Annotated in this window: 37 protein-coding genes and 2 pseudogenes (1 of these 39 running past the window's edge); 20 read left to right on the top strand and 19 right to left on the bottom strand. The window is 54.9% G+C overall.

Features of this window, described 5'->3' with window-relative positions; genetic code table 11:
- The first annotated feature begins 250 nt into the window (after positions 1-250).
- Positions 251-400 (top strand): hypothetical protein, encoded by a 150-nt coding sequence (locus tag GM154_RS15170; RefSeq protein WP_219652666.1) that lies wholly within the window; start codon positions 251-253, stop codon positions 398-400.
- Between the two features lie 309 nt (positions 401-709).
- Here GM154_RS15170 and GM154_RS15175 read toward each other — a convergent pair.
- Positions 710-1249, bottom strand: a pseudogene (locus GM154_RS15175) (tripartite tricarboxylate transporter substrate-binding protein); the annotation flags it as partial.
- Positions 1250-2072: 823 nt separating this feature from the next.
- Between GM154_RS15175 and GM154_RS15185 the strand changes: the two are divergent.
- Positions 2073-2261 carry a hypothetical protein gene (locus tag GM154_RS15185; protein WP_010798406.1) on the top strand — a complete coding sequence of 63 codons (189 nt, stop codon included), beginning with the start codon at positions 2073-2075 and terminating at the stop codon, positions 2259-2261.
- A gap of 142 nt (positions 2262-2403) precedes the next feature.
- Positions 2404-2748, top strand: a complete 345-nt coding sequence (locus GM154_RS15190) for a hypothetical protein (RefSeq protein WP_219652667.1) — start codon at positions 2404-2406, stop codon at positions 2746-2748.
- Between the two features lie 61 nt (positions 2749-2809).
- Here the strand turns inward: GM154_RS15190 and GM154_RS15195 are convergent, their stop codons facing one another.
- The 4 genes from GM154_RS15195 to GM154_RS15210 form a co-directional block, all read right to left on the bottom strand.
- The gene (locus GM154_RS15195) at positions 2810-3034 is read right to left on the bottom strand and encodes a hypothetical protein (RefSeq protein WP_074826650.1); all 225 of its coding nucleotides are present in this window, start codon (positions 3032-3034) and stop codon (positions 2810-2812) included.
- Positions 3035-3624: 590 nt separating this feature from the next.
- Positions 3625-4104: a single-stranded DNA-binding protein gene (ssb, locus tag GM154_RS15200; RefSeq protein ID WP_010798402.1), complete on the bottom strand. Its 480-nt coding sequence runs from the start codon at positions 4102-4104 to the stop codon at positions 3625-3627.
- Between the two features lie 1212 nt (positions 4105-5316).
- Positions 5317-6528, bottom strand: a complete 1212-nt coding sequence (locus GM154_RS15205; RefSeq protein ID WP_219652668.1) for an MFS transporter — start codon at positions 6526-6528, stop codon at positions 5317-5319.
- A 21-nt stretch (positions 6529-6549) separates the two neighbouring features.
- Entirely contained in the window at positions 6550-7740 is a 1191-nt protein-coding gene (locus GM154_RS15210; RefSeq protein ID WP_010798399.1) for an MFS transporter, read from the bottom strand.
- A gap of 606 nt (positions 7741-8346) precedes the next feature.
- Between GM154_RS15210 and GM154_RS15215 the strand changes: the two genes are divergently transcribed.
- From GM154_RS15215 to GM154_RS15235, 5 genes are read left to right on the top strand one after another with little or no spacing between them, the layout of a single operon-like run.
- Positions 8347-8781, top strand: a complete 435-nt coding sequence (locus GM154_RS15215; RefSeq protein ID WP_122042487.1) for a type IV pilin protein — start codon at positions 8347-8349, stop codon at positions 8779-8781.
- On the top strand, positions 8775-9269 hold the full coding sequence (locus GM154_RS15220; protein WP_010798396.1) for a Tfp pilus assembly protein FimT/FimU: 495 nt from the start codon (positions 8775-8777) through the stop codon (positions 9267-9269). Before GM154_RS15215 ends, GM154_RS15220 begins: the two co-directional genes overlap by 7 nt.
- 58 nt (positions 9270-9327) lie before the next feature.
- The gene (locus tag GM154_RS15225) at positions 9328-9666 is read left to right on the top strand and encodes a hypothetical protein (RefSeq protein WP_139272271.1); all 339 of its coding nucleotides are present in this window, start codon (positions 9328-9330) and stop codon (positions 9664-9666) included.
- Entirely contained in the window at positions 9663-10385 is a 723-nt protein-coding gene (locus GM154_RS15230) for a PilW family protein (protein WP_010798394.1), read from the top strand. The genes GM154_RS15225 and GM154_RS15230 overlap by 4 nt, the downstream gene beginning before the upstream one ends.
- On the top strand, positions 10361-12580 hold the full coding sequence (locus GM154_RS15235; protein ID WP_219652669.1) for a FapA family protein: 2220 nt from the start codon (positions 10361-10363) through the stop codon (positions 12578-12580). The genes GM154_RS15230 and GM154_RS15235 overlap by 25 nt, the downstream gene beginning before the upstream one ends.
- Before the next feature lie 12 nt (positions 12581-12592).
- Here GM154_RS15235 and GM154_RS15240 read toward each other — a convergent pair whose 3' ends face one another.
- The 3 genes from GM154_RS15240 to xthA form a co-directional block, all read right to left on the bottom strand.
- Positions 12593-13597 (bottom strand): TerC family protein, encoded by a 1005-nt coding sequence (locus GM154_RS15240; protein ID WP_219652670.1) that lies wholly within the window; start codon positions 13595-13597, stop codon positions 12593-12595.
- A 123-nt stretch (positions 13598-13720) separates the two neighbouring features.
- Positions 13721-15097, bottom strand: coding sequence for a phosphate ABC transporter substrate-binding/OmpA family protein (locus GM154_RS15245; protein ID WP_219652671.1), 1377 nt, complete (start codon positions 15095-15097; stop codon positions 13721-13723).
- A 130-nt stretch (positions 15098-15227) separates the two neighbouring features.
- The gene (gene xthA / locus GM154_RS15250) at positions 15228-16040 is read right to left on the bottom strand and encodes an exodeoxyribonuclease III (protein WP_219652771.1); all 813 of its coding nucleotides are present in this window, start codon (positions 16038-16040) and stop codon (positions 15228-15230) included.
- 137 nt (positions 16041-16177) lie between these two features.
- Here xthA and GM154_RS15255 point away from each other — a divergent pair, with 137 nt between their 5' ends.
- The 7 genes from GM154_RS15255 to GM154_RS15285 all read left to right on the top strand — a co-directional run bounded on the left by GM154_RS15255 (position 16178) and on the right by GM154_RS15285 (position 31549).
- Positions 16178-17911 (top strand): autotransporter assembly complex family protein, encoded by a 1734-nt coding sequence (locus GM154_RS15255; RefSeq protein WP_219652672.1) that lies wholly within the window; start codon positions 16178-16180, stop codon positions 17909-17911.
- Positions 17911-21594, top strand: coding sequence for a translocation/assembly module TamB domain-containing protein (locus GM154_RS15260; RefSeq protein ID WP_219652673.1), 3684 nt, complete (start codon positions 17911-17913; stop codon positions 21592-21594). The genes GM154_RS15255 and GM154_RS15260 overlap by 1 nt, the downstream gene beginning before the upstream one ends.
- 164 nt (positions 21595-21758) lie before the next feature.
- The gene (gene tpx / locus GM154_RS15265) at positions 21759-22259 is read left to right on the top strand and encodes a thiol peroxidase (protein ID WP_010798387.1); all 501 of its coding nucleotides are present in this window, start codon (positions 21759-21761) and stop codon (positions 22257-22259) included.
- Positions 22260-22507: 248 nt separating this feature from the next.
- The gene (locus GM154_RS15270) at positions 22508-23788 is read left to right on the top strand and encodes an MdtA/MuxA family multidrug efflux RND transporter periplasmic adaptor subunit (RefSeq protein ID WP_219652674.1); all 1281 of its coding nucleotides are present in this window, start codon (positions 22508-22510) and stop codon (positions 23786-23788) included.
- Entirely contained in the window at positions 23785-26928 is a 3144-nt protein-coding gene (locus tag GM154_RS15275; protein ID WP_219652675.1) for an MdtB/MuxB family multidrug efflux RND transporter permease subunit, read from the top strand. Before GM154_RS15270 ends, GM154_RS15275 begins: the two co-directional genes overlap by 4 nt.
- On the top strand, positions 26925-30053 hold the full coding sequence (locus GM154_RS15280) for a multidrug efflux RND transporter permease subunit (RefSeq protein ID WP_150347340.1): 3129 nt from the start codon (positions 26925-26927) through the stop codon (positions 30051-30053). Before GM154_RS15275 ends, GM154_RS15280 begins: the two co-directional genes overlap by 4 nt.
- Positions 30050-31549, top strand: a complete 1500-nt coding sequence (locus GM154_RS15285) for an efflux transporter outer membrane subunit (protein WP_219652676.1) — start codon at positions 30050-30052, stop codon at positions 31547-31549. The genes GM154_RS15280 and GM154_RS15285 overlap by 4 nt, the downstream gene beginning before the upstream one ends.
- A 74-nt stretch (positions 31550-31623) precedes the next feature.
- Here GM154_RS15285 and GM154_RS15290 read toward each other — a convergent pair whose 3' ends face one another.
- The 4 genes from GM154_RS15290 to GM154_RS15305 all read right to left on the bottom strand — a co-directional run bounded on the left by GM154_RS15290 (position 31624) and on the right by GM154_RS15305 (position 38593).
- Positions 31624-33015, bottom strand: a complete 1392-nt coding sequence (locus GM154_RS15290; protein WP_219652677.1) for an efflux transporter outer membrane subunit — start codon at positions 33013-33015, stop codon at positions 31624-31626.
- Complete coding sequence (locus GM154_RS15295; RefSeq protein ID WP_219652678.1) at positions 33012-36182, bottom strand: efflux RND transporter permease subunit; 3171 nt, start codon at positions 36180-36182, stop codon at positions 33012-33014. The genes GM154_RS15290 and GM154_RS15295 overlap by 4 nt, the downstream gene beginning before the upstream one ends.
- A gap of 94 nt (positions 36183-36276) precedes the next feature.
- On the bottom strand, positions 36277-37509 hold the full coding sequence (gene mexE, locus GM154_RS15300; RefSeq protein WP_219652679.1) for a multidrug efflux RND transporter periplasmic adaptor subunit MexE: 1233 nt from the start codon (positions 37507-37509) through the stop codon (positions 36277-36279).
- A gap of 169 nt (positions 37510-37678) precedes the next feature.
- Positions 37679-38593: a LysR family transcriptional regulator gene (locus tag GM154_RS15305; protein WP_074826592.1), complete on the bottom strand. Its 915-nt coding sequence runs from the start codon at positions 38591-38593 to the stop codon at positions 37679-37681.
- Positions 38594-38772: 179 nt separating this feature from the next.
- On the opposite strand from GM154_RS15305, the gene GM154_RS15310 reads away from it, so the two are divergent.
- The 5 genes from GM154_RS15310 (at position 38773) to GM154_RS15330 (ending at position 48583) form a co-directional block, all read left to right on the top strand.
- Positions 38773-39789: a zinc-dependent alcohol dehydrogenase family protein gene (locus GM154_RS15310; protein WP_219652680.1), complete on the top strand. Its 1017-nt coding sequence runs from the start codon at positions 38773-38775 to the stop codon at positions 39787-39789.
- Positions 39790-40074: 285 nt separating this feature from the next.
- Positions 40075-42078 (top strand): alpha-1,4-glucan--maltose-1-phosphate maltosyltransferase, encoded by a 2004-nt coding sequence (locus GM154_RS15315; RefSeq protein WP_219652681.1) that lies wholly within the window; start codon positions 40075-40077, stop codon positions 42076-42078.
- 18 nt (positions 42079-42096) lie between these two features.
- On the top strand, positions 42097-45429 hold the full coding sequence (gene treS / locus GM154_RS15320) for a maltose alpha-D-glucosyltransferase (protein WP_219652682.1): 3333 nt from the start codon (positions 42097-42099) through the stop codon (positions 45427-45429).
- A complete protein-coding gene (gene glgB / locus GM154_RS15325; protein ID WP_219652683.1) occupies positions 45426-47657 on the top strand; it encodes a 1,4-alpha-glucan branching protein GlgB in 2232 nt (743 codons plus the stop codon). Before treS ends, glgB begins: the two co-directional genes overlap by 4 nt.
- Before the next feature lie 200 nt (positions 47658-47857).
- Positions 47858-48583 (top strand): polysaccharide lyase family 7 protein, encoded by a 726-nt coding sequence (locus tag GM154_RS15330; protein ID WP_219652684.1) that lies wholly within the window; start codon positions 47858-47860, stop codon positions 48581-48583.
- A gap of 15 nt (positions 48584-48598) precedes the next feature.
- Here the strand turns inward: GM154_RS15330 and GM154_RS15335 are convergent, their stop codons facing one another.
- The 7 genes and pseudogenes from GM154_RS15335 to treY form a co-directional block, all read right to left on the bottom strand.
- Positions 48599-49606 carry a YbhN family protein gene (locus tag GM154_RS15335; RefSeq protein WP_150347349.1) on the bottom strand — a complete coding sequence of 336 codons (1008 nt, stop codon included), beginning with the start codon at positions 49604-49606 and terminating at the stop codon, positions 48599-48601.
- Positions 49607-49638: 32 nt separating this feature from the next.
- A complete protein-coding gene (gene clsB, locus GM154_RS15340) occupies positions 49639-50883 on the bottom strand; it encodes a cardiolipin synthase ClsB (RefSeq protein ID WP_219652685.1) in 1245 nt (414 codons plus the stop codon).
- Complete coding sequence (locus GM154_RS15345; protein WP_019365610.1) at positions 50880-51641, bottom strand: endonuclease/exonuclease/phosphatase family protein; 762 nt, start codon at positions 51639-51641, stop codon at positions 50880-50882. The genes clsB and GM154_RS15345 overlap by 4 nt, the downstream gene beginning before the upstream one ends.
- Positions 51638-53836, bottom strand: a complete 2199-nt coding sequence (gene glgX / locus GM154_RS15350) for a glycogen debranching protein GlgX (RefSeq protein ID WP_010798370.1) — start codon at positions 53834-53836, stop codon at positions 51638-51640. Before glgX ends, GM154_RS15345 begins: the two co-directional genes overlap by 4 nt.
- A gap of 372 nt (positions 53837-54208) precedes the next feature.
- Positions 54209-54337, bottom strand: a pseudogene (locus GM154_RS15355) (general stress protein); the annotation flags it as partial.
- Between the two features lie 646 nt (positions 54338-54983).
- On the bottom strand, positions 54984-55331 hold the full coding sequence (locus GM154_RS15360) for a DUF2934 domain-containing protein (protein ID WP_019365612.1): 348 nt from the start codon (positions 55329-55331) through the stop codon (positions 54984-54986).
- On the bottom strand, positions 55331-57671 hold the 3' portion of the coding sequence (treY, locus tag GM154_RS15365) for a malto-oligosyltrehalose synthase (protein ID WP_219652686.1). Its footprint extends 464 nt past the window's final position; only the last 2341 of its 2805 coding nucleotides appear in the window; its start codon lies beyond the right edge, outside the window; the stop codon is at positions 55331-55333. The genes GM154_RS15360 and treY overlap by 1 nt, the downstream gene beginning before the upstream one ends.

Raw genomic sequence — 57671 nt, forward strand, 5'->3', positions numbered from 1 at the left:
TAGCGACCTGTCATGTCTGCCTCCGCTTGCCACAACGGCATTAGGCTAACAAACGCGACTTTTCAGACAAACCCTAGGAAAGAAACGCCGTAGAGCCTCTCGTCTTGCACTTATTGGCCATGTTGAGGGTCCCACTTAGTCCAGACAAGAGGATCCAAAATGAAACGAGCAGCATGGGTGACGAGTATTTTATTCGGGGCATTGTTGGCGACTGGCTGTGTACCGTGGGGCAAAGATCAAGGGGGCGGAGATGTTAGTCCGCAGGAGCAAGGTGGTGCGGCAGGTGGACCTGGAGGTGCGGGCAGCGGTATGGGCGGCACTGGCGGGGCGGGCGGATCTTCATCCGGCTCGGGCGGAGGATCAGGCAGTCGCTGAGTTTATTCCTTCACAAGAGAAATAATGTTTGGAAGCAGCGCCTTATACACTGGTACGAAGCACGCAGTGATATGGCCTGCTTCGAAGAGAGTATTCATAAGTGCTAACTCAGCTTGTTGAAACCCGACCGATGAGTCGGGTTTCGCTTTCGTATCAAGCTGGTCTTCACGTTGTCTAAGCTTATGTGCCTGCTGATTGTGCAGATAGGCCCTTAAACAGGCTGCCGAAGCGTTGCTGGTTAAGTTCAGAATCTATCCGTTGTGGCGCTTAGGCGCTATTGCTTAGCTTGCTTATACCTAATTCTGTTATGAGCTTACCGGAATAACCATTTTCATCAGTGATGCGTTGTTTGAGTTTGCTCGGGTGAAAGAGAAGCCTGAGTAAGCAGATAACGCTTTTGCAATTCCTGATAGTCCTGGGTCTGCTGCATACGGGCTACTTTATTAAATAGGTCGGAAATCGTTGGGTCTGGTGTATTAGCTGACACGAACCATCCAATCCAGCCATTTATATCCATCGGCATATCTTGCTCAGTAAAGGTTTTGACGGCCGGCCAGTTAGGAATGCGATCTTTGCTGGTTACAGTAAGAGCGTGTACCTTTCCTTCTGCTCTACGGCTGTTAACCTGTCCGCATACAAATATCGTGGCGGCCAATCCTCCGTCGAGTAGGTCGCCGATAATAGCTGTGGTGTGACTGTATGTTTGCATGCGCAGAGCAATTTCTTCTTCGCAGCCCAACATCAAGCCTGCCAGATGACTTTGAGACCCATACAGAGCTATACCTACATCTCGGAAGTGTGGTTTTTTGCTAACCCAGTCGACATAGGCACCCACGCTCTGGATAGACTGCGGAACTGCTGGCCCTACAGCAAGAGCATAAGTGTAGTCCCTAACAAGGCGAGGGGCGTAAAGTCGTTGATCGGGTCATATTCGATCGAGTCATAAACATTGGGAAGTAGGCTCATTGAGGCTGAAACGGCTTGGAGAATAGTTGTGCCGTCTGGTGTTGCCTGCTTGGCTAGTGCGACTAGCCAAACGTGTGTTCTGCTCACTGATGACCTGCAAGCAGTACTCAAATGGAGCTTGTTTAGAGAAAACAGGCTATAAGCGCTCAGCCATTTCGGTACTGAATGCTTCTTTTGGCTGACCAGTTTTACATTGCTGGACTTCTGGGCTTCCAAGGAAGTTAATGAAGCACCTAGAAGGGCGACCCAGATCCATACAAAAAATGTCTTCGACTGATGATGACGTGGCTCTTATACTGACCGATGAATACTCAGAGGCAAGCGCTAGGACTGCTGGTATTTCAGGGTAGTTCGAGCTATTGAATACGCTAATTGGTAGCGCGTTAAAATACTCTTAAATTACTTTCAGACGTAATTATGCATTTAGTCTGTATTATAAATAAGAATTATTTGTATTTATGAAGCGCCGATGCGTAACTTTGATGGTGGGATATACAAAGCCTTTCCTGCACATCGACAACTCTGCCGCAATAGTCGGTTAAGCAGTACTTTATTTGGTGTAAAATAGAGAGTATCGAAAGAAACGCGCGCTATCCTGATCGATAACCAGCGATCTTGAAATCGGTACTGAGTGTCGGGTTGTGTTTTCGATCACTCAAATCTTGAGTATCCTTACACGTTTAACGTTGTAGTTCGCTCTGTACGGAATAGTCTGGAGCGGCTGAGTGTATATGGGAAAATGGATCAACCTGAAGCGCAATCTCCAGATAGAGGGGTGGGCGTTTCTATTGGCGTTTGGCTGTATTTTCTTTGGATTCAGGCACAGTTACTGGCTGTGGATGCTGGTCCCGTTGTGTCTAGGGTTGGGTGTTGATTGGCATCGACTGATGCCTGACAAAGATCCTGAAGAACTACCGTAAAATTTAGCCAATCTGACGCGGCCGCACCAATACTGTTGATGCAGCTTTCATTCGAACATCTTTCTTGACGTTAATTGATCGAGACGGCTCCAGAGGTTCTGGATTCGTATTTAATCAATGGAGCGGTTTAGCCGGGGTAGGCATGAAGCGTTTAGTAGTAGTTATCAGCCTTGCTTTAACAGGTTGCGCTGGGGTTGGCGATATTGAAAAGGTACAGCCTTCTCTAGCGGGAAGATCAAATAAAGATCCAGATGCCTTTATGGGGTGCCTGATGACAGACCTGTCTGTCAATCAGTCAAAAGTTATTATTGAGAGGAAGGGAAGTAGTATCAAGGCCCTGGTTCCTCAAGGGTTGGCCTCGCCAGCTCCGGCACTGGTTATTGCTGACAAGACTTCGCATGGGACTAAAGTCGTTCTGCGAGACGGCAAGGCGAATAATCCCTTTCCTTTTGCTGGAATCAGAAGCACCGTATCAGGCTGCTTGTAAATAGCGATCATTAAGCCTTTTAAAAACAAAGCTCCACATGCAGTGGAGCTTTGTTTTACGGTCAGCGATAACGACGATGAGAAACATCGAAATCTGTTTTCGCCGTCAGGCTCATGTCAACACTGCGCTGGTCGTTGACATTGGCCGCTAATGACATGTCAGCCGATGGCCTACACTGCTCAAGGCAGGAGTCTCCATCATACGCCCACCATACTGTCATACTGAAAGCGGCAAGAAATAGCCAGCTCAGCAAATTACCGGTCTCTACTTTTGACGACTCGTTCATAACGTTTCGCTCCATGAATACGCTAAGGATGATGGCATTTTGGTGCTGCTCTCTTTTTACTCTTAACGTTTGAAGTTGGCTAGTGCTTGTTTAACAATTAACAGCGTCTTTTAAAAAATATGTGGAACAGCTTGAGTTAGTTGTGTAGCTAGCTTCTCATAAGTGCTTTGCCTAATAGATTGCACGAAAGAGGAAGGGGCTCTAGGTGGGACTAATGTTAACTCTTAACTATCACTAACTGGATACAAAATCAGCCAAGCCTAATACAGAAATAACCCCTGCATAAAAAAGCAGTGCGTAAGCAAAACTTGTCCAGATGAGTCGACGGCGAAGTTGTATGCGGGTCATAAAGCATTCCTTGCTGAGTAGAGATAGAGCGGAAGCGTGAGTCAGCTGGGCGACAAAACGAAGTGATGAAGCTGATCTGCCAGCTATGACCATAAAAATTTAAAAGCGCTGCACAGTGGGCGAAAAAAATTAGCTCAAAAGGTGAATGACACATCATTCACCGCCTGAGAAGCGATGTGCGTATGCCCTGAAGAACTGAGAGCCAGCCATCACATGGCAGAAGAAAAGGCGCCTAAGCGCCTTTAGAAGGGAATATCATCATCGAAGCTGTCGTAGTCTGGAGCCGGCTGGGTTGAGGGCTGCGGCTGTGTAGGCCTACGGGCTTGCCCAGAGGGTTGTTTGCCGGATTGTTGGTTACTCGATGGTTCGTTATCCCCTCGGCCGCCAAGCAGTTGCATGGTACCGCTTATGTCGACGATAACTTCAGTCGTGTAGCGGTCTTGCCCGTCTTGGCCCTGCCACTTTCGTGTGCGTAACGTACCCTCTACGTAAACCTGTGACCCTTTGCGAAGGTATTCGGCGGCTATCTCGGCCAGCCGGCCAAAAAAAACGACCCGATGCCACTCGGTTCGTTCTTGCAACTGACCACTCTGCTTGTCCTTCCAACTTTCACTGGTTGCAAGGGTGATATTGGTGATGGGGTTACCATTGGGCGTATAGCGGATTTCGGGATCGGCACCTACATTACCAATGAGAATAACCTTGTTGATACCTCTAGCCATTCGAAACCTCACAGTCAGCACTAGGGCTGCGGTTTTTTGTATACATTACTGATGTCCATACTTACAAGCCGACTATTTTAGTTTGCCCATCAGTTCCTGAAAACTGAATTTGGGAGTTGCTCGGTAAGCTGACATCTAAACGGTCAGAAGCGTGCTTTATAATTAACTTACGCGCTAGTTCCAAATTTTCGAAGTTCTAGGTCGTGCTTTACAGTTATGGGGGCGAGAGGGTTAAAAACAATATCAATTGTTTGGGTTGTATGGACCGCTTGTCACTTTTTCAAGTGTTTGGATCGTAGAGTAAGAAATATAAGCTGGCGTTTTGCAGGTCATTAATGAAATTACGGAGCCCTGATATGAATTTATATAGAAAATTCCATTTCTAAAAAACATGAGGCATTAAGCGGGTGCCTGATGTAGGGGCTTTTTCAAAACAAGCAGCCTAGGCGTAAGCTTTATTGATGACTTAGGTGCGGAAGGGGTAGTAATCGCTTGGATAGGGGAGCCATGCTCTGTTGGCTCCTTATGGCACCAGCGGCAAAGCTTTTAGATTAGTGGCCATTTGATATCGTCTGGTGATTGTATAATGGGCTCTTCTGGATCGACGTAGCGTTGAATGCTCTGAGTCTGATATTCATTTCAGCTTTGGGATAGGAGGCCGTTAAATTGACATTGAGTCAACGTTTCGGCTTACCCGATAAGATTGTCCCGGTTGTTTGTATGGCCAGGCGTCTTCAAAGGAGTCATTAATTGTCTTTTATTCGTGTTGGGCTCTATGGGTTTTAGACTTTTTGCCATGCCTGTATTGGTGCTGTTGGTAGGTCAGGCTATTTCGATCGTTCTTTTCGTTTGGGCGGGTAAAGTTGAAGCGCTAGTGCTTTTGGATCTAGCGATTACTGCCAAGCTGATCAGCTTGATGATGTGGTTGGTAAGTTTGTCGATAGGTCTGTCGTGGCTATTAACACGCCTCCAAAAACTGCTGCGCTGGAAAAAAGGAAGGCTGCATGGAGGGTGTATCCATTGTGAGGGCTTGTTAAGCCATCACGATGATGAGCATGGGTTCTACAGTAAGTGCTTGATGTGTAATGCGAGGCATTATTGATAATATCTTGCTAACTTGGCCCGAAGCTTTTACGCCATAGGTTGTTAGTGTGTGCTGAACGAAAGTATCCAGCTGACATGCGTATCAGCTGGTTAATTTCATCTGTAAGCCTAGCTTGGCCGATCCTGCCTGGCGTTAGGTGTTTCCATAGCACGCTGCGCCTGTTTGAAAAGATAAAGACACAGCAGAAGGCCGGCTAGAGACATTATTGCAGCAAAGAGATAGATGGAGTTGAAGCCAAACGCATTGGCAATGCTGCCGGCTACGGGGCCGGTAATTCCGAGCGACATGTCTAGGCACAGTGAGTAGGCACCTAGCGCAGCGCTTCTGTTAGTGGCGGGGACCTTTACAATGGCCTCTACACCCAGGGCGGGATAAACAAGCGAGAGGCCAAAGCCTGCTAACGCGGCTCCTGCCATGGCCATGCCGGGTGAAACGGCTAGCCACAGAAGCAGCAGACCTAGTGTTTCCACGATAAAGCAGGCAATGGCGACGGGGTAGCCGCCGAAGCGGTTGACTGTTCCTGCAAATAAAAGACGGGCGCAAATGAACGCAGCACCAAATGCGGTCAGGCTATAGGCAGCGTTAGGCCAGCCATGGCTGCCGTAGTACAGCGTAATGAACGTCGCGATGGTGCCAAAGCCAATCGAGCTTAACAGTAGACCTAGTCCATAAGGACTGATGCGCCAGAAGACACGAAGAAAGGGGAGGCGCTCGCCAGGAATGATAGGAGCAGGCTCTTTATTCCAGGCCAGGACCAAGCCGATGGCGGCCAGTAAAACAATGCTTACACCCAGGCTCCAGAGTCCCAGGCTGCTTACCATGGCAACGCCTAGCGGAGCACCAATGGCCAAGGCGCCGTAGGCTGCGATCCCGTTCCAGGAAATCACCTTGCTGACGTGCTGCATCCCAACACTGCCCATGCCCCAGCTCAGCGAGCCTGTACCAATCAGTGCCTGGGCGCATCCTAGAAAGACTCGCCCTATGATAAGCAGCACCAGGCTTGCAACCTGAAAGTCCTGTAGCAGAGTTGAGATGAAAGTCAGGATGCCACAGATGCCGCAGCCAAACAGCCCTGCGATTACGCCTTTCTTGGGGCCGATGCTATCAGCAATCTTGCCTGCAATCGGGCGCGTAAACAGGGTGGCGATGTATTGGATGCTAATGGTCAGGCCTGCCATGACCGACCCAAAGCCCAGGGTGTCATGGACATATCCGGGCAGGATGGCAAGCGGTAGACCAATGGCCAGAAACGTCAAAAAGCTGAAAACGACGATTGAGGCGATACGCAAGGTAATGGCAACGGATTCTGAAGCGTTCATCAGTAGGTAAGGCCTCCCGGCTCAGACGTTAGGATTCCGTTTTAGCAGCGTGATACTCAATGCCAAGCCCATTAACGACGCCAGGGCTGCGCTTAGGAACATGATGGAATAGCCAAAGTTCGCTGCAATGGCCCCAATCAATGGACCCGTGATACCTAATGAGAGATCAATGAAAACTGAGTAGGCGCCCAGCGCCGAGCCTCGGTTCGCGGCTGGCACCAGCCGGACGGCCTCGACACCCAGTGCAGGAAATACCAGGGAAAAGCCAAATCCGGTCAGGGCTGCGCCTGCAAGCGCAAGGAAGGGTGTCGAGGCCTGCCAGAGCATCAGTAATCCGAACGTCTCAACGGTCAGGCAGACAATCGCTACCCGAAATCCGCCTAGTCGATTGATGGCATTGGCAAACAAGAGGCGTGCACAGATGAAGAAAAAGCCGAATACGCTTAGGCAAAAGGCTGCGTTGTCCCAATGACGGCTGCTGTAGAAGAGTGTGATGAAGGTTGCGATGGTTCCAAACCCGATTCCGCCTAGGGCAAGGCCCATGCCATACGGAGCAACCCGCCCCAGCACATTGAGAAAGGGCATGCGTTTACCAGGCACAATTGCAATGGCAGGTTTAGGTCTGGCCAGGTAGAAGCCTAGCAGGGCAAGCAAAAGAATGCTGACACCCATGCTCCATAGGCCCAGACCATTGACCAGCATGACGCCCAAGGGTGCGCCAACGGCCAAGGCCCCATAGCTGGCGATGCCATTCCAGGAAATGACCTTGGCCGTATGCGCTGCACCGGTACGACCAATCGCCCAACTGATGGCTCCCGTGCCTACAAGACTTTCCGAACAGCCCAGGATAAGGCGTCCTGCCAGCAAACACCCTAAGCTGATTGAGGGTGCGTTCTGTAAAAGCGTAGATGCCAGCATGAGTATTCCACTTACGCCACATCCAGCCATGCCATAAATGACAGCTTGCTTGGCGCCTATGGTATCGATGACTTTACCAGCATGGGATCGTGAGAGAAGCGTAGCGAGGTATTGACTGCTAATGACGAGTCCGGCGACGACCGAGTTGAACCCCAACTGGTCGTGCACATATTTGGGCAGGACCGCAAGTGGAATCCCGATGGTCAGATAAGCAAGGAAAGTAAAGAGGACAGTTGAAACGACTACAAGCGTAATTGCAAAAGGTCGTTGTGATTGGGACTCGGTGTTCGACATGGACAACAAAAGCGTTCCTGAATGTTTGAACTGTTTATTGGATCATTAGCTAAGCATCCAATAAAGCGATATTACCGTGTAGACGCTGCTGAGCAGGGTTTCGTTACGTAAGCCACTGCATGAGGTATTTGCCGTATTAAAGCGTTATAAGATGAGAGGCCTAGAAAGCTATACCTCATTTCAGAACACAGATTAAAAAGTTAAAGTAATTTCTAGGATTATCTAATTTATATAGATTAATCAGCTACTTAATGAATAAAGTTAAAGCTAACAGTAAGTATGTGATTGAGGAAAGGGTCCTTCTGGCTAGACTGTTTTCTGGCAGCGTCTTCCGCTTCGCTAGCTTTGCGCCAGAATATTGTCATCAACGACTTGCATCATGGCGCTTTACCAGCTTCTCTTATCGTATATGCATAAAGTTTGAAGGTGCTCTAGCCCTTTATCGATGCTGTGTCCAGCCTGAAGCAGAACAATAGTTTGCTTAGCTGGCACAGCATTTGAATAGGTATTGGTAGTTGGCTGTATAACGATCAATGGTTCAGGGAAAGTCCGAACACTGTTCGGAATTATCGTGCATGGACGTTAAAGAGACGTAGGTTCAAACACATGCATAAGCATATCGATACTCGCCGCAGCGGCGGTTTTACACTTATCGAAATTCTGATTGTGGTCGCCATAGTCGGCATCCTGGCGGCTATCGCGGTTCCGTCCTACAGCTCGTATGTCACCCGCAGCCAGATCAAGACAGCGCAGGGCGACCTTGTGGCGCTTGGACTTAATATGGAGAACGTGCGGCAGCGTACCTTGAAATATTCCTCTGCGCCGGTTACGACGACCACAGCTGCCACACAGGCGCTGTTCAATGGCAAATGGCAGCCTGCTCAGGGTGCGGACTTCGAATACATGATCACTCAAGTCACCGATACGGCCTATACGGTATCTGCCCGTGGCAAGAGTGCCAAGTTGAGCACCTGTACACTTACATTGACAAGCAAGAACGAACGTACCGCGACCGGGTGCCCAGGAGTGACATCATGGTAAAACAGGCCAAGGGTTTCACCCTGATCGAACTAATGGTCACGTTGGCTGTGATGAGTATTCTTTTGATGGCAGGCGTTCCCTTGACTCAGGGATGGTTGAACAGTGCTCATCAGCGTGATGCTGCCAGTGTTCTTCAACAGGGAATTGCGCGGGCCAAGGCGATGGCATTGAGGAACCCGGCGGGCGTCGTCGGAGCGGATAAACCTGCTGCCTTGCTCTGTTTGAACGACACTTCCTTGGTGCTGGCCCAGCCAGTTGCCGGGCAAAGCGCCTTTAACTGCGGGCAGGTGGGTAATGCCCAGGTTGTATGGAGCAGTGCGCTACCCAAACAAGTTACCATCGAGTCCGACAACAAGTCCTTCCAGTGCGTCGCATTGGATAACCGAGCGCTACCTTTCCAAAGTAGCCCGTCGGGACTTGATTGCGCCACGGTGGATCTGGCAGTGAAGGCGGGTCGAGAAGATGCGCTTCCGATCACCATCATTTAATGGCAGGTCTTGCCAGCGCGGCGATACGCTGATCGAGGCCCTGGTGGGTGTCTTGCTGATGTCAATCATAGGCATCGGCATGATTCATATCGCCACGCGTATTCAGCAGACGCAAACAGACCTGCATATCCAGAACTATATCGTGGTGCAAATGCGCAACCTGCTGCATGTCTATGGAACAACGCTCTGTCCAGGTAATAGCGCCAATAGCAAAGCCATTGTCTATTCACCCATTGATGGTTCCCCATTTCCACTGGATGTGGAATGCACGACGACGTCGGGTGCTATTTCGCTGGGTGGACGCACGGTAGATGCGTCTCCTCAACACGTTATGCTACAGACCCGTGCCATGGATCAGGAGGTATTTGGTCTGCCCATTCAGGTGGGCGATCTGTGACAGGCAGTCGTCAGAGGGGATTCAACCTGATCAGCCTCATGATAGGCATGGTCATTTCGCTGATTACCATACTGGCGATGTTGTCGCTATACCGGACCCTGGTAGGTGTAAGTGTAGAGTCGGCAAGCCTGGCTAAGGTGGAGGGGCAGAAAGCCTCGGGACTTTTGACTGCACAGATCGCTTTGCAACAGGCAGGGTTTGGTTTGCCGGTAACTGGTACCAAGCGACCTCAACTAGGTACGGATCTGGTCTTCATCCGTGATGCAGTGCTGTCCAAGGCAGACGAAAACAATGTGCGCAAATTATCGGGTGGAACGGTAATCGATTTTACCAAAGCGGACCCGATTAAAGGGTCGTTGGGAAACGCGATTATCTGGGGCTTCAATGCCAGCACCATTACGGCTGCTCCGATCGCGGATGCCTATCAATGCAGCGGTCTGGTCTCGACTTCCTCAGGGCTTGTACTGCTCAAACCCATGAAGTGCACAAGTGCGAAGGTGTGGGCATCGCTGGATTGGATCACGGCTGACCTGATCAACGAGATGGGCAGCGATACACAGGGCGCCTATATGCAAGTGGTCGAAGCGACGTGTTGGCCTTTTAGTACAAATGAAGGGGTTCATGCGGTACAGGTGCGTTTTCCTGTATTGGATCTGGAGCCGCAGCCTGAGCCGCTGACGATTAGTTTTACCACGTGCCTGTCGAATTTCGCGCCATGATTAGCTTTCCGGCTCGCCAAAGAGGTATCGCCTCACTGATGGTCATTCTGCTGACTGGAATGACGCTGACCATTGCAGCGCTAGGCATGATGTACATGGTGCAAGGCACGCAGGAGCGGCAGCTGGCGGTTCATGCAACAACGCCAGCCCAGTTGAAGGCCTGGACAGGCGTGGAGCTGCTGAGGCAATTTTTGACAAACCGATCTACAAACGATCTGGAGGCGCTTGCGGCGGGAGAAATTGCTGTGGGTGGTACGACAGGGATCAAGGTCGAGCTGCTTTCCAAGACAAAGCCGCAAAGCGGTCAATATCGAATCGTAGCGAATGTTACAGGTAGAGCGGCTGACTCCACGGCTATCGTGCAGGCAGTCTATAATGTCAAGCCGCTGGATTACATTACAACCGCCCCAGGCACATCGACGGGCTCGACCAGTCCGGCACCTGTAAACACGCCGGCTACCGTGCCGCCGCTCATTCGCACCAGTACCGACTTGAACCTTGGGAGTGGCACTCTTATTTTCACCGGCCCCCAAGAGGCTAACGTCAGTGTTAACGGCAAGGTCAATCTTAGCGGCAACGTACAGGGACTGGATGCCATCAGCGCAACGGACGACATCGTAATAGGTGGCACAACATCGATGAGCGCGTTAACAACCAGTGGCAATATCACGCTGAATGACGCTGCTTCAGCACTGACCGTTAGGGCGATGAAAAACGTGACGTTAAACGACTCAGCCAGTAGCGCTAACGTTACGGCCAACGGAACCATTACCCTTAATGGTTTCCGGCAGGCCTCGCTGGCAACTGCTGCCGGTTTGGTTAAAACGACTGCTGTGAGTGTTGCAAATGCGCTTGGGACCGTGACAGTAAAAAGTGGTGCTGTCAGTACGATAAATACACAGGCGGATATTGTCTGGACCAGCAGCGAGGCGTCAAGGGCGCTCAATGCCAACGGTAGAGTCATCTATTCAGGTAGCAATAATGGCACGGTCATTAACAATCAGGGTGATGTGCAGCTGACCAGTGCTACGGTGCAAGCTGTCAAGACTCAGGGCTCTACAACGTTAGACACTAGTACAATCGCCAATCGACTGGATGGTCGAGGCAGTCTAGACGCCCGAAACAGAAGTGCGGTCTCGGCCGGAATAGTAGGCGGAAGCATTACCGCGGACCCGAATTCGAAATCACGGATAAACGTAATCAGCACTGCTGGCTATTCAGTGGCCGTACCAGCAGTAACCGTCACTGCCGTTACTGCGCCTACGTCCGCTCAAGTTAGCAAGGTAGATGCCTATGCCTTGCGCAGTAGTGCCAACTATGAATTCGAGATGGTAGGTACTCAGCGCAAGGTTACCGTCAGAAATGTACAAGGTATCGCTGACGGCACTTATTACCTAGGGAACTACCCTTCCACCTTGCTGCGTGGCTACAGGGATTATCTCTGTACCGCAGTTGGCAGTGACGGCTTTTGTACGGTGCCCGCTCAGCCCAATCGTACGCTGTGCCAGGGCGAGACATCTTTCAATGGATGTATTACCTACCAGCAGGGCACATGGTATCTGGGTGGGCGAACGCTGGCGCCGGGCGTACTGTGGTTCAAGGGTAATCTCGATGCAGGCAGCGGTGTCTATTACAACTCCATGATTGCAACGGGAAACATAAGGACTTCCGGCAGAAACAAGACGGTTGCCGTGAATTATGCCGGATACGGTCCTGTCTGCACCGCAGTAGCTCGGCAAGAAGACGGGCTCGCTATCAGTAATGATCTGAAAGGACTGTTTCCACGAAACCTGTGTGATACCGCTGCCGGTACGTATAAGCTTTCAGCCGAAGGTAATCTGGCCTTTCTAGCAGGCAGCTATGAAGGAGGTTCGTTTGTAGGCGGTACTATTACGCTGGGTTCGAACCTTGATCTGTTTGTTAATGATGTATATGGCAGTGTCGTGGCGGGCAACAATGTCGTAACCAATAGCACTACCCGGGTTCACGGTACGCTGACCTCTGCCTCCCAGGGAGGGGCCACCCAACAGATGGGAGGCACTACGACGATTGATACCTCTGGCTGGCCTGCAACTTATTCTCCCGAGCAAGCTCCTGGAAATACACCTGCAGGGACAGGAGGAATGACAAACGGCTCAATGTATGACGGACGACCCGGCCCTACGGTAGAGATGGTCTGGACGCGTTATTTATAAGGCTTCCGAAAGTTAATGATCTCTTGGAAAGCCTGTAGGCTGTGAGGGTTGCCGTGTCTTGAACAACGACAACACGATACCACCAGCCAGCAGACCAAAGGTCACACCCAATGATAGCGGTGCCGGGATTGGGCCAATGAAGGAGTGTGCAAAGATCTTGGCCCCGATGAAAATGAGCACCAACGCCAGCGCATATTTTAAATAGGCGAATCGGCTGATCATGGCAGCCAAGGCAAAGTAAAGCGCTCGAAGGCCCAAAATGGCACAAATGTTTGATGTGTAAACGATAAAAGGCTCCTGGGTGATCGAGAAGATGGCCGGAACGCTATCCACCGCAAAAACCAGGTCCGCCATTTCGATGAGTATCAACGCCAAGAGAAGCGGGGTGGCGTAGACCAGGGGCTTGCTGGATCCTTCCTTTTCCTTGCGTATCAGAAAGCGATCACCATGGAGCTGATCCGTCACGCGGATATGCTTGCGCAAGAAGCGCAGCATGGGATTTTGGGCCAGGTCGGGCTGGTCGTCGTGGCGGCTGAAGAGCATTTTGATTCCTGAGATCAACAGGAACGCGCCAAATACATAAAGGATCCAATCGAAGCGTTGTACCAGCGCAGCGCCAACGCCAATCATGATGGCACGCATGACAATGGCGCCGAGTACACCCCAGAACAGGACTTCATGCTGGTATTTACGCGGAATTTGAAAAAAGCTGAAGATCAGCGCCATGACAAAGACGTTATCCATCGAAAGCGACTGTTCGACCAGATAGCCTGTGTAATATTCAAGGGCGCGAGTGGCACCAAATTCGTACCAGATCCATCCACCAAAGGCGATCCCGAACGAGATGTAGCCTGCCGACATCACCAGGCTCTCCTTGATGCCTATTTCGTGATGATTGCGCTGCAGGACACCCAGATCGAAGATCAGAAGCAAGAGTACGATGATAAGAAAGCTCAGCCACAGCCAAGCGGCGGCGCCCATGAAGGGCGTAGTCAGGAAATCAAATGCGTCGGGCATGATCGATCCTGTCGATGTCGTTAGGTGACTCCGACATGGCGATCGGGTGATCGTCAGAGGGGCCCGGCGTCACACCTCCATAGAGGTAGGGTTGAATCTAACAAAGCGGTTGGCTTCGTCATCTCAATAGACCCACACTTCTACGCGCCGGTTCTTCATCCGGCCTTCATCACTATTGGCTGCTACAGGCAAGGCATCGCCCAGCCCTACGATGTCATGGAACATCACGCCACCCTTGTTTAGCTCCCGCCGTACGGCCATGGCGCGTAGCTTGGAGAGCAGCTCGGCTCGCTTCAAGTCTTCCTTTGTATCGCTAAAGCCAATCAGTGCTACCTTCTTGTCGAGCTTGTCATTTTCTCTGAGGTAGGTCATCAGACGTTCGATATCGAGGTTGGCCTTGTTGTCCAGCGTGGCGCTACCCTCAGCGAAGCGAAAATTGACCGAAAGGCGCTGCGCATGGTCGGCAAGCTGACGATAAAACGCTGGCGCATCTGCCGGCACGACGGGCTGGACCGCCAGTACTTCTTGAGCCACGAATCCGCTCTTGCTGACCCATCTTTGCCCCTCCGAACTTTGAGCGTAGCGGATGAAGGCATTTACCCACGGATTTTTCTCGTCGGGTTTGTTATAGAGGAACAGACGACGTGAGAGGGGATAGTCTTCCGTAGCAACGGTGGTAACCGTTGGGGGGAGGGCTAGCGCCGATCCGTCAGAGATCGATACGGCTTTTGCCTTGCCTACAGCAGCCAGTCCGACAAAGCCGATTCCATATGGATCCTGGCTGATAGCGTCGGATAGCTCGTCATTGGATTCGAAACGCGTAGCTGTAGGCGAAAGGCTTTTGCCATGAGAGGACATGACCAGTTCCTTGAAGGTATCAAAGGTGCCTGATTGGTCATCTCTCGCATACAAGTGAACAGGACCTAGTGAACCCCCAATGTCTTTCCAATTCTTCACATCGCCTGAAAAGAGTCGGGCCAACTCATCGGTTGAAAGCGTGGTCAATGGGTTCGCCGCGTTCAGGATGATAGCGATGCCATCAATACCAATGACATGCTCGGATCCGGCATCTCGTGCATTACCCAAGCGCTTGAGTTCGAGTGCCTCGCTGTCCTTGATAGGACGTGAGGCAGCAGCGATATCGGTATCGCCATGAATAAGATCGGCAAAGCCGGTACTCGATCCATGCGCCGCCATATCGATGCGAACCTGATCACCGTTGGCGCGTCTGCCAATAATGATGCGTTCGTTTTCATGACTGCCAGTCCGGCTGTTTATGGTCTCGAACCCTTGTGTCTTGAGAAAGCCTTCGACCATGAGCGGGGAAAGCTGAGCACCGATGGTGTTGGAGCCATGGATACTCAATACCGGTTTGCCATCTGTGCGAAGCGGTAATGGCTGCGCCGCGGTCGACCATGATGAGACGGTGCAAACGATGCCGAGAAGCGCGCTGACAAGAAGACGGCTCCAACGGATGGAATCCTGACGGGCGGAATTCATATTCCTACAGCTACCCTGGAAATGAGACGCGGGCAGCATAAAAGGGAAAAATGACGAAAACGTTACAACGGCAGCTTTTTGCCACTATTGTGTTGTGAAGTGGCCTGCTTGAGCAGACCACTGTATCGCGTCAGGTCAGCTCAACCCAGATAGGGGCATGGTCAGAGGGCTTTTCCATGGCACGGATGTCATAGTCAATACCGGCGTCTTTGAGGCGAGGCTGGGCACCTTGCGAGGCCAGGATCAGATCGATGCGAAGACCTCGCTTGGGCTCCGCTTCAAATCCTTTGCTACGGTAATCAAACCAGCTGAAACGATCCGCAACAATAGGGTTGAGGTGGCGGAAGCTATCAACCAGCCCCCAGTTCTTGAGCTTGGCCAGCCACTCGCGCTCCTCGGGTAGAAAGCTGCATTTGCCGGTACGCAGCCAGCGCTTGGCATTATCGGTACCAATGCCGATATCGCAGTCTTCAGGTGAGATATTGAAATCGCCCATTAGCAGCAGCGGTGTGTTGGTGGAGTAGCGCTGTTCGAGAAGCTGCTGCAGGTCTGCATAGAACTTGGTCTTGGCGGGAAATTTGACAGGATGGTCCCGGCTTTCGCCCTGCGGAAAATAGCCGTTCATAATGACGACCGGCTGGTTGTTATGGTCGGCATAAACGCCATAGATGAAACGTTTCTGGGACTCTTCGCCGTCGTTGGGGAAGCCCTTGTGGATCTCCAGCGGTGCCTGGCGCGAAAGCAGTGCTACGCCATAGTGACCTTTCTGCCCGTGATAGTGAACGTGATAGCCCAACGCCTCGATATCAGCCAGCGGGAACTGGTCATCCGAGACCTTGGTTTCCTGAAGCCCGATAACATCGGGTGCGTGACGTTCGATCAAGGCAGCCAGCTGATGAGGACGTGCTCGCAAACCATTGATATTAAAGCAAACAATCTTCATGGGCGAAGAAGACTCTCGGTAAAATGGCCATCCTAGCGTATAGAACGGCTTCATGACGAGCCTGCTTCGCTGGTATAGCCGATGAACGCCACGACGCTGCGTTTGTCTCACGACCACTCGCCCGGTAGCATCGCGTCATGACTTTTCATCTACGACTCCGACTCAGTATTGCCGGCCTGCTTTTAATGAGCGGCGTCGCCATGGCCCAAGCGGCCGAACTCACCGTGCACGTTACGCCTGATAATCGTGCGCTGCGGGATAACATTTCTGCGTATATAGGCAGCCTTGCCGATCGGGACGCGGTTGCCTTGCAACGGCTGCGGCGTACGGCTGAAGGCCAGGCGGAGCAGGCTGCCCAGGCACTGGGCTACTACCATGCGCAGATTGATAGCCGGGTCGAGACAGGGCAGACGCCTCGGCTGATACTGGATATCCAGACTGGAGAGCCCGTTCGACTGCGCCAGGTAGATATCCGCGTGGAAGGTCCGGCGCGGCAACTCAAGTCATTCAAGTCGCCCGATGGTGCCAATCTGAAGTCTGGCGCTCAGCTCAATCATGGCTTCTATGAAGATGCCAAGACACTGATCCAGAATCAGGCTGCACGTTATGGCTTCTTCAGTGGGTACTTCACCCAGCAGAAATTGATCATCGATCCGCAGGCTGGCTACGCAGACATTGCACTGGTTTACGAAAGCGGACCTCGCTACCGGTTGGGTAACGTGGAATACGAAGGGGATTTTCCATTCGATCAAGACCTGCTCAATCGCATGGTGCCGTTCAAGCCAGACGAGCCCTATGATTCGGAAACCCTTGCTGAGCTTCAGCAGACGCTGCTCCGAAGCGGTTATTTCGACAGCGTGCGCGTCAACGCTATTCCGGCAGATGCCAAAGACCAGACGATTCCGGTCATGGTGAACCTGACTACTCGCAAGCCACGTACGCTGGGGTTGGGGCTTGGCTACTCTACCGACGTCGGCCCGCGTGTTCGCGCAACCTGGGATCGACATTGGCTCAATGCGCAGGGGCATAGCTTGGGCGCGGAGATGGAGCTTTCCGCGCCACGTCAGAACATCGGCGCCTGGTATGACATTCCCGGGCGCGACCCCATCAACGATAAATTCCGTTTGGCGGGGGGATATCAGTATGAAGAAATCGCCGATGACGATTCGCTGAGTCGCCTGCTCACCGTCGGGCCCGAATGGCATCGCAAATTGCCCAGCGGCTGGACACGGGTGCTCTCCCTGAAACTCCAGCGAGAGGAATACCGTCTGGGAGACGATTCGGGTCTATCGACACTGCTCATGCCGGGTGTCGATTATTCCTACCTGCGCAGCGATAACCGGATCGATCCCAGCCATGGTTACCGACTGCAGTTTGGTGTCTCGGCTGCCAAAGAGGGCATCGTGTCCGACGCCAACATGGTGCATGTGACGGCGCTGGCGCGTGGCCTGACTACTTTTGCCGGTGGGCACCGGCTGCTAGGGCGGGTTCAGGTCGGCGGCAACGCCACCAATGGGTACAAGCAGATTCCGCCATCGCTGCGCTTCTTTGCCGGTGGTGATCAGAGCGTCAGGGGTTATGACTACCAGACGCTATCGCCCACGAACTCCGACGGAGACAGAATCGGTGGACGATATATGGTCGCGGGCAGCGTTGAGTACCAGTATCCGCTCAAGGATAAATGGCGACTGGCGACCTTTGTCGACCAGGGGGGAGCGTTCAATGCGCTCGATAATCCGGATATCAAGACCAGTATCGGCCTTGGTATCCGTTGGGTTTCGCCAGTGGGGCCCATACGTGTCGATCTGGCTCATGGCCTTGATGAAGAAGGTGGCTTTCGTTTGCATTTCTCGATGGGGCCGGAATTATGATGCGTGCGCTCAAGATTGTTGGCGCCACGCTGCTGACGGTTGTCGTTGTTCTTGTATTGGGCGTGACCATTTTATTGGGAACCGAGTCTGGAAGCCGTTGGGTGTTGGGCCGGATTCCCGGGCTTGCAGTGGAAGGCTATACGGGTCGACTGGGAGGGCACTGGAAGGCCGACACGCTGACCTGGGCTCAGGCCGGTACGCAGGTTAGGCTGGTGTCTCCTGAGTTCGCTTGGTCGCCTGGTTGCCTGTTCAAGCGAACACTGTGTATCGATACGCTCGTAGCCAGCGAGATCAATCTCGATATGGCGCCCACTGAGGAACAGACGCCCGATGAGGGGCCGGTTACGTTACCTGACCTCAAGCTACCGATAGACGTTCAGCTGGGTGATGTACGCATAGGACGGTTTACGCTCGATGGCAATGAGCAGTTCGCAAACGTCACGCTACGCGCTCATTCTGAAGGTGGCAGCCTGGTCATTGAGCAGCTGGATGCACACCGCGACGACATGATGCTCAGCCTTACCGGGACGTTGCAGCCTTCCGGGCAATGGCCTTTGACGGCGGACGCCAATGCCCGTCTGCCTGCGCCTGACCAGCAGGAGTGGCCACTGACCTTACATGTGGAAGGTGATCTGCAGGGAAGCTTGACTCTTCAGGCCGACAGCAGCGGCTACCTGCCGGGCCGGTTGACAGGCGACGTGCAGCCTTTGGCAGAGGGTGTGCCGGCTTCGCTGCATCTGACGGCCAACGGTTTCAAGCCAACACAGGATCTGCCAAAGACCCTGACGTTCAACGCGCTCGACCTGACTGCAAACGGCACTCTTCAAGATGGATATAAGTTGGTGGGCACGTCTGTACTGCCGGGTGAAGGAGGTGAGGTCGCCCTGAAGCTTGATGGTACCGTTACGGCAGAAGGTGCAGACCTTAAAGGACTGACGCTTGATGCGGGGCAGCAGCGTAAAGTCGTCTTGAGCGGCAAAGCAGGCTGGTCGGAAGGACTCAATGCGAATGCCACTATCAACTGGAATGAGTTCCCATGGCGTCGTTTGTATCCTGAGATCGAGGAACCGCCCGTAGCGCTGCGTCGACTGAAAGGTGAAGTTCAGTACACCGATGAGCGCTATATCGGAAATGTGGACGCTGCACTAACGGGGCCTGCCGGTGATTTCACGCTAGTGACGCCGTTTACAGGTGATCTCACAGAGATCAATTTGCCGTCGCTGGATCTGCATGCCGGGCAAGGACGTGCCGAGGGGCAGGTGAATGTCCGGTTTGCTGATGGCATTGGTTGGAAGGCGAACCTGAACCTCAGCCAGTTTAATCCTGCATTTTGGGTCGCCCAGCTGCCTGGCAATCTGGGCGGACCGCTACGCAGTGAAGGAGAAATCAAGGGTGAGCAGCTGCGTGTAACGGCTGATCTGGGACTGCAGGGACAGCTGAGAGGTCAACCTGCTCAGCTGGCAGCACAGGCGCGTGGTCAGGATAAGCAATGGGATCTTGATAACCTGACTGTCCGTCTGGGCAGTAATCGCATTCAGGGAAGCGGTCAGCTGGCCGAGCAATGGAAAGGGCACCTGGATATCGACTTGCCTCGTCTCGGCCAGTTATGGCCTGGTCTGGCTGGCGCCATTAATGGAAAAGTGGATTTGCGCGGAACTCAGCAGGCGCCGCAAGGGGAGCTGGTGTTGAATGGGCGAGAGGTTGCCTATCAAACCAACCGGCTGACGGCCTTGAGCCTTAAAGGTACGCTTGATGCGCGTCAGCAGGGACGAATCCAGCTATTAACCTCCGGTGTGCGTGCAGGCACTAGCGACATTGGACGTGTGACGCTCGATGGACAGGGTAACCGTTATCAGCAGGCAGTCACGCTTGATGTAAAAGGGCCGCTGGCAAATCTGGCGCTTGCCCTGGAGGGTACGCTCGATGATGCGATGAACTGGCGAGGGCGGCTTACTCGAGGTGCTGTCCAGAGTGGTCCCCAGGACTGGCGCCTGCAAAACCCTGCAAGCCTTGAGCGTCTGGCAAACGGGCAACTGACGCTTGGCCAGCACTGCTGGCTATCAGGTAAAGCCTCGCTCTGTGGGGAAGACCAGCGCCTGATGCCGGAACCACGGCTACGCTACCATCTGCGCAACTTTGACCTTGCCGGACTGGCACCTTTCCTGCCCGAGGATTTTGGCTGGCAAGGTGCGCTTAATGCTGATATCCGTCTTGATCTTCCTGAGAGCGGGCCAGACGGCACGGTTACAGTCGACGCAGGCACAGGGACGCTAAGAGCACGTAACGCCGACGGCCAGTGGGCAGACTTTGCCTATGACACGCTCAAGCTCAATAGTACGTTGCGCCCCGATGATGTGCGTGTCTCATTGGATTTTAATGGCCCGCAGCTTGGCAACCTCACCCTGAATGCACAGATTGATCCACGACCTGATGACAAGCCTGTTTCAGGGCGCTTCGATCTGCGCGGGTTGAATGTAGCCATTGCCAAAGGTTTTGTTTCAGGTATTGAGCAGCTGGACGGCAGGATCGATGGTAGCGGTCAGGTAAGCGGTACGCTGCTTCAACCTTCGATCAATGGCCGGATCGATTTGAGCAATGGTCAGGTCGGGGGTGGCATTGTTCCAACCCGTCTTCAGGATCTTCGGCTGACTGCTCTGATTGCCGGGAACCAAGCGAACGTGAGTGGTGGATGGCGCAGCGGCGAGCGCGGCCAGGGTAATGTGAGTGGAGCGATATCCTGGGCTGATGGATTGGATATGAATGTCGCCGTACGTGGCGATCGTCTTCCTGTTGTGGTTGAGCCCTATGCTAACCTTATCGTGGCGCCTGACCTGAATATTGTCATGCAGAACGGTAGTCTGGCGCTCAAGGGTACGGTTCGCGTGCCGCGCGGTGCCATTACGGTTCGGGAGTTGCCACCGTCTACCGTCAAGGTTTCCAATGATGCGGTAATCGTTGGACAGGAAGCGCCTGCGCCCAAGCAGGAGACCCAGCTGTCCATGGATGTAAATGTACTGGTGGGCCAGGACAAGCTCACGTTTTCAGGGTTCGGTCTGACTGCCAACCTTGAAGGGAACGTGCATATTGGTGACAACCTGGATACGCGCGGTGAAGTTCGTTTAATGGATGGTCGCTACCGTGCTTACGGTCAGCGACTGACTATTCGGCGGGCGCGTATATTCTTCCAGGGTCCGATCGCTCAACCGTTCCTGGATGTGGAAGCAGTACGTGTCGTGGATGACGTAACCGCAGGGTTACGTTTGTCAGGTCTGGCCGATCAGCCACGCGTCGAGGTGTTTTCTGACCCTACTATGGGCCAGGAGCAAGCCTTGGCCTATATTGTTCTAGGGCGCCCGCTGACCAACAACGACGAAGGCGAGAACAACATGTTGGGGCAGGCCGCGCTTGCGCTGGGCCTTGCCGGAGGGTCATCCACGGCGGGTGAGCTGGCGCAGCGTTTGGGCGTACAGAACTTTCAGCTGGATACCGAAGGGACAGGCGACAAGACCAGTGTCGTTGCGTCAGGCAATATTACCGACCGCTTGGCGCTTCGATACGGTGTAGGCGTCTTCGAGCCGGCCAATACGGTCGCCTTGCGTTATCAGCTTACCAAGCAGCTGTATCTTGAAGCAGCCAGTGGTATTGCCAGCTCATTGGATTTCTTCTACAAGCGAGACTTCTAACCCGCCAGGGTTGCCCGATCGTATTGGCGGGCAACAGGGTAACGCTTGGGTAGTGACCCGTTAGTGCACGGTAGGGGTGATTTGCAATAAACAGGTCTTCAGACTTTAAAGCCTGAGGTGAAGCGTGTTTACTTGATGTTCCATTCAATTGTAGGAAACAGGTCATGACAGAAGTCACTCTTCGCGGTAATCCGGTTCAGATTGAAGGTACTCTGCCTCAGGCGGGTCAGTCCGCACCGGCATTCAGCCTGGTCAATGGCGATCTGGCCGATACCACGCTGGAAAGCTTTGCCGGCAAGCGCAAGGTGCTGAACATTTTCCCAAGTGTGGATACCCCGACCTGTGCCATGTCGGTTCGCAAGTTCAATACCGAAGCCGCCAAGCTGGAAAACACCGTGATCCTGTGCGTGTCAGCTGACTTGCCGTTTGCCCAGAAGCGTTTCTGCGGTGCGGAAGGCATCGAAAATGTAATCAACCTATCCACGCTGCGTGGTCGCGAGTTTCTGAAAGACTACGGTGTTGCTATCGCGTCCGGCCCCTTGGCGGGTCTTGCCGCACGTGCGGTAGTGATTCTGGATGAAAATAATAAGGTGCTTTATAGCGAACTGGTGCCTGAAATTGGGCAGGAGCCCAACTACGAAGCGGCTATCGCAGCGCTGAAATAAGGTAGAAGAAAAGCACTCGGGCCTCGATCAAGGCCCGGGTGCTGATGCATGAAGTCGATGCGCTTCGAGATGTAACAAGGCAAGGCAGAATCCAACGTTCCGTCATACTCTTATGACATTCTGGCGGCAGTGTATTGCTTGCTGCTCCGCACCATTCAATCCTGTATGTAAACAACGCGTAAATCCGCTTGGCCTGATGAAGGCTGCGGCTTACCGTTATCTTTCCGAAACTTATTGCTGTGGCGTTCATGAGCGATTCCCTCAATTCCAAACCTTCTCGCTCCAAATTTTCTTTATTGATTGCTGTTGTGGTAGTGGCGGTTGGCGCTGTAGCTGCATGGCATTTTCTAGGTAAATCGCCTGAACAGGCAGGGCCTACCGGTCGTAACGCTGCTCAAACTGAGCAGAAAGGGCCGGCTGGAGCCGGACGCCGTGGTTCCATGGCTCCAACAGACATGATCGTGAGCACTGGAAAGGCCGAAAAAACGACGCTTTCGGTTTACCTCAATGCATTGGGCACGGTAACGGCCTACAACACGGTTGAAGTTCATGCCCGTGTCGACGGTCAGTTGGCCAAGGTACTGTTTACTGAAGGGCAGGAGGTGAAGGCCGGGGACGTACTGGCTGTCATCGATCAGCGGCCTTATCAGGCGGCGCTGGCACAAGCCCAGGGCACCTTGCAGGAGAATCAGGCTCAGCTGAAGAATGCACAGATCGATCTGGAGCGTTATCGCCAGCTCTTCAAGGAAGACTCAGTAGCCAAGCAGACACTGGATACACAGCAGGCGCTGGTTGCTCAGTATCAGGGAACCATCAAGAACAGCGAAGCGCAGGTGGCCGATGCCAGACTGAACCTGACCTTTACCGAAGTACGGGCTCCCATCAGCGGCCGGTTGGGTCTTCGTCAGGTGGACGTGGGTAATCTGGTGGCTAGCGGTGACACTACGCCGATCGTAACCATTACCCAAACCAAGCCTATTGCCCTGACATTCAGCCTGCCTGAGGATCAGCTCAGCACGGTGCGTCGCCAGATGGCGACCGGAAAGCCGCTGGCCGTAGAGGCATGGGACCGCGGGCGAAACAGGGTTCTGGCAACGGGTACGCTGGTAACGGTGGACAACCAGATCGATACCAGCACGGGCACGGTCAAGTTCAAGGCTCGCTTCGATAATCAGGATGAGTCGCTGTTTCCCAATCAGTTCGTTAATGTCCGCTTGCATGCGCTGGAGCTGAGCGGTGTCATTGTCATTCCGATCTCGGCCATTCAACGTAACGACGAAGGGCCTTACGTTTTTGTCGTTGGCGAAGGCAATAAGGTTGCGACGCGTAAAGTCAGCCTGGGCGAGATACAGGGCGAGCAGGTAGAGGTCCGCTCAGGCCTGAATGCCGGTGAAACTGTTGTGACAGAAGGACTCGATCGCCTGCGTGACGGCCAGACAGTCAAGGTTACTCAGCCTATTACGGAAACTGCGCCCAAGTCAGATCCGGACGCCAATGAGGCCACGTTAGGCGGCGGAGCCGGTGAATGAACCCGTCTCGTCTTTTTATCCTTCGGCCGGTAGCGACCACCTTATTGATGGTCGCTGTTCTGCTGGCCGGTATTATTGCTTACCGGTTGTTGCCTGTAGCCTCGCTGCCAGAAGTTGATTATCCCACCATTCAGGTCAAGACCCTTTATCCGGGAGCCAGCCCTGAAATCATGAACTCAGGCGTGACCGCGCCGTTGGAGTCAGAGTTAGGGGAGATTCCTGGGCTGGAGGAGATGTCTTCCACCAGCTCTGGAGGCGCCTCTGTCATAACGCTGCGGTTCAGTCTGGACAGTAATCTGGATGTGGCGGAGCAGGAAGTACAGGCGGCGATCAACTCCGCCAATAACCTGCTGCCCAACGACCTGCCGCAGCCGCCGATCTTTAGCAAAGTCAATCCGGCCGACACCCCGATTCTGACATTGGCAGTCACCAGCAGCAGCCTGCCCTTGCCCAAGATTCAGGACTTGGTGGAAACCCGCCTGGCGCAGAAGATTGCTCAGGTCAGTGGCGTCGGTATGGTTAGCCTATCCGGCGGGCAGCGTCCTGCTGTTCGGATTCAGGCCAATCCTACTGCATTAGCGGCCTATGGTTTGAGTCTGGAAAATCTGCGGACCGCCATCGCTAACAACAACCAGAACGGGCCGAAGGGAAGCTTTGACGGACCGACACGCTCATCGACACTGGACGCGAATGATCAGTTGCAATCAGCCGATGAGTACAAAAACCTCGTCATTGCCTATCAGAACGGTGCGCCTGTACGGCTGAAAGACGTTGCGTTGGCAATCGATGGGGCTGAGAACAACAAGCTGGCTGCCTGGGCCAACGACACTCCTGCAGTCATTCTGAACGTTCAGCGGCAGCCCGGCGCCAATGTCATTCAGGTTGTGGATCAGATCAAGCGGCTACTGCCAACCCTGCAGGAGACCTTGCCGGAAAACCTGGATGTGATGGTGCTGACGGATCGCACAACCACTATCCGAGCATCGGTCCGTGATGTTCAGTTCGAACTGGTGCTGGCCATAGGACTGGTGGTCATGGTGACTTTCCTGTTCCTGCGCAACGTCTCGGCGACGCTGATTCCCAGCGTCGCTGTACCGTTGTCGTTGGTTGGTACGTTTGGAGTCATGTACCTGGCTGGCTTTTCCATCAACAACCTGTCGTTGATGGCACTGACGATCGCTACCGGCTTCGTCATTGACGATGCCATTGTCATGGTCGAAAACATTGCCCGCTATCTGGAGGAGGGAGAATCGCCACTTGAGGCTGCACTCAAAGGCTCAAAGCAGGTAGGTTTCACGATCATCTCGCTGACCTTCTCGCTGATCGCCGTACTGATCCCGCTTCTGTTCATGAGTGACATTGCCGGGCGGCTGTTCCGTGAGTTTGCCATTACGCTGGCTGTTTCCATTCTGATTTCCTGCGTGGTTTCGTTGACCCTCACACCGATGCTCAGTGCGAAACTGTTGCGCCATGTGCCGGAAGACAAGCAGAGCGCATTCTCGCGCAAGGCCGGAGCCGTTATCGACGGGATGATCCATCGATACGCTACAGGTTTGCGGTGGGTTCTTCGGCATCAACCGCTAACACTGATGGTTGCCATCGGTACGCTGGTGCTGACCGCGGTGCTTTATCTCTTCATGCCGAAGGGGTTTTTCCCGCTTCAGGACACAGGCCTGATTCAGGGAATTTCCGAAGGCCCGCAAAGCATGTCCTTTGAAGGGATGGCCAAGCGGCAACAGGCGCTGGCTTCGATCATCATGCAGGACCCTGCGGTCGACAGTCTGTCATCGTTTATCGGAGTTGATGGTGATAATCCGACCCTCAATACCGGGCGCATGTTGATCAACTTAAAGCCTCATGATGCCCGAGATGTATCTGCCTCGGAGATCATTACACGCCTTCAGGACCAGATGGCCGATTTGCCTGACATGAAGCTTTATCTGCAGCCGGTACAGGATCTGACGGTGGAAGATCAGGTTAGTCGTACGCAATACCAGTTCCGTCTGGTCGACTCGAGTCTGGAAACGCTCAAGACTTGGGTTCCAAAGCTGGTCGAGCATTTGCAGACGCTACCGCAGCTGACGGAAGTTGCCAGTGACTTGCAACCGCGCGGCCTGCAGGCCTATATCAGCGTTGATCGGGATAACGCGTCTCGGCTGGGCGTGAGCCTGAGCGATGTTGACAGCGCATTGTACAATGCGTTTGGTCAGCGCCTGGTTTCAACCATCTTTACTCAGTCCAACCAGTACCGGGTCGTACTGGAAGTGGGGCCGCAGTTCCAGCTGGGACCGCAGGCGCTGACGCAGATCTACGTGCCAAGCTCCACGACGACCACTACCAACGGCACGACCACTACAACCAGTGGGCAGGTGCCGCTATCGGCCATCGCCCATGTAGAGGAACGCAATACCCTTCTAGCGATCAACCATGCCGGGCAGCTACCCGCCGCGACAGTTTCCTTCAACTTGGCCAAAGGTGTATCGCTGGGTGAGGCTGTGGAAGCGATCCGTCAGGCGGAGCAGGATCTCAAGATGCCGGCAACTGTTGATACCCATTTCCAGGGTGCAGCGCTGGCGTTCGAGTCTTCCCTATCGAGCACGCTACTGCTGATTCTGGCCGCAGTGGTCACCATGTACATTGTGCTGGGAATTCTTTATGAGAGCTTTATCCATCCCGTCACGATTCTATCGACGCTGCCTTCGGCCGGGGTAGGAGCGTTGCTGGCACTCTGGATTGCTGGGCAGGACATCGGCATGGTGGCCATCATCGGCATCATTCTCCTGATCGGTATCGTTAAGAAGAACGCCATCATGATGATCGACTTTGCCCTTGAAGCCGAGCGGGAAGAGGGTAAAGCACCGGAGGAGGCTATCTACCAGGCCTGTCTGCTGCGCTTCCGGCCGATCCTGATGACTACCATGGCTGCCTTGCTGGGCGCCTTGCCATTGATGTTGGCCAGTGGTGCAGGCGCCGAGCTGCGCCAGCCGCTGGGTATTGCGATGGTAGGCGGTCTTCTGGTTAGCCAGCTGCTGACCTTGTTTACCACTCCGGTCATTTACCTGGCGTTTGGCCGGTTAGCCACACGATTCAACGGCTGGCGCTATCGGCATAACCTGGATTTCTCCGGGGAAATCCGATGAATTTTTCGGCACTGTTCATTCGGCGACCGGTTGCGACTTTGTTGTTGACGCTGGCTATCGTGCTATCCGGTTGGCTGTCTTTCGGTTTGCTGCCGGTTGCACCGCTGCCACAGGTGGATTTTCCTACCATTGTGGTCAGCGGCACTCTGGCAGGAGCCAGTCCCGAGACCATGGCCTCTTCAGTGGCTACACCTCTGGAACGCTCACTGGGACGTATTTCAGGCATTACTGAAATGACGTCCACCAGCTCTCAAGGCAGTACCACCATCATCATCCAGTTCGATCTGGACAAGAACATCGATGGTGCCGCGCGTGAGGTTCAGGCTGCCATCAATGCGGCGGTGCCGTCGTTGCCCACGGGAATGCCCAGCAATCCGACCTACCGTAAGATCAATCCGGCCGATATGCCCATCATGGTATTGGCGCTCACGTCGGATAAGCTGGACAAGGGTAAGCTTTATGATCTGGCATCCAATACGGTCGCCCTCAAACTGGCCTCGGCCAAAGGGGTCGGTCAGGTCAGCGTAGGCGGCAGTTCGTCGCCTGCCGTGCGGATCGATCTGAACCCGGACGCGCTCAACCATTACGGCTTGTCTCTAGACGATGTTCGTACCGCGATCAATGCGGCCAATTCCAATTCGCCTAAAGGCGCATTTGAGTACGGCGATCTGCATTGGCAAATCGACGCCAATTCCCGGTTGAACAAGGCGAGTGACTATCGACCGCTCATCATTCGCACCCGTAATGGTCAAGTGGCGCGCCTGGACGATGTAGCCACCATTACCGATTCAGTCGAAGACACCCGCAACCTTGGTTTCTCCAATAATTCTCCGGCGGTGCTCATTCTGATTTCACGGCAGGCCGGCGCCAATATCATCGAAACCATCGACGGTATCCGGGAGCAGTTGCCAACGCTACAGGAGACATTGGGCAAGGACGTCACGCTGAGCATCATGGATGACCGTAGCCCCGGCATTCGCGATTCGCTGCATGAAGCCGAGTTTACGCTGATCATTTCCATCGCCCTGGTCATTCTGGTGGTATACCTGTTTCTGCGGGACATTCGTGCGACATTGATCCCCAGCATTGCCGTACCAATCTCTCTGGTGGGCACCTTTGCGGTGATGTATCTGTGCGGGTTTTCGCTCAATAACCTGTCGCTCATGGCGTTGATCGTCTGTACCGGGTTTGTGGTCGACGATGCCATTGTGGTGGTGGAGTATATTGCTCGCCGGATCGAAGAGGGCGAGAAGCCTTATCAGGCCGCGTTGTTGGGCGCGCGCGAGGTAGGGTTCACGGTTCTTTCCATGAGCCTGTCGCTGGTGGCGGTCTTTCTGCCGATTCTGTTGCTGACGGGCATTATCGGTCGCCTGTTCCGCGAATTTGCAGTGACGCTATCGGTTGCTGTCCTTGTGTCGATGGTCGTATCGCTGACGCTTACGCCGATGCTGTGCGCCAGGCTTCTCAGGGCGCACCGGCCCCGCAAGGAAACGCCTGTAGAGCAAAAGACAAGTCGTTTGGTTGCGGCAATGTCCCGGTATTATCGGGCAAGCCTTGCCTGGGCGCTGGATCACTCGTTTCTCATGCTGTTGATTCTAATCGCCACGATTGCGCTCAACTTTTATCTGTATGCCGTAGTACCCAAGGGTTTTCTGCCGGATCAGGATACCGGCCGCCTGCGTGGCTATGCCGTGGCGGATCAGGGAATCTCCTTCAGTGGGATGCAGAGCAAGATGGAGGCTTATCGGAAAGTGCTCATGGCCGATCCGGCGGTCGACAATGTGCTGGGCTTTACCGGAGGTCGAGGGCCTGGCGGTTCATCCACCAATAGCGGGTCGTTTTTCATTACGCTCAAGGATATCTCCCAGCGCGATCCAGTCGAGACCGTCGCCATGCGGCTGCGCAAAGCCGCGGCAGCTCAGGTGCCTGGTGCCAACCTCTTCCTGGTGGCGTCACAAGACTTTCGCGCCGGAGGGCGGGAAGGAAATGGTGCCTATCAGTTCACGGTCAAAAGTGACGACCTGGAGCTTTTGCGTACCTGGAATCCACGGATAGAGGCTGCTCTTCGAAAGGTCTCGCAGATCATTTCCGTGAACAGTGATTCACAAGATAAAGGGGTTGAGTTGTCGCTGGACATCGATCGCGACACGGCCAGCCGGTACGGCGTCGACATTCAGATGATTAATGCCGTCTTGAACAACTCGTTCTCGCAGCGGCAAATCTCGACCATGTATGAAGACCGCAACCAGTACCACGTTGTGCTGGGTGTGGGTGATCAGTACAGGCAGAGTGTGGACGTCCTGAGCCAAGTGTATGTAGTCACCAGCGAGGGTAATCGTGTCCCGCTTTCCAGCTTCACTCGTTATCGGTTCAGTAACGCTCCGCTGCGGGTTGCCCATGACGGTCAGTTTGCCGCGTCGACGTTTTCCTTCGATCTCGCGCCTGATGTAAGTATCAGTCAGGCCAGGGATGCGATCCGTGACGCGATCAAGCCGTTGAAGCTGCCGATTGGATTACAGACGGCGTTTGCGGGAAATGCCAGCATGGCGCAGCAGTCCCAGAGCGCTATGCCCCTGATTATTGTGGCTGCCCTGGTTGCGGTGTATATCGTGCTGGGTATGTTGTATGAAAGCTACATCCATCCACTGACGATTCTGTCGACGCTGCCTTCGGCGGGCGTTGGAGCTTTGCTGGCGCTGCAGCTCTTCAATACGCCGTTCACCTTGATCGCACTTATTGGCGTAATCCTCCTCATCGGGATCGTCAAGAAGAATGCCATCATGATTGTGGACTCTGCGCTGGATGCCGAGCGGCGTCTGGGGCTGGCGCCTCGCGAGGCGATTTTGGATGGCTGCGTCAGACGTTTCCGACCAATCATGATGACCACGCTGGCTGCAGTTCTTGGCGCCTTGCCCTTGCTTCTGGGCATGGGCGGTGATGCGCCGCTGCGTCGGCCGCTGGGGATCACCATCATTGGTGGCTTGATTGGCAGTCAGTTGCTGACGTTATATACCACTCCCGTTATCTACCTGTATCTGGACCGTCTGCGACACTGGTTTAACCGCCGTTGGGCGGGACGCCGAGCAGGCTCGCGCACGCATGCGCCCATGGAGAAATCATCATGATGTCGTTTTCAGCTCGTCCCCATTACCTGGGACTTGCCCTTGCCTTAGCCGTGGGTGGCTGCACAGTGGGACCAGATTACCAGCGACCCCAGGTCACTACGCCCATCGCATTTAAGCATGCTGAAGGTTGGCAGATGGCCAAGCCCAGCGATGCCATCAAGCGGGGGCAATGGTGGGAGGTGTATGGAGACAGCACCCTTGATGGTCTGATGCAGCGCCTGGAGAACTCCAACCAGACACTGGCCCAGTATGAAGCCCAGTATCGCCAGGCACGCGCTCTGGTACGCCAAGCACGCGCCTCCTTCCTTCCCGCGGTAACCGGAAGCGCTGGCGCAACACGCTCGGGGCAGGGGGGTGGAAGCAGTTCGAGTTATCAGTATCAGACGTCAACAGGAACGACCGTCACATTGCCACAAGGCACCAGCAGCGCCACTACTGCCAACAGCTACACCACCAGTCTTGGTGTCAGCTGGGAGCTTGACCTGTGGGGAAGCATTCGCCGCAGCGTGGAATCCCAAACAGGATCGGCGCAAGCCAGCGTGGCCGAGTTGGCGTCTACCAAGTTGAGTCTGCAATCGGAGCTGGCACAGAACTATTTGCAATTGAGGGTTCTGGATGCCCAGCAACGGCTCCTGGATGCTACGGTGCAGGCCTATGAGCGGTCACTACGGGTCACCGAAAACCAGTATCGCGCCGGTATGACTACGCGTTCGGACGTTGCCCAAGCTACGACCCAGCTCAAAAGTACCCAGGCTGATGCCATTGATCTCAAGTACCAGCGTGCGCAGCTGGAAAATGCGATTGCTGTGTTGATTGGTGTCCCGCCATCTGAGTTCAGTCTGGCGGCAGTGGAGACAGTACCGACCGTGCCCGGCATCCCTGCCAGCGTGCCGTCCGAGCTGTTGCAGCGTCGTCCGGATATTGCTCAGGCTGAGCGGCAGGTAATGTCTGCCAATGCCCAGATCGGTGTTGCCAAGGCGGCATATTACCCGACGCTTTCCCTGACAGCCTCGGGCGGTTATCGAAACAGCCAGTGGGGTAATCTGGTCAGCACCCCTAACCGTTATTGGTCCATCGGGCCGGCATTCGATCTGACATTGTTTGACTTCGGTGCACGCCGTGCACAGGTCGAGCAGGCTGAAGCATCTTATGATCAGACTGTTGCCCAATATCGTCAGGCGGTACTCAACGGTTTCAAGGAAGTCGAAGATTACTTGGTTGAGTTGGACGTTCTTAATCAGGAGTCCGGTGTAAGGCAGGAGGCACTGGATTCGGCGCGGGAGTCGTTGCGTCTGGCAGAAAATCAGTACCGTGCAGGTCTGATCGATTATCTAAACGTAGTAACGCTGCAAACCACGGCATTAAACAACGAACGCACCAACCTGACGTTGTTGGGTAGTCGTCTGGTTACCAGCGTTCAGTTGATTGCTGCAATGGGTGGTGGCTGGGATGCCGTTGAGCTTCAGCAGGATCCGCTCGCCAGGAGTGAGCCGTAACAAGAAAAAGCCCGTGGCCCAAGGAGCAGGGAAAGCCGCGGGCCAGGGCGACATCGTCGCCCCTAACCGAAGGATCAGGCGTTGGGGATCTCCCAACCGCCGCCTAGTGATTTATAGATCGCCACAATGCCTTGGTAGAGTTCGACTTCCGCTTGGGCCTGGGCATCTTCTGCCGCCAGTCGCTCGCGCTCTGCATCCAGCAATACCAGGAAGTCCGATCCGCCTTCGCGGTAGCGGATCGCTGCCTGCTCGGCTGCTGCGCGGCTGGCTTCGGACTGGCGAATCAGCGCAACCAGGCGCTCCTGGCGTTTACCATAGTCGCTAAAGGCATTGGCACTTTCTTCAAGGGCAAGCAGCACTTGCTGCTCATAGTTGGCCAGGGCGCCTTCGGCATCTGCCTTGGCCCCACGCAGACGTGCGCGAACGCTACCCAAGTCAAAGGCTGGCCAGCTCAGGGTAGGACCCAGGCCCCATGCGCGGGCGGCCGAAGAGCCGATCTCGGAACCGCGCCCCGCAGTGAACCCTAGAAAGCCGCTCAGGCTAACTCGCGGGAAGAGATCTGCAGTAGCTACACCGACATTCGCGGTTGCGGCTGCCAGCTGACGTTCGGCTGCCTGGATATCCGGGCGGCGGCGCAACAGCTCGGCCGGGTCACCAATGGGAAGCGCCTTGGCAATTGCAGGCAATGGCTTGGGTGAAAGGTCAATGCTCATCGCATCAGGCCGTTCGCCTATCAGGGTCGCTATCCGATTCTTTGCCCGCGCCGCTTCTGCCTGGAGTTGCGGCAGGGTCGCCTCGGTAGCCGCAAGGCGTGCATCAGCCCGCAAGACATCCAGCTGGCTGCCTACGCCTGCTTCATCCAGGGTTTGGGTCAATTGCCGGGAGGCTCGCTGATTCTTCAGGTTTTCCTGCGCAATATGCTCGCGCAGCTGGGCACCGCGGAGCGTGCCATAGGCGTCTACCAGTTCTGCAATCAGGCTGACCTGCAGTTGATTGAGTTCTGCCTGCGCGGCGTCTGCCTGAGCATCGCTGGCTTCCAGTTGGTGCTGGATCCGGCCGAAGAGATCAATCTCCCAGGCCATATCCAGTCCAAGGTCGTAACGCTCGTTGTTTGTACGCTTATCGGTGAAGCCCGGCTGCTGCGCCTTGCCGATCTCGCTACTGGCGCGACTGGTCACAACAGGAAAGCGGTCATTGGCCGTGTCATCACGCAGGGCACGAGCCGAGCGCAGCCGGGCGTAGGCCACGCGAAGCTCCCGGTTGCCGGAAATCGAGCGCGCCACCAGCTGATTAAGGGTGGGATCCTCGAATTGTTGCCACCACTGTGCCTGGAAACGGGAGTGATCATATTGGCTGCCCGCCGCGCTCTGCAGATGAGCCGGTTCGGTTTGCGGTACCTGATAGGTCGGACCGACCGCACAGGCACTCAAGGCAAGGGCCAATAGGCTTGGAACAAAGATTTTCATGACAGCACCTCCTGTGCGGCGACACGGCGCTCAGCGCGACGCTCGACGAACGCGCGGATCAGTACATAGAACAAGGGGGTCAGCAACAGGCCGAAGAAGGTCACGCCCAGCATGCCGGAGAAGACCGCAACGCCCATGGCATGACGCATCTCGGCGCCTGCACCGGTAGATGTCACCAGCGGCACCACGCCCATGATGAAGGCAAAGCTGGTCATCAGGATCGGACGTAGACGCAACCGGCATGCTTCCAGTACGGCGGCCACACGGTCCATGCCTTCTTCCTGTTTATCCTTGGCGAATTCCACGATCAGAATTGCGTTTTTGCAGGCCAGGCCAACCAAGACGATCAAGCCGATCTGGGTAAAGATGTTGTTATCACTCCCGGACAGAATGACACCTGTGATAGCGCACAGAAGCGTCATTGGTACGATGAGAATAACGGCAAGCGGCAGGCTCCAGCTTTCGTACTGGGCAGCAAGCACTAGGAAGGCCAGCAGCACGCACAGCGGGAAGACCAGGAAGGCCGTGTTGCCCGACAGGATTTGCTGGTAGGTCAGCTCGGTCCACTCGTAGGTCATGCCATTGGGCAACTCTTCCTTCATGAGTTTTTCCAGCGCGGCCTGTGCCTGGCCCGAGCTGTAACCAGGTGCCGGGGCGCCGTTGATTTCGGCCGTGATAAATCCGTTGTAGTGCATCACGCGGTCGGGGCCTGCGCTATCACTTACTTTCACGAAGGTAGACAGCGGCACCATCTCGCCCAGATTGTTACGTACCTTCAGCTGGCCGATCTGGTCGGCTTCAAGGCGGAACTGCTGATCGGCTTGTACGTTGACCTGGAAGGTACGGCCAAAGCGGTTAAAGTCGTTGGCATACAGCGAGCCCAGATAAACCTGTAGCGTATCGAAGATATCGCTGATCGCAACGCCATGAGTTTTGGCTTTCTCACGATCAATATCGGCATCGATTTGCGGAACGTTGACCTGGTAACTGGAGAACAGGCCTGCCAGTTCCGGCACGCTCTGGCTTTTCGCAATGATGTTCTGCGTTTGGGCGAACAGCTCGTTGTAGCCCAGGTTGCCTCGATCCTCGATTTGCACACGGAAACCGCCGATGCTACCCAGGCCCTGAACCGGCGGAGGCGGGAAGATCGCGATGATCGAATCCTGAATAGAACTGAACTTGCCGTTGAGTGCACCTGCAATCGCGTTGGCTGACAGACTGGGGTCCTTACGCTCTTCGAAGGGCTTGAGTGTCACGAAAACAATGCCGCTGTTGGGGCTGTTGGTAAACCCATTAATGGAGAGTCCCGGGAACGCCACGGTGCTTTCCACGCCCGGATACTTGAGCGCGATATCGGACATCCGCTTGATGACGTCTTCGGTACGATCCAGCGTAGAAGCGTCAGGCAGCTGCGCAAAGGCGACCAGATACTGCTTGTCCTGCTGCGGCACGAAACCTGTAGGCGTGTTCGTCAGCCCAAACACCGTCAGCGCCATCAGACCGGCATAGACCACCAGCGCAATCGAGCCGCGGCGAAGCACACGTGCAACCACGCCTACATAGCCGTGACTGGCGCGTTCGAATATACGGTTGAATGGCGCGAACAGCCAGCTGCCCAGCAGGCGATCCAGCAAGCGCGAAAAACGGTCCTTGGGAGCATCGTGTCCCTTGAGCAGGACGGCTGCCAGTGCAGGGGAGAGCGTAAGCGAGTTGAAGGCTGAGATGACCGTTGAAATAGCAATGGTCAGGGCGAACTGTCGATAGAACTGTCCCGTCAATCCGGAAATAAAGGCGGTGGGTACAAACACAGCGCACAGCACTAGCGCGGTAGCGATGATAGGACCGGTTACTTCCCGCATCGCTCGCTGGGTTGCGGCAACCGGAGAGAGGCCCAGCCCAATGTTCCGTTCGACGTTTTCCACGACCACGATGGCATCGTCCACCACAATCCCAATAGCTAATACCAGCCCGAAAAGGGACAGTGCGTTCAGTGAAAACCCGAACAAGTGCATCAAGGCGAACGTGCCGATCAGCGAAACCGGAACGGCTGCCAGCGGGATGATAGAGGCGCGCCAGGTTTGCAGGAACAGCACCACAACCAGCACAACCAGCACGATGGCTTCAAAAAGGGTATGCACAACCGCTTCGATGGAGCCACGGACGAAGATCGTAGGGTCATAAACGATGGAGTAGTCCATACCCTGAGGGAAGCTCTTCTTCAGGTCAGCCATTCTCGCCCGCACCTGATTGGACAGGTCGATTGCGTTGGAGCCTGGACGCTGGAAGATCGGTATGGCGACGGCTGGTTTGTTGTTCAACAGTGAACGCAGGGCGTACTGGTTCGAGCCCAATTCAACGCGCGCAATGTCCCTCACGCGGGTGATTTCACCATTTGCGCCGGCTCGAACGATGATGTTTTCGAACTCTTCCTCATTGACCAGGCGGCCTTGGGTGTTAATGGCCAGCTGGAAGCTGTTCGCGTTGGGCGCGGGCGGGGCGCCCAGAGAGCCTGCCGCAACCTGACGGTTTTGTTCGCGAATGGCGTTGATGACATCTGTTGCCGTCAGGCCACGGGAGGCCACCTTGTTCGGGTCAAGCCACACACGCAGGGAATACTCGCCCATGCCGAACAGCTGGACATCACCCACGCCGTCCAGGCGGGACAGCTCGTCCTTGATGTTGATCAGCGCATAGTTGGACAGGTACAGCATGTCGTAGCGCTCATCGGGCGAGGTAAGGTGCACCACCATGGCCAGATCCGGTGAGGCCTTGTCAGCGGTTACACCCAGACGCTGCACTTCTTCAGGCAGCTTGGGCAGGGTGCGGGTGACACGGTTCTGCACCTGTACCTGCGCTGTATCCAGATCTGTGCCCAAGGCAAACGTAATGGTCAGCTTCATCTTGCCGTCGGCAGTGGCCTGGGACGACATATAGAGCATGTGCTCGACGCCGTTCATGGCTTGCTCCAGCGGGGCTGCCACGGTCTCGCCGATAACCTTGGGGTTGGCGCCCGGGAAGGTAGCGTTAACCACTACTGTGGGCGGCACGACTTCCGGGTATTCACTGATGGGAAGTTGAAAGAGCGAGACGGCTCCGCCGATCAGGATAATCAGCGAGAGAACGGCCGCGAAAATGGGACGCTTGATGAAGAACTGTGAGAAGTTCATCGGACCATTCCTTTGTAAACGCGAGCAACAGGGCACCGTCGCTCTTCTGGTAGAAGAGCGAGGCGCATGGGCTTGGCGGCAGGGTTAGACGGTGTTAACGACGCGTATCGTTGGCAGTAAGCTGAATCGGCTTGTTCGGCAGAGGCAGGCTTTTCGCTACCAGCTCGCGCTGATGCTTGAGTGCAGCCAGGGTGGCCTCGTCAGCCATGGGTACGATCTGAGCGTCTGCCTGGGAGCCTGGACGGATGCGTTGCAGGCCATTGATGATGACCTTGTCATTGCTGGCCAGACCTGTACGGACGATCCGCAGCCCTTCGATTTTCGGACCCAGTTCAACCGAGCGGTAATCCACGGTGCCGTCGTCTTTGACTACCAGCACGTATTTTTTGCCCAGATCAGTACCTACAGCCTCATCCTTGATGAGCATCGCGTTATAGGTACCGCTGCCAACCAGCTTCAGCCTTGCATAGAGCCCGGGAGTAAACTGGCCATCGGTGTTTTCGAATACGGCCCGTCCACGAATGGTGCCTGTACGGGGATCAACCTGGTTATCAAGAAAGTTCATCTTGCCCAGGTGAGGGTGGCCGGTTTCGCTGGAAAGCCCCATAAAGACCGGACTGGTTTCGCCCCGCACACCTTGGCGTTTCAAGTCGGAATACTTGAGGAAAACACGTTCATCAGCATCGAAATAGGCATACACCTTGTCGGTGGATACCAGCGTGGTGAGCTGGTTTTCCCCAGCATTTACCAGGTTACCCGCGGTGACCTCGGCCCGGCCAACGCGACCTGTAATGGGGGCGGTAACTTGAGTAAAGCTCAGGTTCAGACGAGCTGCGTCCAGTTCGGCTTGCGTAGCGGCAAGCGTCGCTTTGGCTTCCAGTGCTTCGCTGGTGCGGGCATCCGCTACTTCGGCAGAGATCGCATTGCTTGAGCGCAAGCGCTCGCCACGTTGCGCTTCATTCTGAGCCCGATCCAGATGAGCCTTGGCCTGTTGCAGCTGCGCTTCCAGACGCTTCACTTCGGCCTGGAAGGGGCGGGGGTCGATCTGGAAAAGCAGGTCGCCTTTCTTGACCAGGGTGCCTTCCTGAAAGACAACCCGATCGATATAGCCCGAAACGCGCGGACGAATGATGACAGACTCGGGCGCTTCGAGGCGGCCGGTAACCTCATCCCATTCCGTGATCGGTTGTTGGATGACCTGAGCGGCGCTGACCTTGGGCTTGGCTGGTGCTGTGGCCGACGCATCAGGCTTGTTGTCGCAGGCACTGAGCAATAGAACGCTGGCTAATGCCAGAGAAGATCGCCAGAGAGTGGAAGACTGTTCCATGTTCGTTTCCGCCGGACAAAGTGAGGAAAATTTAAGTACGGCGGAGTCTGGCTCAAGGGTCTGGCACGATCGAATCGAACACTCTGAATTTAACTATCGATCAAAATGATAAAAGCCTTCAAATATATCGATAGCAGACTATCTTTAGCTTTGTAATACCAGCCCATTATTATAAACTGTCTGGATCTCCCACAAACATTTGTATACGAGAGCGTAACCAGCGTTCGGCAGGGTCGTTATCGTGCACACCGCTCCAGGCCATGGAGAGTTCAAAGGATTGCACCTCCAGAGGTGGATCTTCGATGCGCAAGCCGCCGTTGGAAGCCAGTACCTGGGCAGTGTAGTCCGGGACGGTGGCGAGCAGATCCGTATTGGTCAGCAGTGTTCCCAGGCCGTTGAACTGGGGGACTGCCAGCACGACGCGCCTCTGCTTGCCCAGCGTGGCCAGCGCATCATCGATAAAGCCACTCAGGTCTCCAGCAGGCGATACCAGAGCATGAGGGCGAGCACAAAAGTCGTCCAAGGTCAGCGTGCCGGGAATGGAATCGGCCCGAAGCACTTTTGAGCGCGAGCGCCGCAAGGTCTTGCGTTTGGCATTGGCGGGCAGCTCGGAGGTGTAGGCAACGCCTACAGTTATCTCGCCTGAGGCCAGTTGGCTGGAAATGTTCAGGTAGTTGGTTCGGCGTATGACCAAGGCTACTCCGGGTGCCTCTGCGCGAAGGCGCCTGAGCAGGGGCGGCAGCAGGGCAAACTCGACGTCGTCCGACAGTCCTATTCTGAATACGCGATCGGCGCTTGCCGGTTCGAAATTCTGTGCGCGGCTCATGGCCGAGGAGATTGAGTCCAGGGCTGGTGAAAGCAGGCCGAAGATCTCCATGGCACGGGGTGTAGGTTCCATCGTACGGCCGGTGCGGACCAGCAATGGATCGTCAAACAGGCTGCGCAGACGGGCAAGGGCGGCGCTGATGGCAGGCTGGCCCAGGAAGAGCTTTTCAGCAGCGCGGGTTACGCTCCGCTCCCGCATCAATGTCTCGAACACAATCAACAGGTTGAGGTCTACTCGGCGAAGATCGTTGCGATTCATGGTATGCCCTTAACCGTGGCCATGCATTTGTTCGAGCGCATGAGACTGTAGTGAGTCGAGGGCGGCGTCAAGCCTTGCATCACTGGCATTCATGACAACTATCGATACGGGCGGGTAGCGTTGAGGCGCCAGCTTGGATACAGTCCGTAGCCATACGGAATCCACCAAAGAGGTTTGCGATGTCCCGTGTGATTCGCTTTCACCAGTTCGGCAGTGCTGATGTCCTGTGCTGCGAAAACCAACCCACTCCTGAGCCTGGTGCAGGGGAAGTACTGGTGCGTGTACAGGCGCTGGGTGTGTGTTGGGGCGACGTGCTCTGGCGGCAGAACCTGGCCGATGAGCCTGCCACATTGCCGGCTGGGTTTGGTTCTGAGCTGGCGGGTGAGGTTGTGTCCGTGGGCGAGGGCGTCCGCCATTTCCAACCAGGCATGCGAGTGGCCAGCTTTCCTGCCCACTCGATCAACCAGTATCCGGCCAGTGGTGACATGGTGCTGATGCCCCAGCAGGCATTGACCGAATACCCTGACACGCTGACGCCGGCTGAAGCGGCGGTGCATTATGCCGGTCTGCTCCTAGCCTATTTTGCTCTGGTGGATCTGGCTCAACTCAAGGCCGGACAGCAGGTGTTAGTCACCGAAGCCAGCAACTGCGTCGGCCCGGCGGTGGTTCAGCTGGCGGCCGCGTTGGGCGCACAGGTGATCGCGGCTACCAGCGAGTCGGAAAACCGCGCAATGCTTAAAGGATTGGGTGCTGTGAAGGTCGTATCGACCGACGAACAGGACTTGGTGCTGGAAGTAGAGCGTTTTACCGAGAGCCGCGGCGTTGAGGTTGTGCTGGATGCACTATGTGGTCCGCAGCTGTCCCGCCTGGGTGATATTGCCGCGACACGGGGCAAGCTGATCATTTACGGCATGGGTGGTGGTAACGAGGCGTCCTTTCCGGCCTGCGCTGCGTTCAAGAAACACCTGCAGATTTTCCGGCATAGCGTCCTGGATTTTACAGGTCATCCAGAGCTTGGTCTGGAGCCCCATGCCGAGGCGGTACAGCGCGCGCTGACGGTGATTAATCAAATGACCCGGGATGGTCTGCTCAAGCCCGTCGTTGCGCATACGCTGCCGTTTGATCAGTTTGTGGAAGCCCATCGGCTCGTGGAAAACGAATGCCTCAAGGGGCGGGTCGTCTTGACCGTTGAGTAAGTAGACGGGCAGTGCGCCTGCAGTGCATTGCCCGACACGCCTGATTTCTTCCCCCCCCCCCCCGCCTGTGCTGCAGCCGAGTCAACCGTTCGGCTGCTTGCAACTTATCTCCATCAATAGCCTGAACTTTTCCCTTAGGCGTCGGCTCAGTATTTCATACCTATTGGGCTCAGCGCGGTAGAGGTTATGACCCTCCGCCGCACCCGCCACAAGGCATCGAAGGATGTTCCGATCGCCGGAAGCTGGGCATGAGCCAGCCAACAGCACTTTAAGGAGTCAGGCTCGATGTCGAATACCGATCTCCCCGGTTCACTCGCGTATCTACCTTATGACCCGGAAACGGCGTCGCAAACACCGAGAATTGCCATCGAGTCGGTCAGCCCGACAGTGGATAACGGACAATTCGCTGCCAAGGGCATCGCCGGCCAGCCCATTACCGTAAAGGCCACCATTTTCGCAGACGGGCACGACAAGCTGGCCGCCTGCGTACTGTGGCGCGTGGAGGGTGCTGAAGACTGGCAGCGAGTACCGCTGGAGCTTCAAACCAATGACCTCTGGCTGTGCGAGTTCACGCCGGTACAGGTGGCTCGACATGAATTTGTCGTTCAAGCGTGGTGGGATGTATACAGCAGTTACCGCTACGAGCTTGAAAAGAAATATGGCGCTGGTGTGCCGATCGGACTTGAGTTGCAGGAAGGACGCATCCATCTGGAACAGGCCCTGACTCGTGCGGATGACGAGGTGCGGCCCGGTCTGGAATCCTTGCTGGCACGGTTCGATCAGTGCGCTACCGAAGGTGACAAGGTGGCTTTGTTGCTTAGCTCGGAAACTGAGCGCAACATGCGCGACGCCGATGCCTATCCGCATCTGACTCACAGTGTCGAGTACCCGTTGGATATTGAGCGCCTCAAGGCACAATTCGCCAGCTGGTATGAACTCTTTCCCCGCTCGATCACTAATGACCCGCAGCGTCATGGCACCTTTTGCGATGTGATCGGTGAGCTGCCGCGTGTACGTGACATGGGCTTCGACGTCCTGTACTTCCCACCGATCCATCCGATCGGGCTTGCCCACCGCAAGGGCAAGAACAATACCCTGGGTGCGGGCCCTGATCAGCCTGGCAGCCCTTATGCCATTGGTAGCCCCGATGGCGGCCATGATGCCGTACATCCGCAACTCGGAACGCTTGAAGATTTCCGTGAGCTGGTTGCCGCAGCGGCTGACCATGGTCTTGAAATCGCACTCGACTTTGCCATCCAGTGCTCACCTGATCATCCCTGGCTCAAGGAGCATCCGGGCTGGTTCTCCTGGCGTCCTGATGGCTCCATGCGCTACGCGGAAAACCCGCCCAAAAAGTACCAAGACATCGTCAACGTCGATTTTTATGCCAAGGATTCCGTCCCGGACCTCTGGCTCGCGCTGCGTGACGTGGTCTGGCATTGGGTGGAGCAGGGCGTCAAGATTTTCCGGGTCGATAACCCCCATACCAAGCCATTGCCGTTCTGGGAGTGGCTGATTGCGGATATCCGTGGCCGTGACCCAGAAGTCATGTTCCTGGCCGAGGCCTTTACCAAGCCAGCGATGATGGCGCGTTTGGGCAAAGTCGGATATTCGCAGAGCTATACCTATTTTACCTGGCGCAATACGAAGGCTGAGCTGACGGAATATTTCACCCAGCTCAACAGTTCACCCTGGCGTGAATGCTATCGCCCCAACTTCTTCGTCAACACGCCGGACATCAATCCGGTTTTCCTACAGACCAGTGGGCGTCCAGGGTTTTTGATTCGCGCAGCGCTGGCCACCATGGGGTCGGGCCTGTGGGGCATGTATTCAGGTTTTGAGTTGTGTGAAGGCGCGCCGCTAACGCCCGGCAAGGAAGAGTATCTGGATTCCGAGAAGTACGAGTTGCGCCCCCGCAACTGGTATGCGCCGGGCAACATCATGGCGGAAGTTGCACAGCTCAACCGGATCCGCAAGCAGAACCCTGCTCTCCAGACACATCTGGGGATCAAGTTCTACAACGTGTTCAATGACAACATCATCCTGTTCGGCAAGTACACGCCTGATCTCAGCAATTTCGTACTCGTGGCAATCAATCTTGATCCCCATAACGCCCAGGAAGGCCACTTTGAACTCCCCTTGTGGGAATTCGGACTCGATGACAGTGCATCCATGCATGGCGAAGACCTCATGACCGGCCACCGCTGGACATGGCACGGGAAAACACAATGGACGCGTCTCGATCCTTCCATGCCATTTGGCATATGGCGTATCCGCCCGGCCATCTAGGCCAAAGGAAGACTATAAATGGCGAAACCAAAGAAAACGCGCTCGCGCAAACCGGCGGCCTTTATCAATGACCCGTTGTGGTACAAGGATGCGGTCATCTATCAGGTTCACGTGAAGTCGTTTTACGATTCCAACAACGACGGAATCGGTGACTTCCCTGGCCTGATCGATAAGCTCGACTACATTGCTGGCCTGGGCGTCAACACCATTTGGATACTGCCGTTCTACCCGTCGCCGCGCCGCGATGACGGGTACGATATCTCCGAATACCGTGGAGTGCATCCGGATTACGGCACCATGGCGGATGCCAAGCGCTTTATTGCCGAGGCGCACAAAAGGGGATTGCGGGTCATCACTGAGCTGGTAATCAACCATACCTCTAGCGATCACCCTTGGTTTCAGCGTGCACGCAAGGCGAAGAAAGGGTCTTCGGCGCGTAACTTTTATGTCTGGTCAGATGATGACAAGAAGTACGATGGTACGCGGATCATCTTTCTGGATACCGAAAAGTCCAACTGGACGTGGGATCCTGTCGCTGAGCAGTATTACTGGCACCGATTCTACTCGCACCAGCCTGACTTGAACTTTGATAACCCTCAGGTCATGAAAGCGGTGATCTCGATCATGCGCTACTGGCTAGACATGGGCGTCGATGGCTTGCGTCTGGATGCCATTCCCTATCTGGTGGAGCGTGACGGCACCAATAACGAAAACCTGCCCGAAACCCATGCGGTACTCAAACAGATTCGTGCCGAGATCGATGCGAATTACCCGGACCGGATGTTACTGGCGGAAGCCAATCAGTGGCCGGAAGATACGCAGCAGTACTTTGGCGAGGGTGACGAGTGCCACATGGCGTTCCACTTTCCGCTGATGCCTCGCATGTATATGGCTATCGCCCAGGAAGACCGCTTTCCTATCAGCGATATCCTGCGTCAGACCCCTGAAATTCCAGCGAACTGTCAATGGTCGATCTTTTTGCGCAACCATGACGAACTGACGCTTGAAATGGTGACTGACCGGGAACGGGATTATCTGTGGAATTTTTACGCCTCGGATCGGCGCGCGCGCATCAATCTGGGGATTCGTCGTCGCCTGGCACCGCTCCTCGAGCGGGATCGTCGGCGGATCGAACTGCTCAATAGCCTGCTTCTCTCCATGCCAGGTACGCCTACGATGTACTACGGCGATGAAATCGGCATGGGCGACAATATCCACCTAGGCGACCGAGACGGCGTACGTACGCCGATGCAATGGTCGGTCGACCGCAATGGTGGCTTCTCCCGTGCCGACCCGGCCAGCCTCGTGCTACCGGTGGTAATGGATCCGCTATATGGCTATCAGTCGATCAACGTAGAGTCACAGGCGCGCGATCCTCATTCGCTGCTGAACTGGACGCGCCGCATGCTGGCCGTGCGCAAGCAACAGAAAGCCTTTGGTCGCGGCACCATGAAGATGCTCCGGCCAACCAACCGCCGTATTCTGGCGTATTTGCGTGACTACACCACGCCCGAAGGCGAGCACGAGACCATTCTCTGTGTTGCCAACGTGTCGCGTGCTGCCCAGGCCGTCGAACTGGATCTGTCATCCATGGCAGGCAAGGTGCCCGTGGAAATGCTGGGAGGCAGTGCCTTTCCGCCCATTGGCCAACTGCCTTACATGCTGACACTTCAGCCGTACGGATTTTATTGGTTCTACCTCGCAGGCAATGAACAGATGCCTGCGTGGCACTCCGAGCCTCCAGAAACCATGCCTGACTTCCAAACGCTCGTCATCAAAAAGAATCTGCAAGAGTTGCTCAGCGGTACGCCGCGCAAGGCTCTTGAACAGGAAATCCTGCCGCTGTACCTGCCCAAGCGCCGCTGGTTCGGCAGCAAGGACGAGGCGATCCAGCAGGTCACCCTCATGTACGCTGTGGAAATTCCAACGCCGAAATTCCCCGTGCTGTTCATGGAAGTCTGCGTGAAAAATGCCAAGGGGCAGGAGCACTATGCCTTGCCGTTGGGCTTCCTGGCCGAGAGTGACCAGCATTGCAGTCCGTTGGCTACCCAGTTGGCGATGTCCCGCATTCGCCATGTTCGTAACGTAGGTCTGGTTACCGATGCCTTTACGCTGACCAGCTTTGTGCATGGGGTGTTCAAGGCCTTCAAGGATCAGGCCGTACTGAAGTCGCCTGCAGGTGAAATCCGCTTCCAGCCGTACATGGATGTCGAGAACTTCACTACAACCGATGAAACTGAAATTCGGCACATGGGTGTAGAGCAGTCCAACAGTTCGCTCATTGTAGGCGACAAGTACATGCTCAAGCTGATCCGGAAGGTAGCGACAGGTATTCACCCTGAAGTCGAAATGGGTCGGTTCCTGACGGACAAAGGCTTTGCCAACATGGCGCCCTTGCTGGGAGAAGTAACACGCTACAACGAAGAGGGCACACCCAATGTGCTCATGCTGGTGCAGCCTCAGATCCATAACCAGGGAGATGCCTGGAAGTGGACGCTGGACAAGCTGGACCAGGTAACCCGTGACATGTTGGAGGCAGGTCTGTCAGAGGTGGAGAACGAGTTCACTGCCATGTCCGATCTGGAAAACTTTGCCGCCATTCTGGGGCAGCGCCTGGGTGAAATGCACACCTTGCTTGCCCAGGACACCGATGACGCTGCGTTTGCACCCGAGAAGATCGATGCAGACTCCGCGCGTACGTTTGCTCACCGTGTACGAGAGCAGGTTGACGCTGCGCTGGATACGCTTGAGAACAAACGCGCCTCCCTGGATAGCGCCAGCACCCAGCACCTCGACAAGTTGGTGTCTCAGCGCAAGGAACTTGGCGAGCGTATCGAAGCCCTTGCCGAAGACGTAGCGGGTGGCTTGCGCATCCGTGTTCATGGAGATTTGCACCTTGGGCAAGTCCTGGTGTCTCAGGACGATGCCTACCTGATCGACTTTGAAGGTGAGCCTGCCCGTTCGCTGGACGAGCGTCGTGCCAAGTACGGTCCGCACAAGGACGTGGCAGGTCTGCTGCGATCCTTTGACTATGCGGCGGCCATGATCACCATGAGCAGTAACAGTGGTGCCGATACGTCGGAAGAGGCAATGCGTCAACGGCGACAGGCAGCAGAGACCTATCGCACAACGGCTTACGCTGCCTTCCTCAAGGCTTATCGTGAGGCTGCTGCCGGTATCGCCCATGAGTGGAGCGAGCGTGGTGAGCAGGCAGCGCTGGATCTCTATACGCTAGAGAAAGCCGTTTATGAAATTGGTTATGAAGCGGCCAATCGGCCTAACTGGATCAACATTCCGCTGCGCGGCGTAGCCGCCATTGTGGATTCGCTCATTTCGGGAGCAAAAGGATGACTCAAGCCGTAGCACCCCAGAACCACCAACCAGACTACGCCCAGCTGTCTGCTCCAGAGGCGGACGCGCTGGCTCGCGGAGAACATGGCAACCCGTTTGCCATCTTGGGGCCTCACCCGGATGGTACCGGGTTTCTGGTTCGTGCCTTTTTACCCAATGCGCTGGGTGTCGAGCTGGTCGAGCGTGAGAGCGGTCGCCACTTGGCCCATATGGAAGCCGGGCAGATTCCCGGGCTGTTTTATGCCCGCCTGGACTATCAGGCAACGTATTTCTTCAGGATCCGCTGGCCCAGTGGCGTACAGGAGACAGAAGACCCTTACAGCTTTGGTACGCTGTTGGGCGACGTCGATATCTACCTGATCAATGAGGGTAAGCATCGTCAGCTGGGTCAATGCCTGGGTGCTCAAGCGATGACCATCGACGGTGTTCAGGGTGTACGTTTTGCTGTCTGGGCACCGAATGCGCGTCGGGTTTCCGTAGTCGGTAACTTCAACACTTGGGACGGTCGCCGTCACCCGATGCGCCTACGGCACGGTGCAGGGGTGTGGGAATTGTTTATCCCCCGCATCAAGCCAGGTGATTCATACAAGTACGAAATCCTTGGTCAGCACGGGTTATTGCCCCTAAAAGCTGACCCAGTCGCCTTGGCAACGGAGCTACCGCCTTGCACCGCCTCGGTAGTGGCTGATCCGGCTCCATTCGAGTGGCATGATGATGATTGGATGGCGCAGCGCAAGGAACGCCAGTCTGTTCATGCGCCGTTCTCGGTGTACGAGCTGCACTCTACCTCGTGGCGTCGTGACGGTGGCGACGATGGTCGCATCTTGAATTGGCGGGAGCTGGCTGAACAGCTGATTCCCTATATTCAGGAAATGGGCTTTACCCATATCGAGCTATTGCCGGTAATGGAGCACCCGTTCAGTGGATCATGGGGCTATCAGCCACTGTCGCAGTTCGCTCCAACCTCTCGTCATGGCACGCCGGCTGACTTTGCAGCCTTCGTAGATGCCTGCCATCAGGCGCACATAGGTGTAATTCTCGACTGGGTACCCGCGCATTTCCCGACGGATCCCCATGGATTGGCGCGTTTCGACGGTACAGCACTCTATGAGTACGAGCATCCTTTCGAAGGTTTCCATCAGGATTGGAACACTTACATCTATAACCTTGGGCGCAATGAAGTACACGGATTCATGCTGTCGTCTGCGCTGCATTGGCTCAAGCATTTCCATATAGACGGCCTGCGTGTAGATGCGGTCGCATCCATGCTGTACCGCGATTATTCCCGCAAGCAGGGCGAGTGGATTCCCAATAAATATGGCGGCCGCGAGAACCTCGAGACAATCGATTTTCTCCGCCATTTGAACGATGTGGTGCATGAAGAAGCGCCCGGTGCGTTGATGATTGCAGAGGAGTCCACCGCATGGCCTGGTGTCAGCAAGCCTACCTCCGAGGGCGGTCTTGGGTTCTCCTACAAGTGGAACATGGGCTGGATGCATGACACGCTGCATTACATCGAGCGTGATCCGATCTACCGCCGTTACGACCATCACAACATGACCTTCGGTATGGTATACGCCTATTCCGAGCGTTTTGTTCTTCCCATTTCCCATGATGAAGTCGTGCATGGCAAAGGGTCTTTGCTGAACAAGATGCCCGGTGACAATTGGCAGAAGTTTGCCAACCTGCGTGCGTACCTGTCCTTCATGTGGACGCATCCGGGCAAGAAGCTCCTGTTCATGGGGTCCGAGATCGGTCAATGGCGTGAATGGAGCCACGACCGTGAACTGGACTGGTTCCTGCTGCAGCATCAGAACCACCAGGGTGTACAAAAGCTGGTAGCGGATCTGAACCGGTTATACCGGGCAGAGCCCATGCTGCACGAGCATGACTGCGAACCGGAAGGCTTCCAGTGGCTGGTAGGTGATGATTCTGCCAACAGCGTATTTGCCTGGTTGCGTTTCGACTCACAGAAGCGGCCCCTGCTGGTTGTTGGAAACTTCACACCCGTTCCCCGTAGCGACTATCGGATAGGCGTCCCCGAAGGAGGGCAGTGGCTGGAGCTCTTCAATAGCGACAGCGATATTTACGGCGGTAGTGGTGTTGGCAATAGTGGTGCCGTTATGGCAGATGAAACCTCTAGCCATGGCCAGCCAGCCTCTTTGAATCTGAAGTTGCCGCCATTGGGTGTCGTTATCCTGAGACCTGGCACTCGACCCGAGCATTGATCGGAAGACAAAAAAAGAAAACGGCGCTTAACGCGCCGTTTTTCTTGCGTTTTCCCGCAGGTAAATGAAGCTGATCTGTTACTGCCGCCGAGGTTGCCAGGCTGCTATTTGCATCATTCACGTTTTATTGACACGCTATGGGTTCTACTAATGCAGTAGCACCGGATCAGGGTCTTTATAGGTAATCAGGGAGGACTCACATGGTAGATCTGGCAGAGTGGAATCTGACAATTCCCGAGCCATCCAGTCCTGTCGTTATTGAGACCAACGTACTCAATCGCAACTACCGCAGTGATTACTTTTATCGTACTCCCGATGGTAGCGTGACCCTCTGGGCTCCCGTAACAGGACGTTATACGCCGGAACTCAACTATCCCAGTACTGAGCTTCGGGAAACGCGCCCGGATGGCAGTGAATACAATTGGAAATACGAAGACTCCGTCAGCCTGATGCAGGCTGACCTGCGCGTTAATCAAGTGCCTTCCAGTGGCAAGATGATTATCGGACAGATCCGTACGGTAGGAGATAGGCAGGGTACACCGGACTCAGCATTGATCAGCCTGCGTTATCGTCTGGACCCTACCATGGAGGGGAAAACGCCTGTCACTGGACAGGTTGAGGCCTTGATTCGTACCAAGCCGGACACCCTCAAGATTCCGCCACAAATTCTGCTACGCAACATTCCATTGGATGGTCCGTTCAGTTATGAGTTGCGCTTGAGTCGGACGGGTGTGCTGAGCGTAAGGCTTTTTACACATGGGCGCGGAAACGGGGAGCTGTCTGTACAGTTGGATCAGCGCTGGGCAAGTTACCACCTTTACTTTAAGGCGGGCGCTTATGTGGAGGACAAGGAGGGACCTTCTACCGAAGGGGGTAAGGTGACCTTCAACCGATTGGTCACCATGCATCAACCCAACAACCGATAAGGACTCGGCAGCCCGTTAGGCTGCCGGACCTTTGGCCTGTGCCTGTTCGTCCTGTTTTTCCATCTTGGCCTCGTTTCGTGCCCGAATTTTCTTGGCACGACTTTCCATAAAGAAATACACAACGATGGCAATCAGCAGCGGAGCGATGAAATAAATGGCTCGGTAGGCAAGCAGTGCCGCGATAATGTACGACTGATCTAGCTCATGGCCCATGAAGGCTACGAATACTGCTTCCAACACTCCGATGCCCGCAGGAATATGCGTGATGACACCGGCAAAACTGCTGATGAGCAGGACGCCCAGCACAAACACATAATCCATCTTCTGTCCGAGCAGCACATAGATAATGGCACCCATTGCCATCCAGTTGATGGATGAGACAACCAGTTGAATACAGGCCATGCGCAGGGAAGGCAGATTAAGGTTTTGCCCTTTGATGGTCCATGAGCGACGTTTGGAAAACTGGCAGAACAGCAGGTAGACGGCAATAAAGGTGACGAGGCCGATGCCTATCATCCGTAGCGTCATGTTGCCGATGTACCAGTGTGGGGGAATCTTCACCAGCCCGGCGGTGAAGATAATGCCTGCCAGCAGGATGTAGCCCAGCCAGTTAGTCGCCAGGCTCAGGCTGAAGATACGGGTAATGGTGCCGCTTTCCAGACCCAGGCGAGAATAGAGTCTGTACCGCAAGCCAATGCCGCCTACCCATGTACTGAGCGTAAGAGTAAAGGCATAACAGATAAACGACACGATCATCACCTGTCGTTTGCCCAGCTTGTGCCTGCAGTAGGCTCGCCCGATCAAGTCATAAAAGCCATACATGATGTAACTGACCACAACCAGGCCCACGGCCATGAGGATAGCGGTCCAGCCATACTGGCGAATGGAATGCCAGACCTGCACCCAGTTCACCTGCCGGGCATACATCACGAGCAGAACAGTAACGGCAATGAAAAAAGCGTAGGTCAGAAGCCTCTTGGCGATCGGCCACACTTTACCTTTGGGAGAAGGTTTCGACTTCACGGAGGCATCCTGAGAGTGCCTTAGAGTGGCGGTCATGTATGAGTCCTCGCACGTTCCGGATCTGCTATATCGGATCGTTCAAGATGCGATTGAGCGGGCGGTTCGACCAACGCTATTTTAGGGGTGTGTGCCGGTAACCAGCCTACCCAGGCAGGGAAGTGCCGAAGGAAGTGAAACACCAGCATGGTTTTGGCCAGGTGCCAGATGGTCTTGCGCGGCACCTTGGTCATGTCCACATGCTGACAATGCTGCGCCATGAGTTGTTCGAGCCGACCACGCAAGACCTGATTAAAGGCTCGGTCATGGAAGATGAGATTGGATTCGAGGTTAAGAGAAAGACTTAAGGGGTCCAGGTTGCTGGAGCCTACCGTAGCCCAGTAATCGTCCATCAGCGCCACCTTGCCATGCAGAGGGCGGCGGCAATATTCGTAGACTTCGACGCCCTCAGGTACAAGGTAGTTGTAAAGCATTCGTGCACCGACCTTCACGATCGGCATATCCGGTTCGCCCTGGACGATCAGTCTGACCTTCACGCCACGCCGGGCCGCGTCTCGCAGCTCACGCAACAGGCGGTAACCGGGAAAGAAATAGGCATTGGCAATGATGATTTCACGCTTGGCGCTTCGCATCATCTCGATATAGTGCTGCTCGATATCCGTACGATGCTCTTCGTTGTCTCGATAAACGAACAGCGCCTGTGCATCACCGGGGAAGTCGTTGCGAGCAGGCTCATTGCGGCGTCGACCCCACCAGCGACGAGGCTCTTCGCTGTTGCCCAGTGCCTCAAGGCTAAAGCGATGAATATCGGCTACGATAGGGCCTTCGACTTCTACTGCGTAGTCCTGCTTGGCCGTAGGACCAAAATCACCCAGATGATCAGCAGAAAAATTGATACCGCCAACAAAAGCGATCTCAGCATCAATGACAACGATCTTGCGATGAAGACGGCGGAAGAGGTTGGTCCTACGCCCCATGAAGAGAGGGCGCGGATCGTAAAAGCGGAAGCGAACACCGGCAAGCACGAGTTTATCAAGGAAGTCCTTGGTCAATTCCGCCGAACCGTAGCCATCCACCGTGACCTCAACGCGTACGCCACGCCGGGCTGCTTCTATCAATACACGGTGTAGCTCATTGCCTACCTTGTCTTCAAACAGAATGAAGGTTTCCAGTAGGATTTCCCGCTTGGCCTGGGAGATGGCTTCAAATACCCGGGGAAAGTATTCTTCACCATTCTCCAGGAGCTCAATTCGATTGCCGTCTCGCCATTGCGGGTTCATACACACAACTCCACAGCCAGCGGGGCATGATCGGACAGGTGAGACCAAGGGCGGTTGGATAAGACTTCAGGGGTACGCACCGTGAGGTTGCGTGTGTAGATCCGGTCCAATCGCAACATAGGCATACGCGCTGGGAATGTCTTGGCGTGTTGCCCGTTGGCGTTCAGAAATGCTTCCTCAAGCCCTGCACCTGCCTTGAGCACATCACTGGCGCGTTGGCGCCAATCATTGAAGTCGCCTGCAACAACCAGCGGCGCATCTTCCGGCAGATTTTCGATGAGCTTGCACATCAGTTTCAGCTGTTGCAGACGGTGGTTTTCCCTAAGCCCCAAATGACAACAGATCGCGTGGATATCAACGTCATGATCCGGAACGCGCAGCACACAATGCAGCAAGCCGCGCTTTTCCGGGCCGGTAATGGACACGTCAAGGTTCTGGTACGTCACGATCGGAAACTTGGACAGTACGGCGTTGCCATGGTGGCCATCCGGGTAAACCGCATTTCGCCCGTAGGCGAAATCGGTCCACATGGAATCAGCCAGAAACTCATACTGCGGCGCCGCTGGCCAGTTCTCGAAGCGCAACGGGTGCTTCTCGTGCGTACCCAACACTTCTTGCAGAAACACGAGATCAGCCGATGTCGTGCGCACTGCGTCACGCAGCTCCGGCAAGATGAACTTGCGGTTGAAGGACGTAAAGCCCTTATGCGTGTTGATAGTGAGGATCTTGAACGAGAAACCCTTTGTTGCGTTCGTCATGCTTGACGCTTCCTCCGTTTGGTTTGCTTGGTCAATTCGAACAACAGAAATGACCGTCCTGTTACTTGATAGACATCGCCAAACGCAAAGGTGTCGCCCGTTTCCAACAAATCAGGTTGATTAGTATCAACCTGCAAAACCCAGTGCTCACCTTGAGGCACTTGGGGCAGTGTGAAATCCACCATGTCGTAATGGGCATTTACGATCATCAGAAGCGACGTATCAGAGCCGGCACGGCGAATCCCCGTAGGTTGCGCACGACCGTCAAGCAGGATGCCCATGCAGCGATTGCTGCCGTCCTGCCACTGTTCCATGCCCATTTCTTCACCGCTGGGCATTAACCAGGTGACGTCCTTGATATCCAGCGCTTCGTTGTATACGCCAGTAAAGAAGCGGCTACGACGTAGTAACGGATACTTCATACGAAGCTCGATGAGTCGGCGCGTGAAGTCCTGGAGCTCAGCACTGCGTTCCTTGATATCCCAGTTTATCCAGCCGATTTCGCTGTCCTGGCAGTAGGCGTTGTTATTGCCGCCTTGCGTCCGCGCGAACTCATCGCCCGCCAACAGCATCGGTGTGCCTTGGGAGAAGAACAGGGTTGCCAGGAAATTACGCATCTGGCGGTAGCGCAGGTCAATGATTTCCGGATCGTCCGTTTCACCTTCTACGCCACAGTTCCAGGACAGGTTATTTGAATGGCCGTCGTTATTGCCCTCGCCATTGGCTTCGTTGTGCTTGTCGTTGTAGGACACTACATCGTTGAGGGTAAAGCCGTCGTGAGCAGTGACAAAGTTGACTGACGACGCCGGCTTGCGGCCACGCTGGTTGAATTGATCACCCGAGCCGAGAACGATCTTGGCAAAGTCGCCAAGTTTGTCGTCATCGCCTTTCCAGAAGGACCGTGCCGTATCGCGGAATTTATCGTTCCACTCCATCCAGCCGGGTGGGAAATTACCCACCTGATAGCCGCCTGGACCGCAGTCCCAGGGTTCGGCAACAAGCTTGAGCTGATTGAGTACCGGATCCTGACGGCAGGCATCGAGGAAACCGCCGCCTTCGTCGAAACCATGGGGTTCGCGGCCAAGAATGGTAGCAAGGTCAAAGCGGAAGCCATCCACACGCATCTCGGTTGCCCAATAGCGCAAGGAGTCAGTCACCATCTGCAATACGCAAGGGTGACTCATGTTGAGTGTATTACCCGTACCGGTATCGTTGATGTAATACCGGGGATTATCCGGCATCAGACGATAGTAACTGGCGTTATCGATCCCCTTGAGCGAGAGGGTCGGGCCCATCTCATTGCCTTCGGCTGTATGGTTGTAGACCACGTCGAGAATGACTTCAAGGCCGGCCTTGTGCATCCGCGCAACCATGATCTTGAACTCGCCGATGGATTGGCTGGCCATGTAGCGGGCATGAGGGGCAAAAAAGGCCAGGGTGTTATAGCCCCAGAAATTACGCAGCCCTTTCTCAAGCAGGTGGTTGTCATCCAGGAAGTAGTGGATGGGCATCAGCTCGACGGACGTCACACCTAGCGAACGGATGTAATCGACAACATCGCTTTCGTGGAACGCGGAGAATGTGCCGCGGGTGTTTTCCGGCACTGAAGGATGCTGCATGGTGAAACCACGGACATGGGTCTCGTAAAAGACAGTACGGTCCCACGGTACCTTGGGCTTCTCTGTAGTACCCCAGGTAAAGGCCGGATCGATCACGCGGCAGCGAGGCATATAAGGTGCACTGTCGCGTTCATCGAACGAAAGATCACCGTCAGGATGGCCAATGGTGTAACCAAACAACGCATCGTTCCACTCAAGCTCACCTACGATCTGCTTGGCATAGGGATCGATCAGTAGCTTGTTGTGGTTGAAGCGATGGCCTGCCTCTGGTTCATAGGGGCCGTGTACACGATAACCGTACAACGTCCCCGGACGTGCGTCAGGCAAGTAGCCGTGCCAGATCTCATTGGTGTACTCGGGCAGCTCGATGCGCTCGATCTCTTCAAGGGTATCCTGGTCAAACAGGCAAAGCTCAACCTTGGTAGCATGAGCCGAAAACAGGGCAAAGTTGACGCCGGAGCCGTCCCAGGTGGCTCCCAGGGGATAGGGCAGTCCTTCGCGAATGCGGGATGTCGTGCGGTTGACGAAAGCGTTTTGGGTCTTCTCAGAACTATCGCTAGGCTTGTTAGCGCTCATAGTAATCGACTCAGGTCTATGTCTTAGAGCTCAACCAGGTGCTGCCTGTATTGAGGTAACGGTACCGGCTCTATCTGGAGCGAGGCACTTTCAACCATCCGGTAACGTGATGTTTCCGGACCTTCTTGTACGTCATAGGTATAGAGGCTCCCGAATGCTGGCAGTTCCGAAAGGACGTGTGTCATGCCGGTTAGAGCGAAGCAGCGCAAGTTTCAATAAATAAATAGTTATTTTTATAAGGTTTCGTGTATAAGATTTGTAGAGTTATAAATTTCAGATTGAATTAAAAAGGCGGAAAAGAATATTCATTCTTTTCCGCCTTTTTAATTGTGATCCGTACAACTTAGTAACGAGTCAGAAGATCAACACCTTTTATTTAGAACCGCCCTTGCGGCCGGCTTCAGCTGCACGCTCACGGTCATTGGCAAAGTTGCCTCCGCTATTACGGCCACCTTTACGTCCGGCCTCGGCCGCTCTTTCACGATCATTGGCAAAATTACCAGGATTGTTGTTCTTGGCAGTCATGAATTTACCCTCACGTTGGTTTCTGGAAATAGCAGTTATTACCGCTATTAACTGCTAACCCTTCACTGTATGGGATAGCCTCATGAGGCTACGGTTCACCCGCTAGAGCCCACGGCTGACGAGCGGTCCAGGCCTTTTTTGGATGCTCATCGCTTGCTTAAATGGTAGGTTGAGAACATTACCTGCAAATAGATGGCGCATGGTAAGACCTATTTATTTGAGTCTTAACTGATTAATTAAAATCCGCCGTGTGTGGATTGGCATTTAGTTGGCAGCAATTAGGCTCGGAAGTTAGCCAGCCGTCTAGATCGCGTGGTTCAAACTCAATGCAGCTAGGCATCTTAGCAGGATTGTCACTTACGATCGGGTCAGGTTGAGGAACTTCAGGACGGTGTGCCATGGCATCAATTCTCATAGGATTAAAATTACACCCGAACACCTTGAATCGAGTGCTGGAATTGATACGCAGAGGGAAGGCTAGTTCCAGCCTTTTATCGGCTGTTGATAGTATCCAGATAAAAGGTATATGGCCTTTTGATATATAAGCAGAGCCACATATCAAAGAGAAAAGTGTTTACCCCTTCTGCTAGTAGCAGAAGGGGCAGAGACATTAAGGCAGGACTTACTCTTTAGGTACGGCCTTGGCACGCGGAGCACGGGGCTTCTTGGGCGCTGCAGCGGCAGCTGTAGTTTTTTCGACCGGAGGCTTTTCAGTCTTGGGCTTGACGGCTTCCTTGACCTTTTCGACCGCTTTTTCGGCCAGCGAGGCAGCCTTGGGCTTGGTTGCACGAGGCTTCTTGGGCTTGGCTACAGGCGCTGCTGCAGCTTCAGGCGCTACACCTTGCTGCTGCTCGGCTTCATAGAGCTTGGTAGCCATTTCCCAATGGCGATGCTCTTGATGAGCAGGGCGACCTTCGGACTCCCAAATCTGGTAGGCGAGCTGCTGAATGCGTTCGGTGCGTTGACTCATTATAATGTCTCTCCTTGTGACAGGTCTTGTGTAATCAATAAACCAAGAGGAAAGCTCGCAAGAAGCTCGCTTAATGAAAGTTCACTCTGTTTCACATGGACAGATGAATGGCTGAAAGTTTCCGTAAAAATTTGATCGATGAACTGTTTTGGCACTTTTACAGAGGTGTCCTGCCATGCTGATGCCTCAAAAGAGGGAATAGGGTTCTCCCCAATGAAGCGCCAAACGCGCAGCGGTACAATAATGATAGCGGCCTTGCCCTGATACTCACGGGCGAATGCCAGTACGTGGCTCGCCTGTGCTCCCGAGACTTCCAGCGGTATGTACTGGCCCTTGAGAAATACATCCGCATGGGAGGTACGAGCCGCCAGGGTTCTTGCAATCACACTCTGCTTAACGCGGCCATCCTTCCAGCTGGAAAGCAGCTCTGCCGGGGCCTTGGCCTCTTTCAGCGCAGCGATGCGAGGCGGGTAGTCCACCGGGCGGCGGTTGTCAGGCTCGACCAGACTCAGATCCCAGAAGTCACATCCCTGATAGAGGTCCGGTATACCGGGTGCGGTCATTCTAAGCACCGTCTGGGTCATGCCGTTCAGCGCACCTGCAGGAGCGATACGGGCTACCGTCTCGACAATTTCCTTACGAAGTGCCCCACCTTTTTCACCGGTGATCAATTGTTCCAGGAAATTACGGCACGCTGCTTCGTATTCGGTATTGGGCGTCCACCAGTCTGACTCAAGCTTCTCTTCACGTAAGGCTTTTTCCTGCCAGGGCAGGAGACGATCCAGATACGCCTGAAGCCCCTGCTTGTCATCGGCTACCAGATCAAGCGGCCAGCTGGCCAGCAGGGTTTGGTAGAGCATCAGCTCATCACCCGGGGTAGGGGCAGGCTTGTCAGCAAAGGTTCCCCGCAGCGTTGAACCCATCTCCAACCAGCGGGTTGCGGCCTGGGTATAGAGATCAGCCATTTCGGAGATGACTGCGAGGCGTGCTCGTGTGTCTTCGCCGCGTTTGTGGTCATGGGTCGCGGTAGTCAGCATGTTGCGTGGGAACTGCTCGGACCGCAGTTTGCTGCTTGCATGGAACTCTTCTATGCTCTGGCTGAAGTTTTGTGGGTCGAACCCTACATCGTTGCGCGAGAGCAGAGCGCCTGAGCGGTAACAGGAGGTGTCTTCCACGGCCTTGGCTGCAACAGGTGAGGTCAGCTGCTGGAACTTGGTAATAGCGCGACGCTGCTCGCGACGTGCCACGCTACCCACCGGCTGACGGCAGGGAGCCTTGCCACCCAACCATTCATGCAGCAGTTCCAGTACTGGTAGCTCGGCTTCCGAAAGATTGGGGCGCGCACCGTCTACGGCCTTCTGGAAGAACTTTTCATCCTCGCCAGTAAAGCCAGCCACGCTGGCGTAAGTGCGGTAAACCGGGAAGTAGGTAATCAGCTCAAGCAAGACGCGCCTAATGGAACCCAGGCTGATGTCACGGGTACGCCAGTCCTGCTGAGCCACAACATGCAAGGTATGCGCAGTGGATTCGAATTCACTGGCCAGTGCAGTAGTCACCACGAGGCGGCGCGCCTCACGAACTTCTTCCATGAAGTCGGCTGGGCGTCCGGTCTTTTCAGCCCAGAATTCGTTCAGAGGTTTTTCGCCGGCCGGATCATGCATAACCCCCGACACTTCGTTCATGAACTCATAGCCGGTGGTGCCGTCAATGCCCCAGTCGCCACGCAGGTGCTCGCCCTCGGCAAGGATCTTCTCCACATAGATGGGGAAGCCGCCTTCAGGTGTGCCGTTGGGACGGCTCTGGCAGATCGTATCGATCTGTCGACGCAGCTTACGGCAATAGCCACGGGGATTGGCCAGACCGTCGATATGGTCCAGGCGCAGACCGTCGATCAAGCCTTCGCCGATCAGTCGGAAAATCATGGCATGCAGCGCGTCGAAGACCTCGGGGCGCTCCATGCGCAGGCCACCCAATTCGGTGATATCGAAGAAGCGGCGCCAGTTGATATCGTCGGAAGCGGTACGCCAGCTTGCCAGGCGGTAATGTTGACGCTCCAGCAGCGCATGCAGACGCTCGTGATTGGCCGCGTCGCTTGCATCGAAAGCTGCTAGGCATTGGTCCAGCGCTGCCTTGACTGCAGGGCTCTGACGAGCACTTTCTGCCAACTGGGTAACGGCCTCGTTGGCGCCTTCACGGTCACCCTCGCGGGCCTCGAACGCATCGGCAAACAGGCGCAACTCGGAGGCATCGCTTGCGCGTAGGATATCGGCGTAAGTAGGCGGTGAAATAGGGAAATGGTGCGCGTAGTACTCGACCCGGAAACCGTCTTCCTCATCAAAT

Origin of the sequence: Pseudomonas sp. MAG002Y (assembly GCF_019400845.1) — a bacterium.
GTDB lineage: Bacteria > Pseudomonadota > Gammaproteobacteria > Pseudomonadales > Pseudomonadaceae > Chryseomonas > Chryseomonas luteola.

What these genes read in the sequence shown, in the direction of transcription:
- GM154_RS15170 (WP_219652666.1), top strand. Translation starts at nt 251, where the DNA reads ATGTTAGTCCGCAGGAGCAAGGTGGTGCGGCAGGTGGACCTGGAGGTG.
- GM154_RS15185 (WP_010798406.1), top strand. Translation starts at nt 2,073, where the DNA reads ATGGGAAAATGGATCAACCTGAAGCGCAATCTCCAGATAGAGGGGTGG.
- GM154_RS15190 (WP_219652667.1), top strand. Translation starts at nt 2,404, where the DNA reads ATGAAGCGTTTAGTAGTAGTTATCAGCCTTGCTTTAACAGGTTGCGCT.
- GM154_RS15195 (WP_074826650.1), bottom strand. Translation starts at nt 3,034, where the DNA reads ATGAACGAGTCGTCAAAAGTAGAGACCGGTAATTTGCTGAGCTGGCTA.
- ssb (WP_010798402.1), bottom strand. Translation starts at nt 4,104, where the DNA reads ATGGCTAGAGGTATCAACAAGGTTATTCTCATTGGTAATGTAGGTGCC.
- GM154_RS15205 (WP_219652668.1), bottom strand. Translation starts at nt 6,528, where the DNA reads ATGAACGCTTCAGAATCCGTTGCCATTACCTTGCGTATCGCCTCAATC.
- GM154_RS15210 (WP_010798399.1), bottom strand. Translation starts at nt 7,740, where the DNA reads ATGTCGAACACCGAGTCCCAATCACAACGACCTTTTGCAATTACGCTT.
- GM154_RS15215 (WP_122042487.1), top strand. Translation starts at nt 8,347, where the DNA reads ATGCATAAGCATATCGATACTCGCCGCAGCGGCGGTTTTACACTTATC.
- GM154_RS15220 (WP_010798396.1), top strand. Translation starts at nt 8,775, where the DNA reads ATGGTAAAACAGGCCAAGGGTTTCACCCTGATCGAACTAATGGTCACG.
- GM154_RS15225 (WP_139272271.1), top strand. Translation starts at nt 9,328, where the DNA reads ATGTCAATCATAGGCATCGGCATGATTCATATCGCCACGCGTATTCAG.
- GM154_RS15240 (WP_219652670.1), bottom strand. Translation starts at nt 13,597, where the DNA reads ATGCCCGACGCATTTGATTTCCTGACTACGCCCTTCATGGGCGCCGCC.
- GM154_RS15245 (WP_219652671.1), bottom strand. Translation starts at nt 15,097, where the DNA reads ATGAATTCCGCCCGTCAGGATTCCATCCGTTGGAGCCGTCTTCTTGTC.
- xthA (WP_219652771.1), bottom strand. Translation starts at nt 16,040, where the DNA reads ATGAAGATTGTTTGCTTTAATATCAATGGTTTGCGAGCACGTCCTCAT.
- GM154_RS15255 (WP_219652672.1), top strand. Translation starts at nt 16,178, where the DNA reads ATGACTTTTCATCTACGACTCCGACTCAGTATTGCCGGCCTGCTTTTA.
- GM154_RS15260 (WP_219652673.1), top strand. Translation starts at nt 17,911, where the DNA reads ATGCGTGCGCTCAAGATTGTTGGCGCCACGCTGCTGACGGTTGTCGTT.
- tpx (WP_010798387.1), top strand. Translation starts at nt 21,759, where the DNA reads ATGACAGAAGTCACTCTTCGCGGTAATCCGGTTCAGATTGAAGGTACT.
- GM154_RS15270 (WP_219652674.1), top strand. Translation starts at nt 22,508, where the DNA reads ATGAGCGATTCCCTCAATTCCAAACCTTCTCGCTCCAAATTTTCTTTA.
- GM154_RS15275 (WP_219652675.1), top strand. Translation starts at nt 23,785, where the DNA reads ATGAACCCGTCTCGTCTTTTTATCCTTCGGCCGGTAGCGACCACCTTA.
- GM154_RS15280 (WP_150347340.1), top strand. Translation starts at nt 26,925, where the DNA reads ATGAATTTTTCGGCACTGTTCATTCGGCGACCGGTTGCGACTTTGTTG.
- GM154_RS15285 (WP_219652676.1), top strand. Translation starts at nt 30,050, where the DNA reads ATGATGTCGTTTTCAGCTCGTCCCCATTACCTGGGACTTGCCCTTGCC.
- GM154_RS15290 (WP_219652677.1), bottom strand. Translation starts at nt 33,015, where the DNA reads ATGAAAATCTTTGTTCCAAGCCTATTGGCCCTTGCCTTGAGTGCCTGT.
- GM154_RS15295 (WP_219652678.1), bottom strand. Translation starts at nt 36,182, where the DNA reads ATGAACTTCTCACAGTTCTTCATCAAGCGTCCCATTTTCGCGGCCGTT.
- mexE (WP_219652679.1), bottom strand. Translation starts at nt 37,509, where the DNA reads ATGGAACAGTCTTCCACTCTCTGGCGATCTTCTCTGGCATTAGCCAGC.
- GM154_RS15305 (WP_074826592.1), bottom strand. Translation starts at nt 38,593, where the DNA reads ATGAATCGCAACGATCTTCGCCGAGTAGACCTCAACCTGTTGATTGTG.
- GM154_RS15310 (WP_219652680.1), top strand. Translation starts at nt 38,773, where the DNA reads ATGTCCCGTGTGATTCGCTTTCACCAGTTCGGCAGTGCTGATGTCCTG.
- GM154_RS15315 (WP_219652681.1), top strand. Translation starts at nt 40,075, where the DNA reads ATGTCGAATACCGATCTCCCCGGTTCACTCGCGTATCTACCTTATGAC.
- treS (WP_219652682.1), top strand. Translation starts at nt 42,097, where the DNA reads ATGGCGAAACCAAAGAAAACGCGCTCGCGCAAACCGGCGGCCTTTATC.
- glgB (WP_219652683.1), top strand. Translation starts at nt 45,426, where the DNA reads ATGACTCAAGCCGTAGCACCCCAGAACCACCAACCAGACTACGCCCAG.
- GM154_RS15330 (WP_219652684.1), top strand. Translation starts at nt 47,858, where the DNA reads ATGGTAGATCTGGCAGAGTGGAATCTGACAATTCCCGAGCCATCCAGT.
- clsB (WP_219652685.1), bottom strand. Translation starts at nt 50,883, where the DNA reads ATGAACCCGCAATGGCGAGACGGCAATCGAATTGAGCTCCTGGAGAAT.
- GM154_RS15345 (WP_019365610.1), bottom strand. Translation starts at nt 51,641, where the DNA reads ATGACGAACGCAACAAAGGGTTTCTCGTTCAAGATCCTCACTATCAAC.
- glgX (WP_010798370.1), bottom strand. Translation starts at nt 53,836, where the DNA reads ATGAGCGCTAACAAGCCTAGCGATAGTTCTGAGAAGACCCAAAACGCT.
- GM154_RS15360 (WP_019365612.1), bottom strand. Translation starts at nt 55,331, where the DNA reads ATGAGTCAACGCACCGAACGCATTCAGCAGCTCGCCTACCAGATTTGG.